This is a genomic window from Streptomyces sp. NBC_01571, assembly GCF_026339875.1.
GTDB lineage: Bacteria > Actinomycetota > Actinomycetes > Streptomycetales > Streptomycetaceae > Streptomyces.
The window spans coordinates 7,196,400-7,254,070 of sequence record NZ_JAPEPZ010000001.1; the positions used below are offsets into that span (position 1 = coordinate 7,196,400).

Annotated in this window: 47 protein-coding genes and 1 pseudogene (2 of these 48 cut by a window edge); 32 read left to right on the top strand and 16 right to left on the bottom strand. The window is 71.9% G+C overall.

The window, feature by feature from the left end:
* The 3 genes from OHB41_RS32495 to OHB41_RS32505 form a co-directional block, all read left to right on the top strand.
* A protein-coding gene (locus OHB41_RS32495) for a class F sortase (RefSeq protein ID WP_266701753.1) crosses the window boundary here: on the top strand, positions 1–151 show its 3' end. Its footprint begins 476 nt before the window's first position; only the last 151 of its 627 coding nucleotides appear in the window; the start codon falls outside the window, past its left edge; its stop codon occupies positions 149–151.
* Between the two features lie 231 nt (positions 152–382).
* A complete protein-coding gene (locus OHB41_RS32500; protein WP_266701755.1) occupies positions 383–874 on the top strand; it encodes an RNA polymerase sigma factor in 492 nt (163 codons plus the stop codon).
* Positions 858–1,361 (top strand): hypothetical protein, encoded by a 504-nt coding sequence (locus OHB41_RS32505; RefSeq protein WP_266701757.1) that lies wholly within the window; start codon positions 858–860, stop codon positions 1,359–1,361. The genes OHB41_RS32500 and OHB41_RS32505 overlap by 17 nt, the downstream gene beginning before the upstream one ends.
* A gap of 133 nt (positions 1,362–1,494) precedes the next feature.
* Here OHB41_RS32505 and OHB41_RS32510 read toward each other — a convergent pair whose 3' ends face one another.
* Entirely contained in the window at positions 1,495–2,193 is a 699-nt protein-coding gene (locus OHB41_RS32510) for a glycerophosphodiester phosphodiesterase (protein WP_266701759.1), read from the bottom strand.
* Between the two features lie 117 nt (positions 2,194–2,310).
* Positions 2,311–3,484 (bottom strand): annotated as a pseudogene (locus OHB41_RS32515) (adenosine deaminase).
* A 27-nt stretch (positions 3,485–3,511) separates the two neighbouring features.
* On the opposite strand from OHB41_RS32515, the gene OHB41_RS32520 reads away from it, so the two are divergent.
* Complete coding sequence (locus OHB41_RS32520; RefSeq protein WP_266701763.1) at positions 3,512–4,528, top strand: DUF4190 domain-containing protein; 1,017 nt, start codon at positions 3,512–3,514, stop codon at positions 4,526–4,528.
* Positions 4,529–4,580: 52 nt separating this feature from the next.
* On the opposite strand, the gene ybiA is transcribed toward OHB41_RS32520, so the two are convergent.
* A complete protein-coding gene (gene ybiA, locus OHB41_RS32525; protein WP_266701765.1) occupies positions 4,581–5,144 on the bottom strand; it encodes a riboflavin biosynthesis intermediates N-glycosidase in 564 nt (187 codons plus the stop codon).
* Between the two features lie 207 nt (positions 5,145–5,351).
* Between ybiA and OHB41_RS32530 the strand changes: the two genes are divergently transcribed.
* The 8 genes from OHB41_RS32530 (at position 5,352) to OHB41_RS32565 (ending at position 15,114) form a co-directional block, all read left to right on the top strand.
* Positions 5,352–6,872: a gamma-aminobutyraldehyde dehydrogenase gene (locus OHB41_RS32530; protein WP_266701767.1), complete on the top strand. Its 1,521-nt coding sequence runs from the start codon at positions 5,352–5,354 to the stop codon at positions 6,870–6,872.
* A gap of 53 nt (positions 6,873–6,925) precedes the next feature.
* Positions 6,926–8,173: an ABC transporter substrate-binding protein gene (locus OHB41_RS32535; RefSeq protein WP_266701769.1), complete on the top strand. Its 1,248-nt coding sequence runs from the start codon at positions 6,926–6,928 to the stop codon at positions 8,171–8,173.
* Positions 8,170–9,333 (top strand): ABC transporter ATP-binding protein, encoded by a 1,164-nt coding sequence (locus OHB41_RS32540; RefSeq protein ID WP_266701771.1) that lies wholly within the window; start codon positions 8,170–8,172, stop codon positions 9,331–9,333. Before OHB41_RS32535 ends, OHB41_RS32540 begins: the two co-directional genes overlap by 4 nt.
* Complete coding sequence (locus OHB41_RS32545; protein ID WP_266701773.1) at positions 9,333–10,256, top strand: ABC transporter permease; 924 nt, start codon at positions 9,333–9,335, stop codon at positions 10,254–10,256. Before OHB41_RS32540 ends, OHB41_RS32545 begins: the two co-directional genes overlap by 1 nt.
* Positions 10,257–11,057, top strand: a complete 801-nt coding sequence (locus tag OHB41_RS32550; protein ID WP_266701775.1) for an ABC transporter permease — start codon at positions 10,257–10,259, stop codon at positions 11,055–11,057. It begins immediately after the preceding gene.
* A 29-nt stretch (positions 11,058–11,086) separates the two neighbouring features.
* Entirely contained in the window at positions 11,087–12,505 is a 1,419-nt protein-coding gene (locus OHB41_RS32555; RefSeq protein WP_266701777.1) for an NAD(P)/FAD-dependent oxidoreductase, read from the top strand.
* A 197-nt stretch (positions 12,506–12,702) separates the two neighbouring features.
* Positions 12,703–13,158 carry a hypothetical protein gene (locus tag OHB41_RS32560; protein WP_266701779.1) on the top strand — a complete coding sequence of 152 codons (456 nt, stop codon included), beginning with the start codon at positions 12,703–12,705 and terminating at the stop codon, positions 13,156–13,158.
* A gap of 126 nt (positions 13,159–13,284) precedes the next feature.
* Positions 13,285–15,114 carry a chitinase gene (locus OHB41_RS32565; RefSeq protein WP_266701781.1) on the top strand — a complete coding sequence of 610 codons (1,830 nt, stop codon included), beginning with the start codon at positions 13,285–13,287 and terminating at the stop codon, positions 15,112–15,114.
* Here the strand turns inward: OHB41_RS32565 and OHB41_RS32570 are convergent.
* Both OHB41_RS32570 and gabT read right to left on the bottom strand, forming a co-directional pair.
* Entirely contained in the window at positions 15,053–15,946 is an 894-nt protein-coding gene (locus tag OHB41_RS32570) for a phosphatase PAP2 family protein (protein ID WP_526024988.1), read from the bottom strand. The genes OHB41_RS32565 and OHB41_RS32570 overlap by 62 nt on opposite strands.
* Before the next feature lie 171 nt (positions 15,947–16,117).
* The gene (gene gabT / locus OHB41_RS32575) at positions 16,118–17,452 is read right to left on the bottom strand and encodes a 4-aminobutyrate--2-oxoglutarate transaminase (protein ID WP_266701785.1); all 1,335 of its coding nucleotides are present in this window, start codon (positions 17,450–17,452) and stop codon (positions 16,118–16,120) included.
* A gap of 420 nt (positions 17,453–17,872) precedes the next feature.
* Between gabT and OHB41_RS32580 the strand changes: the two genes are divergently transcribed.
* The 4 genes from OHB41_RS32580 (at position 17,873) to OHB41_RS32595 (ending at position 24,999) form a co-directional block, all read left to right on the top strand.
* Positions 17,873–19,999: an ATP-binding protein gene (locus tag OHB41_RS32580; protein WP_266701787.1), complete on the top strand. Its 2,127-nt coding sequence runs from the start codon at positions 17,873–17,875 to the stop codon at positions 19,997–19,999.
* Between the two features lie 142 nt (positions 20,000–20,141).
* Entirely contained in the window at positions 20,142–21,800 is a 1,659-nt protein-coding gene (locus OHB41_RS32585) for a PucR family transcriptional regulator (protein WP_266701789.1), read from the top strand.
* Positions 21,801–22,316: 516 nt separating this feature from the next.
* Entirely contained in the window at positions 22,317–23,762 is a 1,446-nt protein-coding gene (locus OHB41_RS32590; RefSeq protein ID WP_266701791.1) for an aldehyde dehydrogenase family protein, read from the top strand.
* 757 nt (positions 23,763–24,519) lie between these two features.
* On the top strand, positions 24,520–24,999 hold the full coding sequence (locus OHB41_RS32595) for a YflT domain-containing protein (protein ID WP_266701793.1): 480 nt from the start codon (positions 24,520–24,522) through the stop codon (positions 24,997–24,999).
* A gap of 72 nt (positions 25,000–25,071) precedes the next feature.
* Here OHB41_RS32595 and OHB41_RS32600 read toward each other — a convergent pair whose 3' ends face one another.
* Positions 25,072–25,536, bottom strand: a complete 465-nt coding sequence (locus tag OHB41_RS32600; RefSeq protein ID WP_266701795.1) for a hypothetical protein — start codon at positions 25,534–25,536, stop codon at positions 25,072–25,074.
* A gap of 88 nt (positions 25,537–25,624) precedes the next feature.
* A complete protein-coding gene (locus OHB41_RS32605) occupies positions 25,625–26,638 on the bottom strand; it encodes a LacI family DNA-binding transcriptional regulator (RefSeq protein WP_266701797.1) in 1,014 nt (337 codons plus the stop codon).
* A 499-nt stretch (positions 26,639–27,137) separates the two neighbouring features.
* On the opposite strand from OHB41_RS32605, the gene OHB41_RS32610 reads away from it, so the two are divergent.
* Entirely contained in the window at positions 27,138–29,078 is a 1,941-nt protein-coding gene (locus OHB41_RS32610; protein ID WP_451289560.1) for an acyl-CoA dehydrogenase family protein, read from the top strand.
* Positions 29,079–29,194: 116 nt separating this feature from the next.
* Here the strand turns inward: OHB41_RS32610 and OHB41_RS32615 are convergent, their stop codons facing one another.
* The gene (locus OHB41_RS32615) at positions 29,195–29,647 is read right to left on the bottom strand and encodes a lamin tail domain-containing protein (RefSeq protein ID WP_266701806.1); all 453 of its coding nucleotides are present in this window, start codon (positions 29,645–29,647) and stop codon (positions 29,195–29,197) included.
* Between the two features lie 190 nt (positions 29,648–29,837).
* Between OHB41_RS32615 and dxr the strand changes: the two genes are divergently transcribed.
* The 6 genes from dxr to OHB41_RS32645 all read left to right on the top strand — a co-directional run bounded on the left by dxr (position 29,838) and on the right by OHB41_RS32645 (position 37,331).
* Entirely contained in the window at positions 29,838–31,094 is a 1,257-nt protein-coding gene (dxr, locus tag OHB41_RS32620) for a 1-deoxy-D-xylulose-5-phosphate reductoisomerase (protein WP_266701808.1), read from the top strand.
* Complete coding sequence (locus OHB41_RS32625; protein ID WP_266701810.1) at positions 31,091–32,395, top strand: M50 family metallopeptidase; 1,305 nt, start codon at positions 31,091–31,093, stop codon at positions 32,393–32,395. Before dxr ends, OHB41_RS32625 begins: the two co-directional genes overlap by 4 nt.
* 163 nt (positions 32,396–32,558) lie before the next feature.
* Positions 32,559–33,716 (top strand): flavodoxin-dependent (E)-4-hydroxy-3-methylbut-2-enyl-diphosphate synthase, encoded by a 1,158-nt coding sequence (gene ispG / locus OHB41_RS32630; RefSeq protein ID WP_266701812.1) that lies wholly within the window; start codon positions 32,559–32,561, stop codon positions 33,714–33,716.
* A 333-nt stretch (positions 33,717–34,049) separates the two neighbouring features.
* A complete protein-coding gene (locus tag OHB41_RS32635) occupies positions 34,050–34,898 on the top strand; it encodes a GNAT family N-acetyltransferase (protein ID WP_266701814.1) in 849 nt (282 codons plus the stop codon).
* Between the two features lie 79 nt (positions 34,899–34,977).
* Complete coding sequence (locus tag OHB41_RS32640; protein WP_266701816.1) at positions 34,978–35,547, top strand: GNAT family N-acetyltransferase; 570 nt, start codon at positions 34,978–34,980, stop codon at positions 35,545–35,547.
* Between the two features lie 92 nt (positions 35,548–35,639).
* Entirely contained in the window at positions 35,640–37,331 is a 1,692-nt protein-coding gene (locus OHB41_RS32645) for a proline--tRNA ligase (protein WP_266701818.1), read from the top strand.
* Positions 37,332–37,565: 234 nt separating this feature from the next.
* Here the strand turns inward: OHB41_RS32645 and OHB41_RS32650 are convergent, their stop codons facing one another.
* The 3 genes from OHB41_RS32650 to OHB41_RS32660 form a co-directional block, all read right to left on the bottom strand.
* Positions 37,566–38,513 carry an aminoglycoside phosphotransferase family protein gene (locus OHB41_RS32650; RefSeq protein ID WP_266701820.1) on the bottom strand — a complete coding sequence of 316 codons (948 nt, stop codon included), beginning with the start codon at positions 38,511–38,513 and terminating at the stop codon, positions 37,566–37,568.
* Positions 38,514–38,553: 40 nt separating this feature from the next.
* A complete protein-coding gene (locus tag OHB41_RS32655; protein ID WP_266706306.1) occupies positions 38,554–38,994 on the bottom strand; it encodes a ferritin-like domain-containing protein in 441 nt (146 codons plus the stop codon).
* 77 nt (positions 38,995–39,071) lie between these two features.
* Positions 39,072–39,692 (bottom strand): hypothetical protein, encoded by a 621-nt coding sequence (locus OHB41_RS32660; protein ID WP_266701822.1) that lies wholly within the window; start codon positions 39,690–39,692, stop codon positions 39,072–39,074.
* 241 nt (positions 39,693–39,933) lie between these two features.
* On the opposite strand from OHB41_RS32660, the gene rimP reads away from it, so the two are divergent.
* The 9 genes from rimP (at position 39,934) to OHB41_RS32705 (ending at position 52,848) form a co-directional block, all read left to right on the top strand.
* Positions 39,934–40,449 carry a ribosome maturation factor RimP gene (gene rimP / locus OHB41_RS32665; protein ID WP_266701824.1) on the top strand — a complete coding sequence of 172 codons (516 nt, stop codon included), beginning with the start codon at positions 39,934–39,936 and terminating at the stop codon, positions 40,447–40,449.
* Positions 40,450–40,451: 2 nt separating this feature from the next.
* Entirely contained in the window at positions 40,452–41,486 is a 1,035-nt protein-coding gene (gene nusA / locus OHB41_RS32670) for a transcription termination factor NusA (RefSeq protein ID WP_266701826.1), read from the top strand.
* 103 nt (positions 41,487–41,589) lie between these two features.
* Positions 41,590–41,868, top strand: a complete 279-nt coding sequence (locus OHB41_RS32675) for a YlxR family protein (RefSeq protein WP_266701828.1) — start codon at positions 41,590–41,592, stop codon at positions 41,866–41,868.
* A 147-nt stretch (positions 41,869–42,015) separates the two neighbouring features.
* Positions 42,016–45,153 (top strand): translation initiation factor IF-2, encoded by a 3,138-nt coding sequence (gene infB, locus OHB41_RS32680; RefSeq protein ID WP_266701830.1) that lies wholly within the window; start codon positions 42,016–42,018, stop codon positions 45,151–45,153.
* 303 nt (positions 45,154–45,456) lie between these two features.
* Positions 45,457–45,750 (top strand): DUF503 domain-containing protein, encoded by a 294-nt coding sequence (locus OHB41_RS32685; RefSeq protein WP_153288273.1) that lies wholly within the window; start codon positions 45,457–45,459, stop codon positions 45,748–45,750.
* Between the two features lie 33 nt (positions 45,751–45,783).
* Positions 45,784–46,233 (top strand): 30S ribosome-binding factor RbfA, encoded by a 450-nt coding sequence (gene rbfA, locus OHB41_RS32690; protein ID WP_266701833.1) that lies wholly within the window; start codon positions 45,784–45,786, stop codon positions 46,231–46,233.
* Positions 46,230–47,135, top strand: a complete 906-nt coding sequence (gene truB / locus OHB41_RS32695; protein ID WP_266701835.1) for a tRNA pseudouridine(55) synthase TruB — start codon at positions 46,230–46,232, stop codon at positions 47,133–47,135. The genes rbfA and truB overlap by 4 nt, the downstream gene beginning before the upstream one ends.
* Positions 47,136–47,453: 318 nt before the next feature.
* The gene (locus OHB41_RS32700; protein ID WP_266701837.1) at positions 47,454–51,761 is read left to right on the top strand and encodes a trypsin-like peptidase domain-containing protein; all 4,308 of its coding nucleotides are present in this window, start codon (positions 47,454–47,456) and stop codon (positions 51,759–51,761) included.
* Between the two features lie 133 nt (positions 51,762–51,894).
* Positions 51,895–52,848, top strand: a complete 954-nt coding sequence (locus OHB41_RS32705; RefSeq protein ID WP_266701839.1) for a bifunctional riboflavin kinase/FAD synthetase — start codon at positions 51,895–51,897, stop codon at positions 52,846–52,848.
* Between the two features lie 436 nt (positions 52,849–53,284).
* Here the strand turns inward: OHB41_RS32705 and OHB41_RS32710 are convergent, their stop codons facing one another.
* The 5 genes in view from OHB41_RS32710 to OHB41_RS32730 are tightly spaced (at most 55 nt apart) and all read right to left on the bottom strand, a layout consistent with a single transcriptional unit that may run on beyond the window.
* Positions 53,285–54,325, bottom strand: coding sequence for an ABC transporter ATP-binding protein (locus OHB41_RS32710; protein ID WP_266701841.1), 1,041 nt, complete (start codon positions 54,323–54,325; stop codon positions 53,285–53,287).
* Positions 54,322–55,326, bottom strand: coding sequence for an ABC transporter ATP-binding protein (locus OHB41_RS32715; RefSeq protein WP_266701843.1), 1,005 nt, complete (start codon positions 55,324–55,326; stop codon positions 54,322–54,324). The genes OHB41_RS32710 and OHB41_RS32715 overlap by 4 nt, the downstream gene beginning before the upstream one ends.
* Positions 55,327–55,334: 8 nt before the next feature.
* The gene (locus OHB41_RS32720; protein ID WP_266706308.1) at positions 55,335–56,273 is read right to left on the bottom strand and encodes an ABC transporter permease; all 939 of its coding nucleotides are present in this window, start codon (positions 56,271–56,273) and stop codon (positions 55,335–55,337) included.
* 23 nt (positions 56,274–56,296) lie between these two features.
* Positions 56,297–57,364 carry an ABC transporter permease gene (locus OHB41_RS32725; protein WP_266701845.1) on the bottom strand — a complete coding sequence of 356 codons (1,068 nt, stop codon included), beginning with the start codon at positions 57,362–57,364 and terminating at the stop codon, positions 56,297–56,299.
* A gap of 55 nt (positions 57,365–57,419) precedes the next feature.
* Positions 57,420–57,671, bottom strand: the 3' end of a protein-coding gene (locus OHB41_RS32730) for an ABC transporter substrate-binding protein (protein ID WP_266701847.1). The gene runs 1,593 nt beyond the window's last position; the window shows 252 of its 1,845 coding nt (coding positions 1,594–1,845); its start codon lies off the right edge, out of view — the gene reads right to left on this strand; the stop codon is at positions 57,420–57,422.

Sequence of the window (57,671 nt, forward strand, 5' to 3'; positions counted from 1 at the left end):
GGTCGCCAAGGCGGAGTTCCCGGCGGACGCGGTCTACGGGGACGTGGACCGTCCGGAGCTGCGGCTCATCACCTGCGGCGGTCGGCGCACCGGTGACGGCTATCTCGACAACGTGATCGCCTTCGCCACGCTGAGCTCCGCGAGCCGCTGACCCGCGGGGTCCCACGGGCCGCCCCGACCTGTCGGGACCCGTCGGGACCACCGGCCGTCGGCCGGGACCGCCCGTCACCGCCACGGCGACGGACACCGCCACGGCGGCGGACACCGCCACGGCGGCCGAGACACCGCCCCTGCCCCCCCGCCGCCAGGATCCCGGGCCGCTGGACCTTGTGCCGACGGCCCGGGATCCTTCCCCACGAGTGACTTACGACCATGGAGAGCGTTGAAACGGACCCGCGAGAAGGCCGCGTCCGAGCTGTTCGCCGCCCTCTATCCGCGCCTCGCCGGCTGGTGCCGCCGTCTGGTCGACGACGACGAGACGGCCCACGAGATCGCCTCGGAGGCGTTCACCCGGCTCTGGGCCCGCTGGACATCGGTGGCGGAGCCCCGCGGATTCCTCTACGTCACCGCGGCCAACCTCGTCCGGGACCACTGGCGCAAGCTCGAACGCGAACGCAGGGCCGTGCACCGTGCCACCGCGGAGGCCGCCGTGCGCCCGCCGATCGAACAGGCCGATCCCTCGGTACGGCTGCTGGTGCAGTCGCTGCCCGAACGACTGCGCGTCCCGATCCTGCTGCACTACTACGCTGACATGCCGATCCGCGAGGTGTCCGTGCTGACCGGGCGCAAGGAAGGAACCATCAAGGCCGATCTCCACGCGGCCCGAGAACTGCTCCGCGCCCATCTGAGGAGAAGCCTTGATCACACGCCCTGATGACGGTCCGGACTTCGAACCCGACGACCCCCTCGCGGTCATCCTGCGGCCCTCGTCCGACTACCTCGGCCCGCCCGCCGGCCGCTATGCGGCGATCCGCCGCGGTGCGGCCCGCCGCAGACTGCTGCGCGCCGCGGCCGGGGCCGGCCTGACCTGTGCCGTCGCCGCCCTCGTCGCGCTGCCCCTCCGCATGGCGGCCCCCGACACCCCCGTGTCCCCGACCGTCCCCCTCGCCCCGCCGCCCGCGAGCAGTCCGCCGCCCCGGAGCACTCCGCCGGCCGAGCCCGGCCCGTCGGCGTCACCGAGCTCCGTCACGCCCCGCCCCGGCGGGAGGACCCGGACCCGCATCCCCAGCGCCCAGACCGGCCGGCCCACCAGCGGCCGCGCGCCGTCCACGACGCCCCGCCCGACCCTCTCCCCGCCCTCCGCCATACCGACACCCGACCCCGGCCAGACCGTCACCACGAGGGGCGGCACACGGCCGTAACCCACAATCGGCCCGTCGTGCCTCGCCGGCCCGCCTCACATCGGCAGGCGCGGGAACCCCCGGTGCCGGTGTCGGTGCGGATGCCGATGGCGGCGGCGCATCCCGTTGATCCGGTGCGGGAGCCGACGGCGGCTCAGCCCCGGTCGGCCCGGCCCTCGCGCAGCGCGGACAGCGTGTCGACACGGTTCGTGGTGATCGAGTCGACGCCGAGGTCGAGCAGCCGCCGCATGGAGCGCCGGGTGTCCGGGGTCCACACGGACAGCAGATGACCGCCGTGGTGGACCCGGGCGGCGAGGTCCCGGTCGACCAGCGTGAAGCGGTAGTTGAGCCAGCGCGGCCGTACGGCGTCGAGCAGGGCCGGGCGCGGCGGCGCGAGCGTCGTCCAGGTCAGTGCGATCTCCGCGGCGGGGTCGGCGGCGCGCACCGCCAGCATGGCCGGAGCGCCCGCGCAGTAGTACACCCGCTCCTCGGCCCGGCACGAGCGGACGACGTCGACGATCCGGCGGACGACCCGGGCGTCGGGGCCGCCCGGCAGGTCGATCATGACGCGGCCGTCACCGGTCGCCGCGAGGGCCGCTTCCAGCGTCGGCACCCCGCCGGCGGTGAGGCGGCTCACCCCGTCCGCGGAGAGCGTCCGCAGGGGCCGGTCCACTTCCCACAGCCGCTTCAGTGTCTCGTCGTGCAGCAGCACGGGGACGCCGTCGCGGCTGAGCCGTACGTCGATCTCCACGGCGTCCGCGCCCTGTTGGAGCGCGGAACGCAGCGAGTCGATCGTGTTCTCACGGACGCGATAGGGGTCGCCGCGATGGGCGACGGCGGTCACGGTGTGCATGGGCCCATTGTGCAGTGAGCCCATGACGCGGTGGACCTGATCGTGCGACGGTCCCGGTCGGCGAGTGGGTCCGAGGTGGAGCCGGGACGGGACCGTGGGTGTCCGTGGTGCGGTGGGTCAGGGCGCGAGCCACGTCGAGGCGTAGGTGTCGATCTCCTCGGCGAGCCTGGTCTTCCCGGCCGGGTCGAGGAAGGACGCCTCGACGGCGTTCTTGGCGAGCGCGGCGAGACCGAGTTCGTCGAGGTCGAGGAGGCGGGCGGCGACCGCGTACTCGTTGTTGAGGTCGGTGCCGAACATCGGCGGGTCGTCGGAGTTGATGGTGACGAGGACCCCGGCCCGGGTGAACTCCTTGATGGGGTGCTCATCGAGCGTACGGACCGCGCGGGTGGCGATGTTGGAGGTCGGGCAGACCTCCAGGGCGATGCGGTGCTCGGCGAGGTGCGCGAGCAGCTTCGGGTCCTGGGCGGAGCTCGTGCCGTGACCGATGCGCTCGGCCCGCAGGTCGTTGAGCGCGTCCCACACGGTTTCCGGCCCGGTCGTCTCACCGGCGTGCGGAACCGACCGCAGTCCGGCGGCGAGGGCCCGGTCGAAGTACGGCTTGAACTGCGGCCGCGGTACGCCGATCTCGGGTCCGCCGAGCCCGAACGAGACGAGCCCTTCGGGCCGCACCCGGTCCTCGGTCGCGAGCCGCACCGTCTCCTCGGCCGCATCCAGGCCGGCTTCGCCGGGAATGTCGAAGCACCAGCGCAGAACGACCCCGAACTCGGCCTCGGCGGCCTTGCGGGCGTCCTCGATCGCCTCCATGAAGGAGAGTTCGTCGATGCCGCGGCGGGTGGAGGAGTAAGGGGTGATGGTCAGTTCGGCGTAGCGGACCTGCTGCCGGGCCATGTCCCGCGCGACCTCGTAGGTCAGCAGCCGGACGTCCTCGGGGGTGCGGACGAGGTCGACGACGGACAGGTACACGTCGATGAAGTGCGCGAAGTCCGTGAACGTGAAGTAGTCCGCGAGTGCTTCCGGGTCGGTCGGCACCCGGGAGTCGGGGTGACGGGCGGCGAGGGCGGAGACGATGCGCGGCGAGGCGGATCCGACGTGGTGCACATGCAGTTCGGCCTTGGGCAGTCCGGCGATGAAGGCGTGCAGATCACGGGCGTCGCGGTGATCGGTCAAGGGGTCCCTCCCCGGGAACGGCGTCCCCGGAGCATGGTCGGGGGACGCGGGTGATCGGCTGATCGATGACTCGGGGATCATCGTAGGCGGCGGCCCGCGCGGTGTGGGCCCGGGCCCGTAGCATGACGGAACGCACGAAAGAGGGGGACCCATGTCCGACGACGCCCAGGCGCCACAGGCCCCGCGCAACGCCGCCGGGACGCCGTGGGCGTCCCCGGACCACGGGGCCACGCCGTCTCGGCCGGCCGACGCGGCACCGGCCGCCGACCCCGAGGACGCGATACCCGCGGCGGGCCTCGGGCCCTCTTCCCCCTCCGGGCCCCCGGCCCCGGCGTACGACGGCACCACGGACCCCCGGGCCGGACAGGCCGCCCCGGTCGGCTGGCTCCCCGCGGACCCGGCCCCCGCCGCCCGCGCCCCGGAGCCGAACCCCTGGGCGCCGCCCGCGGACCCGGCCCCGTCGTCCGGGTTCGGCGGCGCTCCCGGGCACCCCTCGTTCCCCGCGTCGCCCTCGGTCCCCGCCTCGCCCTCCGTGCACGATCAGCCGACGATGGCCTCGTTCCCCGGCGCCGCGGGCAGCCCGGCCGGGCCTCCCTCCCCGTCCTGGGACAACCCCTTCGCGCCCCCCGGCGGCCACACGCCCTACCCGCGGGCGGCCGCCGGTGAGCCGGTCCCGCCGCCGCCCATCGCTCCCGAGGGCCCCGGCCAGGCCCCGTACGGATACGGATACCCGTCGTACGGACCGCCCGGCGCCGGCCACCCTGGCGTACCCGGCCACTCCGGCGTACCCGGCTACCCCGGCGTACCCGGATATCCCGGCGCGACCGGCTACGGCTGGCCCGGGGTTCCGCTCGCGCCCAGCAACGGCATGGGGACCGCCGGGCTGGTGGTCGGCATCATCTCGGCCGTGGTGTTCTGCCTCTGGCCGGTGGCCTTCGTGCTGGGTGTGCTCGGTGTGATCTTCGGCGTGGTGGGCCGCCGCAGGGCCCGCCGGGGCGAGGCGACGAACCCGGGGCAGGCCCTGGCCGGGATCATCTGCGGAGCGGTCGGTATCGCCCTCAGCATCGGGATGGTCGTGATCTTCTTCTTCGTCCCGGACGACGGCGGCGGCGACTCCCCGTTCACCGGCGACGACGGGTACTCCACCTCACTCGTCGTGCCACGCTGAACCGGCCGGCCCCGCCCTGGCCCACCTCTTCCCGCCGGGTGGGCCGCGCCCCTCAGCCGTCCGTCCCGGCGGGCCGCTCGCGCGCCGCCATCAAGGCGAAGCCGAGCAGATTCGGCCCCCGCCACCGCTCGGGGTCCGACGCCCGTTCGTCGTCCGCAGCGAGCCCGATGCCCCACACGCGGTCCATGGGACTGGCCTCGACCAGCACCCGCTCACCCGTGCCCAGCAGGAACGCGCGCAGACCGGGATGCGCGGTGAACTTGTGGACGCTGCCCTCGACCACGACGGCGAACCGCTCCCGCTCCCACACGGAGTCGTCGAAGCCCCGCACGAGCCGGCCCGCCTTCTTGGCGAGGGCGGGGTTCGGCGCCTCCAGCGCGCGCCGCTCCGCCGCCGCGTCCCCGAAGAGCCGCGCCTTGCCCGCCATCATCCAGTGCTCGGCGGTCGCGTAGGAGACACCGTCGACCACGAACGGCGACGGCCACCACTGGCTCAGACAGCTCGCGCCCACCTGGCCGTCCGGCCGCGGCCGGTGTCCCCAGAAGTGCAGGTACTTGACGCGCGTCCCCGATTCGACCGCGCTGACCAGCGCTTCCCAAGAATCGATCTTCCCCATGCACGCGAGTCTGGCATCCACCACTGACACTCCGTCCCCCCTTTTCCGTGGGGACTCGACACCTGGTCGACAGATTCCGTCGCGTAACCAAAAGGCAACAACGGAATCACTTGTTGGAGTCCCTTAGCTCTGTCAGGATCGGCACTCAAATCGAGCCGGAGCCACGCCGCCCCCGTGGCGACGGGGCGGACGGCGGAGGAGAGCGACATGCACAATCCGGGCCATCGCTTCCAGGCGCAGGACCGTTTCGCCGACGGCGCGCAGTACATCGCGGGCCGGCCGGCCAAGGGCACCTCCGGCCGCACGCACGCGGTCGTCGACCCCGCCACCGGCGACGAGGTCTACACGTACGAACTGGCCGGCACCGCCGACGTGGACGCGGCCGTGGCCGCCGCCCGCGCGGCGTTCCCCGGCTGGGCGGGCGCCACCCCCGGTGAACGGTCCGACTCCCTGCACCGCTTCGCCGCCGTACTGGCCGACCGCGCCGAGGAGTTCGCGCGGGCGGAGTCCCTCCAGTGCGGGAAGCCGCTGAAGCTCACCCGGGAGTTCGACGTCCCGGGGACCATCGACAACACCGCGTTCTTCGCGGGCGCGGCCCGGCATCTGCAGGGCCAGTCGGCGGGCGAGTACTCCGGCGACCACACCTCCTACGTACGCCGTGAACCCATCGGCGTCGTCGGCTCCATCGCGCCCTGGAACTACCCCCTCCAGATGGCCGCCTGGAAGATCCTCCCGGCCGTCGCCGCCGGCAACACGGTCGTCCTCAAGCCGGCCGAGCTCACCCCGCTGACCTCGCTCCTGTTCGCCGAGGCGGCCACGGAGGCGGGAATCCCGGACGGCGTGATCAACATCGTCACGGGAGCCGGCCGCGACGCCGGTGAACACCTCGTCGGCCACCCCGACGTCGCCATGACCTCCTTCACGGGGTCCACCGCCGTCGGCAAGCGGGTCGCCGAGATCGCCACCGCGACCGTCAAGCGGCTCCACCTGGAGCTGGGCGGCAAGGCTCCCTTCGTGGTCTTCGACGACGCGGACCTGGAGGCGGCCGTGCACGGCGCGGTCGCCGGATCGCTCATCAACACCGGGCAGGACTGCACGGCCGCCACCCGCGCGTACGTGCAGAGGCCTCTCTACGAGGAGTTCGTCCGCAGGACGGCCGACCTCATGGCGAGCGTCCGCCTCGGCGACCCGTTCGCCCCCGGCACCGACCTCGGCCCGCTGATCTCGCACGCGCAGCGCGACCGGGTGGCCGGCTTCGTCGACCGGGCCCGCGGCTACGCGCGCGTGGTCACCGGCGGAGAGATCCCGCAGGACCTCAAGGCCGGCGCGTACTACCGCCCCACCCTCGTCGCCGACGCGCCCCAGGACAGCGAGATCGTGCAGTCCGAGATCTTCGGTCCCGTCCTGGTGGTGCTCCCCTTCGACAGCGACGACGAAGGGATCCGGCTCGCCAACGACACCCCGTACGGTCTCGCCGCCTCCGCGTGGAGCCGGGACGTGTACCGGGCGGGCCGCGCCACCCGCGAGATCAAGGCGGGGTGCGTCTGGGTCAACGACCACATTCCGATCATCAGCGAGATGCCGCACGGCGGATACAAGGCGTCCGGCTTCGGCAAAGACATGTCGGCGTACTCGTTCGAGGAGTACACCCAGATCAAGCACGTCATGTTCGACAACACCGCGGTGGCCAGGAAGGACTGGCACCGCACGATCTTCGGGGACCGCTAGCAGAACGGTCCGCCCCATCCGTGGCCGAGACCTCCCGAAAGGGCAGCACGCGCATGAAGCAGTACGAGCCCGACCGCCTGACACCGGCCGAAGCGGCCGCCGTGCGGCGCAGCTTCCGCAACGGACGGGCCGCCATGACCCGCCGTTCCCTGCTGCGCGCCTCCGCGGGCGGCGCGCTCGCCGTGGGGGGACTCGGGGCGCTGAGCGCCTGCGGGATCCCCGCGGCCGGCAAGACACAGGGCGGTGTGTCCGCCGACGACCACTCGGCCAAGGAGAAGGTCGTCGACTTCTCCAACTGGCCCGAGTACATCGACGTGGACGACAGCGGCAAACACCGTCCCACGCTCGACACCTTCACCAAGCGGACCGGAATCCAGGTCAAGTACACCGAGGACATCAACGACAACGACGAGTTCTTCGGCAAGATCCAGCCGCAGCTCGCCGCGGGCCAGGCCACCGGCCGGGACCTCGTCGTGCTCACGGACTGGCTGGCCGCCCGCATGATCAGGCTCGGCTACGTCCAGAAGCTGGACCCGTCCCACCTGCCGCACGCCTTCGCCAACCTGTCGGACCAGTTCCGCACCCCCGACTGGGACCCCGGACGCGCCTACTCGTACCCGTGGCAGGGCATCTCGACCGTCATCGCGTACAACAAGAAGGCGCTCGACGGCATCGAGGTGAAGTCGGTCTCCGACCTGCTCGACAATCCCAAGCTCAAGGGCCGGGTCGGCTTCCTGACCGAGATGCGCGACAGCGTCGGCATGACCATGCTCGACATGGGCAAGGACCCGGCGAAGTTCACGGACGACGACTACGACGCGGTGATCGCCCGCCTCCAGAAGGCCGTCGACAAGGGGCAGATCCGCCGCTTCACCGGCAACGACTACACGTCCGACCTCAGCAAGGGCGACTTCGCCGCGTGCGTCGCCTGGGCGGGCGACATCGTGCAGCTCCAGGCGGACAGTCCCGACGTCGGCTACGTGATCCCCGACAGCGGATACATGACGTCGACCGACAACATGCTCATCCCGAACAAGGCGCGTCACAAGACGAACGCGGAGCGGCTCATCGACTACTACTACGAGTTGGAGCCGGCCGCGGAACTCGCCGCCTACATCAACTACGTGAGCCCGGTCGCGGGAGTGCAGCCCTATCTCGCCAAGATCGACAAGTCGGCGGCGGACAACCCGCTGATCGTTCCCGACAAGGCCATGCAGGCCAAGTCCCACGCCTTCCGCTCCCTGAGCTCGAAGGAAGAGACGGCCTATCAGCAGAAGTTCGCGAAGCTCACAGGGGCGTGACGACGATGAACACCACGGACAACAGCGGCGACGTCCGCCTCTCCGGAATCAGCAAGACCTACGGCTCCTTCACCGCCGTGCAACCGCTCGACCTGACCGTGCCGCAGGGCTCGTTCTTCGCCCTGCTCGGCGCTTCCGGCTGCGGCAAGACCACGACCCTGCGCATGATCGCGGGCCTGGAGGAACCCTCCTCCGGCACCGTGTTCCTCGGCGACCAGGAGGTCACCCATCTGCCGCCCTACAAGCGGCCGGTGAACACCGTCTTCCAGTCCTACGCCCTTTTCCCGCACCTCGACATCTTCGAGAACGTCGCCTTCGGCCTGCGCCGGCGCGGCATCAAGTCGGTGAAGAAGCAGGTCGGGGACATGCTCGACCTCGTCCAGCTCGGCGAGCAGGCGCGCAAGAAGCCGCACCAGCTCTCCGGCGGCCAGCAGCAGCGCGTCGCGGTGGCCCGCGCGCTGATCAACCACCCCAAGGTGCTGCTCCTCGACGAGCCTCTCGGCGCCCTCGACCTCAAGCTGCGCCGTCAGATGCAGCTGGAGCTCAAGCGCATCCAGACCGAGGTCGGTATCACCTTCGTGCACGTCACGCACGACCAGGAGGAGGCCATGACCATGGCCGACACGGTCGCCGTGATGAACGCGGGCCGCGTCGAGCAGCTCGGCGCCCCCGCCGACCTCTACGAGAACCCGAACACCACCTTCGTCGCGAACTTCCTCGGCACCTCGAACCTCATCGAGGCCGAGGTCGACTCCAGGAACGGCGACGAGATCGTGCTGAAGGCGGGCGGCGGGAAGCTCGTGCTCCCCGAGGCCCGCTGCGCGGCGCCCACGACGACCGGCGGCAAGGTCCTGGTCGGCGTGCGCCCCGAGAAGATCTCGCTCACCCACGCCGACGACGCCGGCGAGATCCCGGCCGGCCGCAACCGCATCACCGGCAAGATCGCCGACTCCAGCTTCATCGGCGTCTCCACGCAGTACGTCATCGACAGCGCCGTCTGTCCCGAGTTCGAGGTCTACGCCCAGAACATCGACCGCGACCCCCGGCTCACCCCCGGCGCCGACGTCGTCCTGCACTGGAGCCCGGCGCACACCTTCGGGCTGGACGCGGCGCAGGACATCGACGCGGGTGTGGAGAGCGTCGAGGAGGAGGCCGCCTGATGGCCACTGTCACCGAGGCGCCGCCTCTCGCGCCGCAGCCGGAGAACAAGCCGCCCCGCAGACGCGGCCGCCTCGTCCCGTACTGGCTGCTCCTGCCCGGCATCCTCTGGCTGCTGGTCTTCTTCGCGCTGCCGATGGTCTACCAGGCCTCCACGTCCGTGCAGACGGGCTCCCTGGAGGAGGGCTTCAAGGTCACCTGGCACTTCCAGACGTACTGGAACGCGCTGTCCGACTACTGGCCCCAGTTCCTGCGCTCGGTGCTCTACGCCGGTGCCGCCACGATCCTGTGCCTGCTGCTCGGGTATCCGCTGGCGTACCTGATCGCCTTCCGGGCCGGCCGCTGGCGCAACGTCGTGCTGATCCTCGTCATCGCGCCGTTCTTCACCAGCTTCCTGATCCGCACGCTCGCCTGGAAGACGATCCTCGCGGACGGCGGTCCGGTCGTCGGCGCCCTCAACACGCTGCACGTCCTGGACGTCACCAACTGGCTCGGCTTCACCGCGGGCGACCGGGTCCTCGCCACCCCGCTCGCGGTGGTCTGCGGTCTGACGTACAACTTCCTGCCGTTCATGATCCTGCCGCTCTACACCTCGCTTGAGCGCATCGACGGACGGCTGCACGAGGCGGCCGGCGACCTGTACGCGAAGCCGTTCACCACCTTCCGCAAGGTCACCTTCCCGCTGTCGATGCCCGGAGTGGTCTCCGGCACCCTGCTCACCTTCATCCCGGCCAGCGGCGACTACGTCAACGCGGACCTGCTCGGCTCCACGGACACCCGCATGGTCGGCAACGTCATCCAGACGCAGTTCCTGCGGATCCTCGACTATCCGACGGCCGCGGCGCTCTCCTTCATCCTCATGGCCGCGATCCTCATCCTGGTCACGCTCTACATCCGCAAGTCCGGGACGGAGGATCTGGTCTAAATGGCCTTCGTACGCTGGTTCAAGAGGAATCTCGTCGTCATCGCGGGACTGGTCACCCTCGGATATCTGCTGCTGCCGAACGTGATCGTCACGGTCTTCTCCTTCAACAAACCGAAGGGGCGCTTCAACTACGAGTGGCAGCAGTTCTCCACGGACGCCTGGCGCGATCCGTGCGGGGTCGCCGACATGTGCGGATCGCTCTCCCTCAGCCTCCAGATCGCCGTCTGGGCGACCCTCGGGGCCACCGTCCTCGGCACGATGATCGCCTTCGCGCTGGTCCGCTACCGCTTCCGGGCGCGCGGCGCGGTGAACTCGCTGATCTTCCTGCCGATGGCGATGCCCGAGGTCGTGATGGCCGCCTCGCTGCTGACGCTCTTCCTCAACCTGGGCGCCCAGCTGGGCTTCTGGACGATCCTGATCGCCCACATCATGTTCTGCCTCAGCTTCGTCGTGACGGCCGTCAAGGCGCGCGTGATGTCGATGGACCCACGCCTGGAGCAGGCGGCCCAGGACCTGTACGCGGGTCCGGTGCAGACCTTCCTGCGGGTCACCCTGCCCATCGCCGCCCCCGGAATCGCCGCGGGCGCACTGCTCGCCTTCGCGCTCTCCTTCGACGATTTCATCATCACCAATTTCAACGCCGGCTCGACCGTCACCTTCCCCATGTTCGTCTGGGGTTCGGCGCAGCGCGGAACACCCGTTCAGATCAATGTCATCGGTACGGCCATGTTCGTCGTCGCCGTACTGTTCGTCCTGGTCGGAATGGTCATAGGTAATCGCCGCAACAGGCAAAAGGCGTAATCGCAAGTAATCCGTAGGGAGTTGAAATCATGGCCCCGAGCGCCATGACCCGTTGGACCACGTCTCTTTCCGAAGCCCGGCCGGTCCCGTACTGGCTGGACGACCCCGGCAAGCCCCACCCCGAGCCCGCCCTCACCGGCGCCGAGACCTGCGACCTGCTCGTCGTCGGCGGCGGCTACAGCGGACTGTGGACCGCGCTGCTCGCCAAGGAGCGCGACCCGCGGCGCGAGGTGGTGCTCCTGGAGGGCCGCGAGGTGGGCTGGGCCGCCTCGGGCCGCAACGGCGGATTCTGCGCCGCGTCGCTGACCCACGGTCTGGCCAACGGGCTCACCCGCTGGCCGGACGAGATCGGGAAGCTGGAGGAACTGGGCGCCCGCAACCTCGACGCGATCGAGGAGGCCGTCGCCCGCTACGGACTGGACTGCGACTTCGAGCGCACCGGCGAGATCGACGTCGCCACCGAGCCGCACCAGGCCGAGGAACTCCGGGAGTGGTACGAGGAACTGCGCGGCCGGGGTCTCGCGGACGGCGTGGAGTTCCTGGACGCGGCGGCGGTCCGGGACCAGGTCGACTCGCCGACCTTCCTGGCCGGTCTGTACGACCGCCGCGGCGTCGCCATGCTGCACCCCGCGAAGCTCGCCTGGGGTCTGAAGCGTGCCTGCCTGCGGCTCGGGGTGCGGGTGTACGAGCACACCCCCGCGCTCGCCCTGAAGGCGCACGGCGCCGGTATGGCCGTACGGACCCCCTACGGCTCCGTCCGTGCCCGCCGGGTGGCCCTCGCCACCAACATCTTCCCGAACCTGGTCAGGCGGGTGCGGTCGTACACCGTCCCGGTCTACGACTACGCGCTGATGACCGAGCCGCTGACCGCCGACCAACTGGCCTCCGTCGGCTGGAAGAACCGCCAGGGGCTGGGGGACTCGGCGAACCAGTTCCACTACTTCCGGCTCTCGTCCGACAACCGGATCCTGTGGGGCGGCTACGACGCGATCTACCCGTACGGCGGCCGGGTGCGCGCCGAGTACGACGACCGCCCGGAGACCTACGCGAAGCTCGCCGGGCACTTCTTCACGTGCTTCCCGCAGCTGGAGGGCGTCCGCTTCACCCACGCCTGGGGCGGCGCGATCGACACCTGCTCGCGTTTCTCGGCCTTCTTCGGCACCGCGCACCGCGGCCGGGTCGCGTACGCGGCCGGCTACACGGGGCTCGGGGTCGGCGCGACCCGGTTCGGCGCGGACGTGATGCTCGACCTGCTCGCCGGGGAGCGCACGGAGCGCACCGAGCTGGAGATGGTCCGCAGGAAGCCGCTGCCGTTCCCGCCCGAGCCGTTCGCCTGGACCGGCATCGCGCTCACCAAGTGGTCGCTCGCGCGGGCGGACGCGCACGGCGGGCGGCGCAATCTGTGGCTGAGGGCCATGGACCGGCTGGGGCTGGGCTTCGACAGCTGAGGCCCGCACCGGTGACCACAATCGGTGATCACCGGGGCGCTTCGGAGTGCCGTTGATCCACAGGCGTACGCCCAGCTCACCCATTGTGATCCGGTTCACCACCACCGGATGGCCGAACCCGCGTAATGCCCGGCCCGAACCTCGCTCTCCCCTCTGACGCGGCCAGCGTCGACACGAGGAGAGAGGGAGGTTCCGCCATGACAGGGGCCAAGACGGCGGTCGAATGGCTGGCATCCGTGGCGCCGGATCCCGAGGCCTGCCGCTGGGAGTGGGAGCGCAATCCGGCGGGGGTCGCGCTGCTGCCGGCCGGCCGGCTCTGGGACGTGCTGATCCTGCCGGGCCGGCTCGGCTACCCGACGCTCGACGTGCTCACCCGGGTGATCGACCAACCGGGCCCGGTGCTCGTCGACTTCGGTGATGCCCGGATGGGCTTCTTCGTGCCGCCGGGCACCGCGGCGCGCTGGCTCGGCACGGGGGTGCGCACGGCGGGGCACGGCACCTGGATCGTGGTGCCGTACCCGGGCCGGCTGACCGGCGGGGTCCGCTGGCTGGTCCCGCCGGACGGCACCGGAACGCTCACCGATCCGGCATTGCTCGAACTGGCCATGCACGAGGCGGCCGCGGGTCTCGCCGGAAACGAGAACCGACAGTGACCACGGGACCGGACCCGGCCGCCCACGGAAGCCGCGCCGACCGGCAGAGGTCTTGACAACCAGATTGGTCTGGACCAAGTTGGGCGCGCTCCACCCTCCTGAATTCCCCCATGCCTGGAGGCAGTTGTGGAACGCACCGAACACAGAGGCCCCAACAGACCGCTGCCGCTCCGCCGGAGGCTGCTCGCCGTCTGCACGGCCACCGTGCTGGCCCTGCCCGGCCTCGCCGCACTCTCGACGGCCGCCCGTGCCGCCGACGCCGACCTGGTCAGGAACGGCGGCTTCGAGACGGGCCTCGACGGCTGGACCTGTACGGCGGGTGCCGTCGTGAAGACACCCGTCAGGAGCGGCGGTTCGGCGCTCCAGGCGACCCCGGCCGGCAGCGACAACGCGCAGTGCTCGCAGACGGTGACCGTGAGACCCGACTCCTCGTACACCCTCGCCGGATACGTCCGGGGCAGCTATGTCTACCTCGGAGCGAGCGGCACCGGCACCACCGACGTCTCCGCCTGGACCCAGTCCGCGCCCGACTGGCAGCGCCTGACCACCACCTTCCGCACCGGCCCGACCACCACCCGGGTCACGGTCTACACCCACGGCTGGTACGGCACCGGCGCGTACTACGCCGACGACCTCTCCCTCGTCGGCCCCGGCGCCGACGCGGGGCAGCCCCCGGCCGCGCCCACCGGCCTGACGGCCGGCACCGTCTCGTCCTCGACCGTCGCCCTGTCCTGGTCGCCGGTGACCGGCGCGACGGGCTACTCCCTCTACCGCGACGGTGTCAGGGTCCAGACGGCCACCGGGACATCGGCCACCGTGGGCGGGCTCGCGCCCTCGACGGCGTACGCCTTCCAGGTCGCCGCGACGAACGACGCGGGCGAGTCCGCGAAGTCGGCCACGGTGACGGCGACGACCTCCGCCGGTTCCGGTGGATCGACCGGGCTTCCCCCGCACGCCCTCGTCGGCTACCTCCACGCGAGCTTCGCCAACGGCTCCGGGTACACCCGCATGGCCGATGTCCCCGACAGCTGGGACGTCATCGACCTGGCCTTCGGTGAACCGACCTCCACCACGTCCGGCGACATCCGCTTCACCCGCTGCCCGGTCGCCGAATGCCCCACGGTCGAGAGCGACGCCGACTTCAAGGCGGCGATCAGGGCCAAGCAGGCCGCGGGCAAGAAGGTGCTGATATCGATCGGCGGGCAGAACGGCCAGGTCCAGCTGACCACCGCGGCCGCTCGCGACACCTTCGTCTCCTCGGTCTCGAAGATCATCGACACCTACGGTCTCGACGGCCTGGACATCGACTTCGAAGGGCACTCGCTCTCCCTGGACGCGAGCGACACGAACTTCAAGAGCCCGACGACTCCGGTGATCGTGAACCTGATCTCCGCGCTGAAGACCCTGAAGGCCAGGTACGGCTCCGGGTTCGTCCTCACGATGGCCCCGGAGACCTTCTTCGTCCAGCTCGGCTACCAGTACTACGGCACGGGCAAGTGGGGCGGCCAGGACCCGCGGGCCGGCGCGTACCTCCCGGTGATCTACGCCCTGCGCGACGACCTGACGCTCCTGCACGTCCAGGACTACAACTCCGGCCCGATCATGGGTCTCGACAACCAGTACCACTCCATGGGCGGCGCCGACTTCCACATCGCCATGACCGACATGCTGCTCACCGGCTTCCCGGTCGCGGGAGACACCGGCAACGTCTTCCCGCCGCTGCGCCCCGACCAGGTCGCCATCGGCATGCCGGCCTCGGTGAACGCGGGCAACGGCTATGTGTCCCCGGCGGAGGTGGACAAGGCGCTGGACTGCCTGACGAAGCGGACGAACTGCGGCGCGTACGCGCCCCACGGCACCTGGCCCGGACTGCGCGGCCTGATGACGTGGTCGGTCAACTGGGACCGGTTCGCGGGCTGGCAGTTCCAGCGGAACTTCGACGGCTACTTCGGCTGACGCTCCGGTCGGGGAACAGGGCCGACGCCGTGAGCAGCACCGCGCACAGGCACCAGCTCGCCAGGACGTCCAGCGGCCAGTGGTACCCGCGGCGCACCAGGCCGAAGGCGACCGCCAGGTTCAGGGCGAGGCAGAGCCCCAGCAGTGCGCGGCGGGCGCGGGCGGTACGGAGTCGCGGAAGGAGGAGCAGGGTCGCGGAACCGTAGGCGACGACGGCCGTCGCGGTGTGACCCGAGGGGTAGAAGCCCGTACCCGGGCCCATGACCGGTGGGCCCGGGCGGGCGACGAGTTCCTTCAGCGGCACGATCACCGCCGGTAGGACCGCCATCGGCACCGCCGCGACGGCCGGGGCGCGCCACCAGCGTTCCCGTCCGGCCGCGCGGGCGGACAGCGCCACGTACCCGAGGGTGACGGCCAGCACCGGTACCGCGACGGGCACGCCGCCCAGGTCGGCGAGGAGTTCGGAGAAGCGGTCCGGGTGGACCAGGGAGCGGCTGAGGCGCTCGTCCGCGCGGGCGAGGGGGCCGTGGGCCACGACCTGCCAGGTGATCAGCGCGAAGAGGGCGGCCGGAAAGCCGAGCAGCGCCAGGAGGCCGGGAAGGCCGAGGAGGAAGGTCGGCCGCCCCGGAACAGGGGGGGTGGTTCCGAGGCGGCCGTCCAGACCGGATCGTCGCGCGCCCCGGGGGGTTTGGGGCGGGCGACTGTCCGATCGGTGAGAAGATCCGGAGCCGGAAGCTCCGGGTGTGTGCGCGAGGGCACGACCAGGGCGAAGCTGGGGAGGCCTCGACCCTGTGTCGCCCACAGTCCCCTGTGGGCGGGGTGTTTCTCTCATCTGGGTAGAACCTACGGCAGGGGATGCGGCACCGACAGTCGCAAACGCGTCCTCTCATCCACCTCGCACACCTTCTTCACACGCTCTGCCCCCCGCCGCACCCGCCGCGGAACGAAGCGGAATCCGCCGTCGGCGGCCCGCCGGGCTCTGTTGCGGGTGCGGCGGCTGACGTCAGATGCGGGAGAAGGCCTGCTCGATGATGTCGAGGCCCTCGTTGAGGAGGTCCTCGCCGATGACCAGCGGGGGCAGGAAGCGGAGGACGTTGCCGTAAGTGCCACAGGTCAGGACCAGCAGGCCCTCCTGGTGGCAGGCCTTGGCGAGCGCGGCGGTCGCCTCCGGGTTCGGCTCCTTGGACGCGCGGTCCTTCACCAGCTCGATGGCGATCATGGCGCCGCGGCCCCGGATGTCGCCGATGACGTCGAACTTCTCGGCCATGGCGGCCAGCCGGGCCTTCATGACCGACTCGATGTTCTTCGCCTTGGCGTTGAGGTCGAGCTCCTTCATGGTCTCGATCGCGCCGAGCGCGCCCGCGCAGGCCACCGGGTTGCCGCCGTAGGTGCCGCCCAGGCCGCCCGAGTGCGCGGCGTCCATGATCTCGGCGCGGCCGGTCACGGCGGCGAGCGGCAGACCGCCCGCGATGCCCTTGGCGGTGGTGATCAGGTCGGGGACGATGCCCTCGTCCTCGCACGCGAACCACTGGCCGGTGCGGCAGAAGCCGGACTGGATCTCGTCCGCGACGAAGACGATGCCGTTGTCCTTGGCGAACTGGCTGATGGCCGGCAGGAAGCCCTTCGCGGGCTCGATGAAGCCGCCCTCGCCGAGCACCGGCTCGATGATGATCGCGGCCACGTTGTCGGCCCCGATCTGCTTGTTGATCATGTCGATGGCCTGCGCGGACGCCTCGGCGCCGGCGTTCTCCGGGCCGGTCAGCCAGCGGTAGCCGTAGGCCACCGGAACCCGGTAGACCTCGGGCGCGAACGGGCCGAAGCCGTGCTTGTACGGCATGTTCTTGGCCGTCAGCGCCATCGTGAGGTTCGTCCTCCCGTGGTACCCGTGGTCGAAGACGACGACCGCCTGGCGCTTGGTGTACGCACGGGCGATCTTGACGGCGTTCTCGACGGCCTCGGCGCCCGAGTTGAACAGCGCCGACTTCTTGGCGTGGTCGCCCGGCGTCAGCTCCGCCAGCGCCTCCGCGACGGCGACGTACCCCTCGTACGGCGTGACCATGAAACAGGTGTGGGTGAAGTCCTGGAGCTGGGCGGAGGCCCGGCGTACGACGGCCTCGGCACTCGCGCCGACCGACGTCACGGCGATGCCGGAGCCGAAGTCGATCAGGCGGTTGCCGTCGACGTCCTCGATGATGCCGCCGCCGGCGCGCGTGGTGAAGACCGGGAGCACCGAGCCCACGCCGGCCGCGACCGCGGCGGTACGGCGGGCCTGCAGCTCCTGCGACTTCGGGCCGGGGATGGCGGTGACGACGCGGCGCTCCTGCGGAAGTGCGGTCATGAGGGGCTCCCTGATGATCTTGCGAACCGGACGGTCCCCGGCGGACGGGGCGCCGGGCGGGTGTTTTCGGACGCTTGACTTCTTTCTTCGCAGGCTAGGGCCGGCCCTCGAGGGAAGGCATGCTCCATGTGGGCGTTGTCGGAAGGATCGGTTGTCCGTCGTGGACATAGAGGGAGGGCAGCAGGGTGCGGACCTGTACACCGTGGACAGGGGCACCCCTGGGCGGAGGCACCGCGCACAGCGGGAGCCGTCGCGCGCGGGCGGCGCCGAGGGTCCGGTGGTCCGTGCCGTCGCGCTCCTCGCCCCGGGAACCGCGAACTCGCCCGGCGGGGGCAGCCCCGTAAACGGTGAACTCGCCCCGCAGGGGCACTAGATTGACTCGCGGACGAAGCAGGGAGCGGCTGGTCAGGGGGCAGGGCGATGGACAGCGACGGGACCCAGGACGCGCGGGGCACGCATGCCCGGCCGGTGCCGCGTCCGGCGGGACCGGCGGACGCGGCGGTGACACCACCCCGGCCGGCCCGGGCACCGGGCGTACCGCCGTTGCCGGACGGATCCGCGTTCCTGGCCTGGCTGCGGGCACCGCGGCCCGAGGCCGCCCCTGGGGTGTGGCGGTTCGGTTACCGGCCCCGGCCCGAGCAGGAGCCGGAACGGATCCCCGCCCGGCAACTGCTGAGCGGCGCGGTGATCGCCTTCCTGGTGGGCTGGCTGGTCTGGTCGCTGCTGTGGAACGGCTACCTCGGCGGCTGGTGGGTCCTGCCGCTCGAACTGTTCACCCCCGACTCCTGGCGCCACAGCGACGACCGGGTCGGCAACGCGTTCCTCTGGTACGGCTACTACACGCTGATCGCCCTCGCCATCATGATCGTCGTCGGCCGCCTGGGCCGCTGGGGTGAGGTCTGGCGGCGCTACGGACTGCCCGCGTGGCACCGCGCCGCCCCCGTCCACGAGCGCCAGCCCGCGCCCGAGGAGGACCCCGCCCAGTGGAACCACCTGCGCGCCGCCGGAGCCGCCGACGCCGCCGACCGGCTCGCCGCCGAGGCGGGCCGCGGGCTGATGCGCGATGTCGACCACGCCCGGATCGCCCGCGCCTGGCAGGGAGTGCGCAGCGGACGCCACAGCCTCGCCACGTTCACCGCCGCCGTGCTCAAGGACGGCGCCGCCGCCTGCCTGCACCCCTCCGGCGAGCGCGACCTGCCCGGCCGACTCGCCCGCCACGACCTGGTGACCGGACAGGTACGGCTCGGCGCGACCGCCGACGACCCGCGCAACCCCTACGCCTACCGCGACACCGGACTGGCCCTCGGCCCCGATCTGCTGGGGACCTCACTGCTCGCCGTCGGCCCCGCCGGCTCCGGCAAGACCGGCGCGGTCGTCTGGCCGCTCGCAGAGTCGCTGTGCCTGCACGCCCTCGCCGGGCGCGCAGCCGTCGTGGTGGTGGGCGCCGCGGGCGCCGGGCTCGGCCCCGTCGACGCGTACGACGTCGTCGTCCGGATCGGGAACCCCGAGTCCGTGTACGACCTCGACCTCTACGGCGGGACCACCGACCCCGACGAGGCCGCCGCGGTGCTCGCCGAGGCGCTGGTCGGGGACCTCGCCGACCCGCACCCCGGGGGCGACAGCCGGCGCTCGACCACCGTGCTCGCCCAGCTGCTCGGCCCCTACCGCGCCGTCCACGGGCGCTTCCCCTCCGTGCCCGAACTGCGGCAGCTCCTCGACGGGGCGCCCGGACCGCTCGGCGCGCTGCGCAAGGCACTGCAGGACGGCGGACAGGAGTCACTGCTGCGGGAACTCGACGCCCGGGAGCGCCAGATGGGGCACCCCGGCGACGTCGGAAGCGTCCTCGCGGACCGTGTCGCGCTGCTCGACCGGCCCGCCTTCGCCGGCTTCTTCGACACCTCCGGACAGTCGCGGCCCTTCTCCCTGCGGGCCCTCGACCACCCGGTGCGGGTACGCGTCGACCTGCCCGCGCGCGGGCACGCCGACGCCTCACGGATCCTCGCGCGGCTCGTGCTCGCGCAGTTCACGGCGAGCGTCGCGGTGCGCGAGGACCGCTCGCTCTTCGCCTGTCTCGTACTGGACGACGCGACCGGACTGGTCACACCCGAGGCCGTACGGGGCATCCAGCGCCTGCGGTCGGGCAACGCCGGGGCCGTGCTGACGCTGCGCACGCTCGACGACGTACCGCGCCCCCTGCGCGGCCCCCTGCTCGGATCCATCGGATGCCGGATGGCGCTGTCCGGACTCACCCCCTGGGACGGGCAGGACTTCGCCGAGGTGTGGGGCAAGGAGTGGATCGAGGCGCGGGACGTCACCGACCGGCAGATCATCGCGGAGACCCCGGCGGGGAAGGCCGTGCACATGCTGCGGCGGGTGATCACCGGGCACGCCCCGACCGCACGGGCCGTCACCGTCCGGCAGGTCGAACGGGAGCGGTGGTCCGCGTCCGAACTGGCGCACGGGGTACCGCCGGGGCACGCGGTGCTGTCGCTCACCACCGTGCGCGGTGAGCACGCGCCGCCCCTGCTGGTGGATCTGCGCGGCTGACCGGGGCGTCCGGACATCAGGTCACCGGCCGACCGTACGGTGAGGCAGAATCGACATAGGTCGTTCATACGTTGCGGCCAAAAGATCCAAAAGATCACACCTCCCGTGGCCGTCGAAGATCCTGTGAAGACCTGAAGGTCCCATGCCCCCCACGCTCGCCTCGCTCGTCCACCACTCCGCGCTCAAGCTGACCGTGCGGGCCGGCGAGGACCGACTGGACGTGCCCGTCCGCTGGGCCCATGTCAGCGAGCTCGCCGACCCCGTGCCGTACATGGAGGGCGGGGAGCTGCTGCTCATCACCGCGCTCACCCTGGACGCGGAGGACCCGGACGCCATGCGGCGCTACGTGAAGCGGCTCGCGGGAGCGGGGGTCGTCGGTCTCGGATTCGCGGTCGGCGTCAACTACGAGGAGACCCCCAAGGCACTCGTCGACGCGGCCGAGGAGGAAGGGCTCCCGCTGCTGGAGGTACCCCGGCGCACGCCGTTCCTGGCGATCAGCAAGGCCGTGTCGGCCGCGATCGCCGCGGACCAGTACCGGGCCGTGACCGCCGGCTTCGCCGCGCAGCGCGAGCTGACCAAGCAGGCCCTGAGCGACGGCTCCCAGGGACTGCTCGCCGCGCTCGCCGGACAGGTGGACGGCTGGGCCGCGCTGTACGACGCCTCGGGCGCCGTCGTCGCCGCCGCGCCCGAGTGGGCCGGACGGCGGGCCGGGCGGCTCACCCCGGACGTGGAACGGCTGCGCGAGCGGCCCGCCCCCGCGAGTTCGGTGGTGGGCGGCGAGGACCGCGTCGAGTTGCACTCCCTCGGGACCGGACGCAGGCCCCGCGCCGCGCTCGCCGTCGGAACGGCCACCGCCCTCGGCACCGCCGAGCGGTACGCCGTGCACTCGGCGATCGCGCTGCTGACGCTCACCACCGAGCGGTCACGGCCACTGCACGCGGCCGAACAGCGGATCGGCGCGGCCGTGCTGCGCATGCTGCTCGCCGGCCAGCCCGAGCACGCCCGGACCGTGGCGGGGGACCTCTACGGGGAACTGCTCGACGCGCCCTTCCGGCTCATCCTGGCCGAGTCGGCGTCCGCCTCGGCGGCCCGGGCACACGCGGACGGGCACGCCAGGGTCGCCGCGGCGAAACCGTCCAAGGCCCAGGTGGTGGTGCCGGACACGAACGGCGACCCGCTCGGCGGGCTCGCCGAGATCGTGGAGTCGGCCGCGGCCCGCTCGGGCGAGTCCGTGCTCGTCGTGCCCGACGGCGAGCGACTGGTCGTGCTCGCGGTCGACGGAGGCGCGGCGGTGGCCGCGTGCGGGGAGTACGCCCTCGCCCTGGACGCCGCGCGGACCGGAGCCCGGGAGCAGCCGGCGGGCGAGGACGACGAGTTGGTCGTCGGCCTGTCGGCCCCGGCCGGGCCGATCGCCGCGGCCGCCGCCTACAAACAGGCCGAACAGGCGCTGTCCGTCGCCCGGCGGCGGGGGCGGTCGCTGGTCGAGCACGAGGAACTGGCCGCGGGATCGGTGCTGCCGCTGCTGGCGGACGACGCGGTGCGGGCGTTCGCCGACGGACTGCTGCGGGCGCTGTACGAGCACGACGCGACCGGGCGGGGGGATCTGGTGGCCTCGCTGCGGGCGTGGCTGTCCCGGCACGGGCAGTGGGACGCGGCCGCCGCGGACCTTGGTGTGCACCGGCATACGCTGCGTTACCGGATGCGGAGGGTCGAGGAGATCCTCGGGAGGTCCCTCGACGATCCGGATGTGCGGATGGAACTCTGGCTGGCCCTGAAGACGACGGCTGCCGCCACCGAATAGGGGGTTTCGCCCCCGCCGCCCTTGCCCGTCCCTTCCCTGGGGGCTGCCGCCCCCAGACCCCCGCTCCGGCCTTAAGGGCCTTGTCCTCAAATGCCGGACGGGCTGGAGATGCGGGCCCGCGCTGGAGATTTCGGTGTGCGCTGGAGATTTTGGAGTGCGCTGGATGGTTCCGGACGGGATGAGGGTGCGGGCCTGCGCTGATGGGTCGCCCTCGAAGGCTGACGCCGGGGGTCATGTCTCCAGCCCGTCCGGCGTTTGAGGACGAGCCCTTCGGGCGATGCGGGGGTCCAGGGGGCGGCAGCCCCTTGGCGGGGGTCTGGGGGCGGAGCCCCCAGGGATGGGATGGGTCGGGTAGGGGCGGCGGGGGCGAGACACCCCGAGGTCACCGGGACAAAGCGGCGTGCCCCGCCGGGTGACTGCTACGGCTCGGACAAATACCCCTCCGCCGCCACGGCCCTACCGTGGACCACGAAAACCAAGGACGACTCCTCAACCTCGGAAGGGCCGGGACTCGACATGACTTCCACCCACGCCTTCTGGCTCGCCGGCCGCCAGGCCACCGGCGAGACCGCCTTCGACGTGACCTCGCCGTGGGACGGCCGGGTCGTCGCCCAGGTCAGCGTCCCGACCGAGGCCCAGGTCGAGGAGGCCGTGGCCGCCGCGTACGCCGTACGCGACGAGTTCGCCGCCACCCCCGCCCACGTCCGCGCCGCCGCCCTCGACCACGTGAGCCGCCGCCTCGTCGAGCGCACCGAGGAGATCGCGCAGCTCATCTCCGCCGAGAACGGCAAGCCGATCAAGTGGGCCCGCGGCGAGGTAGGCCGCGCGGTCTCCGTGTTCCGCTTCGCCGCGGAGGAAGCCCGCAGGTTCAACGGCGGCGAGGCCCAGCGCCTGGACACCGACCTCGGTGGCCAGGGCCGCCTCGCCCTGACCCGCCGCTTCCCGAAGGGCGTCGTCCTCGGCATCGCGCCGTTCAACTTCCCCCTCAACCTGTGCGCCCACAAGATCGCCCCGGCCATCGCCGCCGGCGCGCCGATCATCCTCAAGCCGGCGCCCGCGACGCCGCTGTCGGGCCTGATCATCGGTGACCTGCTCGCCGAGACGGACCTGCCCGCCGGTTCGTGGAGCATCCTGCCGGTCTCCAACGACCGCATGCCCGCCCTCGTCCAGGACGAGCGCCTGCCCGTGATCTCCTTCACCGGTTCCGAGAAGGTCGGTTACGCGATCATGGACTCGGTGCCCCGCAAGCACTGCACCCTGGAACTGGGCGGCAACGGCGCGGCGGTCGTGCTCGCCGACTGGGCGAGCGACGCGGACCTGGACTGGGCCGCGACGCGGATCGCCACCTTCTCGAACTACCAGGGCGGCCAGTCCTGCATCTCCGTGCAGCGGGTGATCGCGGACGCGTCCGTGTACGACCGGCTGCTGCCGCGCATCGTCGCCGCCGTCGAGGCCCAGGTGACCGGTGACCCGTCGGACGACAAGACCGACGTCGGCCCGCTGGTCAGCGAGGACGCGGCCAAGCGTGTCGAGGCGTGGGTCGACGAGGCGGTCGGGGCCGGCGCCTCGCTGCTCACCGGCGGCAAGCGCGACGGTGCCTCCTACGCGCCGACGGTTCTCGCCGACGTGCCGGACGACGTCACCGTCTCCTGCGAGGAGGTCTTCGGACCGGTCCTCACCGTGCGGAAGGTGGACGGCGAGGCAGCCGCCTTCGCCGCCGCCAACGACTCCAAGTACGGCCTGCAGGCGGGTGTGTTCACCCACGACCTGCAGGGTGCGTTCCGCGCGCACCGGGCGCTGGAGGTCGGCGGCGTCGTGGTCGGTGACGTGCCGTCCTACCGCGCCGACCAGATGCCGTACGGCGGTGTGAAGCAGTCCGGCGTCGGGCGGGAGGGCGTGAAGTTCGCGATGGACGACTACACCTACGAGCGCGTCCTCGTGCTGACGGGCCTCGCACTCTGAGCGCTGCCCGAACGATCGCCGACGGCCGGAGTCCACTGTGCGGGGGCTCCGGCCGTCGGCGTGTCCGGGGCTCCAGGGGCGGAAGATCGGCTGCTTCTCGGTGCGGAGCGGGTTCATCACGTTGTCGTTGAGGTCGAGGTGGCGGCGGACCACTTCGGCGGGGGTCAGGGCCATCCACTGGGCGAGGCTGACGTCCTCGAAGCGGGGGCGCCGGGAACATTTCGAGCAGCTTCAGTGCTGTGTCGCCGGTGTTCTCGATGTAGTGACCCACGGCGAACGGACGTATCCGAGGTCGCCGGTCTGGTAATCGAATGTCCTGTTGCGTCCTTCTCGGGTCGGCAGCCGTCTTTCACCATGGTCACGATGAGGTAGACGTTCAGGCGGCTCTGCGAGCACGCCTGCTGGCCGTCGACGGCCCCGATCAGGTCCCCGCCGTGTACTCGGCCGCAGCGGACCTGGACACCACCTGTGACCAGGTACGCGCATGGCTCGGGAACTGGAACCGGAGCATGGAGGCCTCGGACGAGTGAGCTCAGCCTCCCGGGAGAGCGACATCCGACATCGGTCGACCTCCCGCGCGGCAAGAGGCGACCGCGTCCGGCCGCTCGGGCCGCTCGGGCCACTCCGGTCGCTCGGGTCGCTCGGGCCGCTCCGCGGCGGCGCTTCCGCCCGCCCGGCCCGTTCTGCGTTGCGGGGGTCACCGCCCCGCAGCAGGCTGTTCGACAGGGAGGGGGACGGTGAGGAAAGGAACCCCGCGATGACCCAGCAACCGCCCACGTCGCCGCTCGACCGGCCGGTGGTCGGCTCGTACCCGACCTACGAGGGCGCGCAGCGTGCGGTCGACTTCCTCTCCGACAGCAAGTTCCCGGTGGAGCACACCGCGATCATCGGCTCCGACCTGCGGATGGTGGAGACGGTGCTCGGCAGGCTCACCCGCGGCCGGGCCGCCCTGGCCGGCGCGGGCTCGGGTGCCTGGTTCGGGCTGCTCGTCGGCCTGCTCCTGTCGCTGTTCGCCGCGGGCAACCATCACGTCCTGGTGCTGATGATCAGCGGCCTGTTCTACGGCGCCATCTTCGGCGCGCTCTTCGGCTTCGTCGGTCACGCGTTCACCGGAGGCCGCCGCGACTTCGCGTCCCGGAGCCAGATCGTCGCGGCCCGCTACGACGTGGTCGCCCAGGCGGAGGTCGCGGAGGAGGCGAAGAACCTCCTCGTCAAACTCGGCTGGCGCGAAGGCTGAGAAGGCCGCGATGCCAGGGACGCCCGGGAAACCCAGGAAGGCCGCATGGGACGGCCGTTCGGCCGCCGCGCGTCACACGGCCGTGCTCCTCCTGGCCCGGCGCCCGGTGTCGAGGGCAGCGGCGCCCGCCGTCGCCACGGCGGCCGCCGCGAGGCAGAAGAAGGCCGGGTTGACGTACCGGGGGACGTGGCCGGTGGCGTACCGCCCGCCGTCCCCCGTCTCGCAGACGAACCGTACGGGCAGATAGCTCACCGTGTAACCGGTGATGCCGGGGTCCCGCGCCCACTCCTGCCATCCGGGCGTACGGCACGGCCGGATCGGCGCCGAGTCGGTGCCGCCGTCCTCCGCCGCCAGGACCGCTCCGGCGACATGGAGCAGGCCCCACACATACACGGCGACCGCGGCGGCACCCACGAGGGCGGCCGGCCCGCGCAGCCGCCCCGCGCCCGCGCGTCCGAGCCTCCCGAAGCCGTACCCGGCGAGGGCGACGCAGGCGCCCAGCCCGCCGGGAAGCAGCAACAGGAGCACAAGAACCATCCGCCGACTTCAGCAGGACAGGACCTGCCCCGCTGTGGTGGAGGCCACAGTTCCGGGCAACGGAAGCGTCACGTGCCGTCCGCGACCGTCAGGCGCCCGCCGGGGCCGGCCCCGTGCTCGCGCGGATCGTCAACTCGGGTGCGATGAGCGCGACTTCGCCGTTGCCACGCCCCTCCAGCTTGGCGATCACCTGCTCGACGGCGTGCCGGCCCATCTCCTGCGCGGGGATGGCGACCGACGTCAGCCGCACCGAGGCCTGCGTGGCGACCTGGTCCGGACAGATCGCTATCACCGACACGTCCTCGGGGACGGCCCGGCGCTGCCGGCGCAGCAGGGCGAGCAGCGGCTCGACCGCGGACTCGTTCTGCACGACGAAGCCCGTGGTGCCGGGGCGCTCGTCGAAGACCCGGGCCAGCGTCAGGGACATCGCGTCGAAGCCGCCCTCGCAGGGGCGGTGCAGCACACGCAGTCCCAACTCGCGGGAACGGGACCGGAGTCCGTCGAGCGTGCGCTCGGCGAAGCCCGTGTGCCGTTCGTAGACGGCGGGCGCCTCGCCGATGACGGCGATGTCCCGGTGGCCCAGCACGGCCAGGTGCTCGGCGCACAGCGCGCCCGTCGCCCCGAAGTCGAGATCGACGCAGGTCAGTCCGGAGGTGTCGGCGGGCAGGCCGATCAGCACGGACGGCTGGTCCGTCCGGCGCAGCAAGGGCAGCCGCTCGTCGTCGAGTTCGACGTCCATCAGGATCATCGCGTCGGCGAGCCCGCTGCCGGTGACCCGGCGCACGGCGTCGGGCCCCTCCTCACCGGTGAGCAGCAGCACGTCGTACCCGAAGGTGCGGGCGTGGGTCGCCACCGCGATGGCGATCTCCATCATCACGGGTACGTACATGTCGGTACGGAGCGGAACCATCAGCGCGATGATGTTGGACCGGCTGCTCGCCAGGGCCCGGGCGCCCGCGTTCGGGTGGTAGCCGAGTTCCTGGATGCTCCGCTCCACCCGCTGCCGGGTCGCCGCCGAGATGGACCGCTTGCCGCTGAGGACGTAGCTCACCGTGCTCGCCGAGACTCCGGCGTGCTGGGCGACCTCGGCGAGGGTGACCATCCGGCTCTCCAAGCTGCGTGAAGCGCTTCGACAGTGCGCGTGGCACCGACGGGGGCGGCGGGGTGAGGCGGCTCGACAGTAGCCCGGTGGAGAGAGTGTGTCCATAGGTGTCCTCGGCGTTCATCGGCGTCGAAGCGCTTCGACACCGACCTCGTGCGCGCTCGTCGCGAGATGCCCGGACGGACCTCCCGTCACCGGGCTCCTCCGAAGAGCCGGGGAGACGGTGACCGTCGAGGGGCCTCACGCGGACGGTCCCCCGAACGGCCCCGTGATGTGACACCCGGTGCGGCGGCGACGGCCGCGAGGGAGCAATGTGGAACCTGTCAGGCGACACCGGATGGAAAGCCGCGTACGCGGCGTACGTCGACTGCTCCCCGCAGGATCGGGGGACGGCCCGAACGCTGCGCGAGGACTGGTGGGGTCGCCCGCAATCAGGTACATACGATCGAGTAGCACCGGTCAGTAACGAAGACCCCCAGTGATCCCTATTCGCGGCGAGGTGAGCTTCTTGTCCGCAACACCCCACCGGCCCACAGTCACCGAACGTGAGGCCCGTCAGGTCGCCGAGGCGGCGCGGGAGCAGGACTGGCGCAAGCCCAGCTTCGCCAAGGAACTGTTCCTCGGGCGCTTCCGGCTCGACCTGATCCACCCGCACCCCCTGCCGCCCGACGAGGCGGTCCAGCGTGGCGAGGAGTTCCTCGCCAAGTTGCGCGACTTCTGCGAGACGAAGATCGACTCCGCCCGTATCGAGCGCGAGGCGCGGATCCCCGACGAAGTCGTCGACGGGCTCAAGGAGCTCGGCGCCCTCGGCATGAAGATCGACACCAAGTACGGCGGCCTCGGCCTCACCCAGGTGTACTACAACAAGGCCCTCGCCCTGGTCGGCTCCGCGAGCCCGGCGATCGGCGCGCTGCTCTCCGCGCATCAGTCGATCGGGGTACCCCAGCCGCTGAAGATCTTCGGCACCAAGGAGCAGAAGGACACCTTCCTGCCCCGCTGTGCCCGGACCGACATCTCGGCCTTCCTGCTCACCGAACCGGACGTCGGCTCCGACCCGGCGCGGCTGGCCACGACCGCCGTGCCGGACGGCGACGACTACGTCCTCGACGGCGTGAAGCTCTGGACGACCAACGGTGTCGTCGCCGATCTGCTCGTCGTCATGGCGCGGGTGCCGAAGTCCGAGGGCCACAAGGGCGGCATCACGGCGTTCGTGGTGGAGGCCGGTTCCGACGGGATCACCGTCGAGCACCGCAACGCCTTCATGGGCCTGCGCGGCCTGGAGAACGGTGTCACCCGCTTCCACCAGGTGCGCGTCCCCGCCGCGAACCGGATCGGTCCCGAGGGCGCGGGTCTGAAGATCGCGCTGACCACGCTCAACACGGGCCGGCTCTCCCTCCCCGCCATGTGCGTGGGGGCGGGGAAGTGGTGCCTCAAGATCGCCCGCGAGTGGTCCGCCGCGCGCGAGCAGTGGGGCAAGCCGGTCGCCTTCCACGAGGCGGTCGGAGCGAAGATCTCCTTCATCGCGGCGACTACGTTCGCCCTGGAGGCGGTCGTCGACCTGTCCTCGCAGATGGCCGACGAGGACCGCAACGACATCCGTATCGAGGCCGCCCTCGCCAAGCTGTACGGCTCCGAGATGGCCTGTCTGATGGCCGACGAACTGGTCCAGATCCGCGGTGGCCGCGGCTTCGAGACCGCCGCGTCCCTCAAGGCCCGTGGTGAACGGGCGGTCCCGGCCGAGCAGATCCTGCGGGACCTGCGCATCAACCGCATCTTCGAGGGCTCGACGGAGATCATGCACCTGCTGATCGCCCGCGAGGCCGTGGACGCCCATCTCTCGGTGGCCGGTGACCTCATCGACCCCGAGAAGTCCCTCTCGGACAAGGCGAAGGCGGGCGCCAACGCCGGTGTCTTCTACGCCAAGTGGCTCCCGAAGCTGGTCGCGGGCCCCGGTCAGCTCCCGCGCTCGTACGGCGAGTTCCAGCACGGCGTCGACCTCTCGCCGCACCTGCGCTACGTCGAACGCAGCGCCCGCAAGCTGGCCCGCTCCACCTTCTACGCCATGTCCCGCTGGCAGGGACGGATGGAGACCAAGCAGGGCTTCCTGGGCCGGATCGTCGACATCGGCGCCGAGCTCTTCGCGATGAGCGCCGCCTGTGTGCGCGCCGAACTCCTGCGCACCAGCGGGGAGCACGGCCGCGAGGCGTACCAACTCGCCGACGCCTTCTGCAGGCAGTCCCGCATCCGCGTCGACGAACTCTTCGGGCGTCTGTGGACCAACACCGACGAGCTCGACCGCAGGGTCGTCAAGGGCGTGATGTCGGGCACCTACACCTGGCTGGAGGAGGGAGTCGTCGACCCGTCCGGCGACGGCCCGTGGATCGCCGACGCGACGCCCGGTCCCGCTCAGCGGGAGAACGTGCGCCGGCCCATCCGCTGACCCCGGTCCCGGCAGGCACGGGCGGTGTCCGACGCCCTCAGGCGCGTCGGTCACCGCCCTCTCGATGCCGGGCCGCCGTCCGTTCCGGCCGGGGCGGGCGGCGGCCTGCCCGGGGATCAGCAGTACTTGTCGCTGGGATCCCGCGTCGTCCACGAGCACGAGTCGACCTTGGAGCCGCTCGCCTTCGTGAGCGTGGCGGTGTCACTGGTGTTGTTCCAGACGTACGCGCGCCGGCGTTGGAACTTGTCCGCCGCGGTGTCCGTACCGCTTCCGGTGTGCACCTTCATGGTCTTGCCCGCCCCGATTTTCACGTTGGGGAAGGTGTACCTGTGGTTCGACACGTCCTTCAGGACCCAGCCCTTGAGCGGGACCGCCGCGGAACCGGTGTTCTTGAGCTGCACCCACTCGCCGTTGAGGCTCGCGTTGGAGCGGTTGTCGGAGCCCGGGCTGTCGAACCAGACGTGCTGGATGGTCACACCGCCGGCGGCCTGCGCCGGAGTGCTGAGAAGAAACGTGCCCGTCAGTGCCACGGCGCCCGCGAGTGCGGGCAGGGCAGCGCGAATCCGCATGAGAACCCCCCAGGGTGTCGTCCCCCGGCCGGTCGTCCACCGGCCAGTAGTGAAGTGTTATCACGTGATCTTCACGTGAGATTCACAAAGGGTGATTTCGTGTCCTCGGGTACGCCGGGGTGTCAACGGGGCCGGAGCGGAAGAGGGGAGCCCTGTCCTGCGCGGTCCGCGTTGCGGCCACAATGGGGGGATGAGCGACAGTCCAGCCCCCCTCGCTGATCCGCATCTTGTCTTCGACCCCGTGGACGGAGTCCGGGATGTCGTGATCCTCGGCTCCACCGGGTCGATCGGGACCCAGGCCATCGACCTCGTGCTGCGCAACCCCGACCGCTTCCGCGTCACCGGGCTCTCCGCCGCAGGCGGCAGGGTCGGACTGCTCGCCGAGCAGGCCCACCGACTGCGGGTGCGCACGGTCGCGGTCGCACGCGAGGACGTCGTCCCCGCGCTGCGAGAGGCACTGGCCGCCCAGTACGGCGCCGGTGAGCCGCTCCCCGAGATCCTCGCGGGAGCCGACGCCGCCACCCTGCTCGCCGGATCCGACGGTCACACCGTCCTCAACGGCATCACCGGCTCCATCGGTCTCGCCCCGACCCTCGCCGCCCTGGAGGCGGGCCGCACCCTCGCGCTCGCCAACAAGGAGTCGCTCATCGTCGGCGGCCCGCTGGTGAAGGCGCTGGCCAAGCCGGGACAGATCATTCCCGTCGACTCCGAGCACGCGGCCCTGTTCCAGGCCCTGGCGGCCGGCACACGCGCGGAAGTCCGCAAACTCGTCGTGACCGCCTCCGGGGGACCATTCCGGGGCCGTACCAAGGCGGAGCTGGCGCACGTCACACCGGCCGACGCCCTGGCCCACCCCACCTGGGCCATGGGACCGGTCATCACGATCAACTCCGCGACCCTGGTCAACAAGGGACTGGAAGTCATCGAGGCGCACCTCCTCTACGACATTCCCTTCGATCGCATTGAGGTGGTCGTGCACCCGCAGTCGTATGTCCACTCGATGGTTGAGTACACGGACGGATCGACACTGGCGCAGGCGACGCCCCCCGACATGCGGGGGCCCATCGCCATCGGCCTCGGCTGGCCGGAGCGCGTCCCCGACGCGGCCCCGGCCTGCGACTGGACCAAGGCGTCGAGCTGGGAGTTCTTCCCGCTCGACAACGAGGCGTTCCCCTCGGTCGGACTCGCCCGGCACGTGGGCCGGCTCGCGGGCACGGCCCCGGCGGTGTTCAATGCCGCCAACGAGGAGTGCGTCGACGCGTTCCTGAACGGCGCACTGCCGTTCAATGGGATCGTGGAGACCGTCACACGGGTGGTCGAGGAACACGGAACACCCCGATCGGGAACTTCCCTGACGGTGGCGGACGTCCTCGAAGCGGAGACCTGGGCGCGTGCCCGGGCCCGTGAACTGACGGCACAGACGACAACCGCGGAGGCTCGTGCATGACGACCCTGATGATGATCCTCGGCATAGTCGTCTTCGTGGTCGGCCTGCTCATCTCGATCGCCTGGCACGAGCTGGGACATCTGTCGACGGCCAAGCTCTTCGGCATCCGTGTGCCGCAGTACATGGTCGGCTTCGGGCCGACCATCTGGTCCCGGAAGAAGGGCGACACCGAGTACGGGGTGAAGGCGGTCCCGCTCGGCGGCTACATCCGCATGATCGGGATGTTCCCGCCGGGTCCCGACGGCCGGATCGAGGCACGCTCGACCTCGCCCTTCCGGGGCATGATCGAGGACGCCAGGTCCGCCGCCTTCGAAGAGCTCAAGCCCGGTGACGAGACCCGCCTCTTCTACACGCGCAAGCCGTGGAAGCGCGTGATCGTGATGTTCGCGGGCCCGTTCATGAACCTCGTCCTGGCCGTCGCGATCTTCCTCGGCGTGATGATGACGTTCGGCGTGCAGACCCAGACCACCACGGTCGGCAAGGTCTCGGACTGCGTCATCCAGCAGAGCGAGAACCGCTCGAAGTGCGCGGCGAGCGATCAGGCGGCGCCGGCCAAGGCCGCCGGTCTCAGGGGCGGCGACAAGATCGTCGCGTTCGACGGCAGGGCGGTCGGCGACTGGTCGGTCCTGCAGTCCGACATCCGCTCCAACCCCGGCAAGGACGTCACCATCACGGTCGAACGCAAGGGACAGCGGCTCGACCTCAAGACCCACCTGATCAAGAACCAGGTCAGCAAGACGGACGGCAACGGCGGCTACGTCGAGGGCAAGTACGTGTACGCCGGCTTCCTCGGCTTCACCCCCGCCTCCGGCATCGTCCAGCAGTCGTTCGGACAGTCCGTGGACCGCATGGGCGACATGATGCAGAACGGCGTCGAGTCGCTGGTCTCGCTGCCCGGCAAGATCCCCGACCTGTGGAACGCGGCCTTCGGCGACGGGCCGCGCAAGGCGGACTCCCCGATGGGGGTGGTCGGCGCGGCGCGCATCGGCGGGGACGTCTTCACCCTCGACATCCCGGCGTCCCAGCAGGTCGCGATGATGCTGCTGCTGGTCGCGGGCTTCAACCTGTCCCTCTTCCTGTTCAACATGCTCCCGCTGCTCCCGCTCGACGGCGGGCACATCGCGGGCGCGCTGTGGGAGTCGCTGCGGCGGAACGCGGCGAAGGTGCTCAAGCGGCCCGACCCGGGTCCGTTCGACGTCGCGAAGCTGATGCCGGTGGCCTACGTGGTGGCCGGGATCTTCGTCTGCTTCACCCTTCTCGTCTTGATCGCGGACGTGGTCAACCCGGTCAAAATCTCCTAGTAGGGCGCCGTTCACGGTGGCCGGGCACCCTGGGGTGCCCGGCCACCATCCGTTGGGTGGGTTTAGGGGCGTGATGTGCTCGCGCGTGCGCCGGTGCCGTAATCTCGGATCCTGGAGCCCACGATTCCGGGACCTTGATCCACAACTTGGGGTTGCACAGCAGATGACTGCGATTTCTCTCGGCATGCCGTCCGTTCCGACCAAGCTCGCCGAGCGCCGGAAGAGCCGGCAGATCCAGGTCGGAACCGTGGCCGTGGGTGGAGACGCACCCGTCTCGGTGCAGTCGATGACGACCACGCGTACGTCGGACATCGGCGCCACGCTGCAGCAGATCGCCGAGCTGACGGCGTCCGGCTGCCAGATCGTCCGGGTCGCCTGCCCGACCCAGGACGACGCGGACGCCCTCGCGACGATCGCCCGCAAGTCGCAGATCCCGGTGATCGCGGACATCCACTTCCAGCCGAAGTACGTCTTCGCCGCGATCGACGCGGGCTGTGCCGCGGTGCGCGTCAACCCCGGCAACATCAAGCAGTTCGACGACCAGGTCAAGGAGATCGCCCGGGCCGCGAAGGACACCGGCACCCCGATCCGGATCGGCGTCAACGCCGGCTCGCTCGACCGGCGCCTGCTCCAGAAGTACGGCAAGGCGACGCCGGAGGCGCTCGTCGAGTCGGCGCTGTGGGAGGCGTCCCTCTTCGAGGAGCACGACTTCCGGGACATCAAGATCTCGGTCAAGCACAACGACCCGGTCGTCATGGTCAACGCCTACCGGCAGCTGGCCGCCGCCTGCGACTACCCCCTCCACCTGGGTGTGACGGAGGCGGGCCCCGCCTTCCAGGGCACGATCAAGTCGGCGGTCGCCTTCGGCGCGCTGCTGTCCGAGGGCATCGGCGACACGATCCGCGTCTCCCTCTCGGCCCCGCCCGTCGAGGAGATCAAGGTCGGCCTCCAGATCCTGGAGTCCCTCAACCTCAAGCAGCGCGGTCTGGAGATCGTCTCCTGCCCGTCCTGCGGCCGCGCCCAGGTCGACGTCTACAAGCTGGCCGAGGAAGTCACCGCCGGCCTCACCGGCATGGAGGTCCCCCTGCGCGTCGCCGTCATGGGCTGCGTGGTGAACGGACCGGGCGAGGCCCGCGAGGCCGACCTCGGCGTCGCCTCCGGCAACGGCAAGGGGCAGATCTTCGTCAAGGGCGAGGTCATCAAGACCGTGCCCGAGTCGAAGATCGTCGAGACCCTCATCGAGGAAGCGATGAAGCTCGCCGAGCAGATGGAGGCCGACGGGGTCGCCTCCGGCGAGCCTTCGGTGGCCGTGGCGGGCTGACCCCCGTCATCCCCGGGGCTCCGGCCCCCGGACCTCCCCTCGAACACCGACGGACCGAAGACGCACGCCCCGGCACGGGGAACTACGCACCCGACCCCGCTTTAAGGGGGCGCGGGGAACTGCGCGCTCAGCTCCCGCGCACCGGTGGCCGATCGCGTTCGGGCGGCCGGTGTTCCCGGGGCGCAGCCCCTGGGGTCAGGGGCGCGGGGAACTGCGCACCGAGCCCCCACCCACCCGCACCCGAGAACGCCCACCCCGCACAAGGGGCGGCGCCCCATAACCTCGCCAGGTACAGTGCGGAGATCAGCAGACCCCAGGGTGAGGCCCCCGTACGTGTTGACCCAGACCACCACCAGGGTCCTCGAACCGAGTGACCTGGACGCCGCACTCGCCGTGCTCAACCGTGAGCCGGTCGTCAACGCCTTCGTCGCGTCCCGGGTGCAGATCGCCGGCCTCGACCCCTGGCGGCTCGGCGGCGAGATGTGGGGCTGGTACGAGGACGGCATGCTGCAGTCCCTCTGCTACGCCGGCGCCAACCTGGTTCCGATCTGTGCCACCCCCCGAGCCGTCCGCGGCTTCGCCGACCGCGCCCGCCGGGCCGGCCGCCGCTGCTCCTCGATCGTCGGTCCCGCCGAGGCCACCGCCCAGTTGTGGCGGCTGCTCGAACCGAGTTGGGGCCCCGCCCGCGAGGTCCGCGCCCACCAGCCCCTGATGGTCACCGACCGCCTCCCCGCCGACATCGCCCCGGACCCCTACCTCCGCCGTATCCGTAAGGACGAGATGGAGACGATCATGCCGGCGTGCGTGGCGATGTTCACCGAGGAGGTCGGCGTCTCGCCGCTCGCCGGTGACGGCGGCCTGCTCTACCAGGCACGGGTGGCCGAACTCGTCGGCACCGGACGCTCGTTCGCCCGCCTCGACCAGAACGGCAAGGTCGTCTTCAAGGCCGAGATCGGCGCCGCCACCCCCCAGGCCTGCCAGATCCAGGGCGTCTGGGTCGCCCCCGAGTACCGGGGCCAGGGACTCGCGGCCCCCGGCATGGCGGCCGTCCTGCGCTACGCCCTCGCGGACGTCGCCCCCCTCGTCAGCCTCTACGTCAACGACTTCAACACGGCCGCCCGGGCGACCTACCGACGCGTGGGCTTCCAGGAGATCGGGGCGTTCATGAGCGTCCTGTTCTAGCCACGCCGCGGGCCACCCCCGCCGCCACCGCCCCGAGGAGCCGCTCTGAGCCCCGTACGTGCCCTGTAGTCTCCCCGGCATGCTGCGCTTTCCCGGTCAGGGGCCCCGCACCCCCGACGACGTGGTCATCGGCCCGCTGGATCTCGCCGCGCGCGTCGACGAGGCGCTCGCCGTCCAGGCACTCGCCTTCGGACTGGGCGCCGACGAGATCGCCGTCCGCCGGCAGATCGTGCTGCGCCACCTCACCAGTCCGGGAGCCCGCGCCCTCGGGGCCACCACCGCCGACGGACGGCTCGTCGGATTCGTCTACGGCATGCCCAACGACCGTGGGCACTGGTGGTCCACCGTCGTCGAGCCCTACCTGCGCGCGCGGGGCAACGACTCCTGGCTCGACGACTCCTTCGTGATCACCGAGCTGCACGTCCACCCGCGTTACCAGAACCGCGGCTCGGGCCGCGCCCTGATCACCGGCATCACGGACAGCGCGGCCCAACCCCGCTCGATCCTCTCGGCCATCGACACGGACAGTCCCGCCCGCGGCCTGTACCACTCGCTGGGCTACGAGGACCTGGCCCGGCAGGTCCTCTTCCCGAGCGCGCCGAAACCGTACGCCGTGATGGGCGCGCCACTGCCGCTGCGGCGCCCCTGACGGGCGGCCCCGGGGCGAAACGGATTTCCGGGGACGGCGGCCCCCCGGCTAACCTCCTTGCCATCACCCTTACGCAGCAGGAGTCGAGAACCATGGCCCAGGTCCAGCGCATGTCCCGTTTGATGGTCAAGACACTGCGTGACGACCCGGCGGACGCCGAGACGCTCAGTCACAAGCTGCTGGTCCGCGCCGGCTACGTGCGCCGCAACTCCGCGGGCATCTGGACCTGGCTGCCGCTCGGCAAGAAGGTTCTCGACAACATCTCCCGGGTCGTCCGCGAGGAGATGGACGCCATCGGCGCCCAGGAGGTCCTGCTGCCGGCCCTCCTCCCCAAGGAGCCCTACGAGGCCTCGGCCCGCTGGGAGGAGTACGGCGACCTGCTGTTCCGCCTCAAGGACCGCAAGGGCGGCGAGTACCTGCTCGGCCCCACCCACGAGGAGATCTTCACCCTGGTGGTGAAGGACCAGGTCGCGTCGTACAAGGACCTGCCGGTCATGCTGTACCAGATCCAGACCAAGTACCGCGACGAGGCCCGCCCGCGCTCCGGCGTGCTGCGCGGCCGCGAGTTCCAGATGAAGGACTCGTACTCCTTCGACACCACGGACGAGGGCCTCGCCGAGTCCTACGCGCTGCACCGCGCCGCGTACCAGAAGATCTTCGCCCGGCTGGGCCTCGACTACCGCATCGTGTCAGCGGTCTCGGGCGCCATGGGCGGCTCCGCCTCCGAGGAGTTCCTCGCCCCCGCCGCGGCCGGCGAGGACACCTTCGTGGACTGCCCGGCCTGCGACTACGCCGCCAACACGGAGGCCGTGACCTTCAAGCTCACGCCCGTCTCCGAGGAGCACGGCCCGGTCGAGGAGCTGGACACCCCCGACACCCCGACCATCGAGACGCTCGCCCGGCACCTCGGTGTCCCGGCCTCCGCCACCCTCAAGAACCTGCTGGTCAAGGTCGACGGCGAGATCGTCGCCGTCGGCGTCCCGGGCGACCGCGAGGTCGACCTCGGCAAGCTGGGCGAGCACCTCGCGCCCGCCGTCGTGGAACTGGTGACGGCCGAGGACTTCGAGGGCCGCGACGACCTCGTACGGGGTTACGTGGGCCCGCAGGGTCTGGAGAAGGTCCGGTACATCGCCGACCCGCGGGTGGCGCCGGGCACGGCCTGGGTCACGGGCGCCAACAAGGCCGACACGCACGCGAAGAACGTCGTCGCGGGCCGTGACTTCGAGGTCGACGACTACCTCGACGTCGTCGTCGTCGAGGAGGGCGACCCCTGCCCGTCCTGCGGCGCCGACCTCAAGCTGGACCGCGCCATCGAGATCGGCCACATCTTCCAGCTCGGCCGCAAGTACGCCGACACCTTCCAGCTCGACGTCCTCGGCCAGCAGGGCAAGCCGGTCCGCGTGACCATGGGCTCCTACGGCATCGGTGTCTCGCGCGCGGTGGCGGCGCTCGCCGAGCAGTCGGCGGACGAGCAGGGTCTGTGCTGGCCCAAGGAGATCGCCCCCGCCGACGTCCATGTCGTCGCCGCGGGCAAGGCGCTGCAGACCGAGCTGGCCCTCGACGTCTCCGAGAAGCTGGGCGCCGCGGGCGTGCGGGTCCTGGTGGACGACCGCGCCGGTGTCTCCCCGGGCGTGAAGTTCACCGACGCCGAGCTCATCGGCGTACCGCAGATCCTGGTCGCCGGTCGCCGCTCGGCCGAGGGCGTCCTGGAGCTCAAGGACCGCCGCACCGGCGAGCGCGAGGAACTGACCGTCGACGAGGCGATCGCCCGACTGACGGCCTGACCGAGGCAGGCAGGCAGGTAGGCAGGCAAGTAGGCAGGACGGCCCGGCCGGGGTACGACATCCCGGCCGGTGGCCGGACGTCCGCCCCGGAAGACGCCTCCCGGAACGTGCTTCGCGGAATGCGCTTCGCGGCGTCACCGGTGCCCGGCACGCCTCACTCCGGCCGCTCGTCGGCCGTAGGACGCCGTCACACCGCTCCATCCGGGCCAGGAAAGGGCGCCGGGCCTCGCCGGCTCAGAGCCAGCCGGCGAACTCCAGCAGCAGTTCGGCGTCCTGCGTACGCCCCACCCGCTGCGCCCGCACGCCGGACTCGACCGCCCGGAACAGGGTCCAGCCGCGCAGCCGCTCCTGGTCCACCTCCAGCGACTCGGCGAGCCGCTTCACCCGCCGTCGGGTGATCGAGGCACCCGAGGGCGAGGCGATCAGGTCCTCCACCCGGTCACGGACCAGCCGGGCCAGATCGAAGGCGCACTCACCGATCACCGGGTCCGGGCCCACGGCCAGCCAGGGCATGCGCTCACCGGCGAGCACCTTGCTCTGCCGGAACGTGCCGTGCAGCAGTCGCTCCTCGGGCGGGCCGGCGATCAGTTCCTCGCGCGCCGCGAGCGCCGCGTCGACCAGCTCCACGACCTCGGCATCGGTGTCCGCCGCGGCCCGCATCGCCTCGGCCTGCCGCCCGGTCCGCTCGGCCACCGTCTCGAAGGCGTGCACCTGAGCGGCGGGCGGGTCGACCCACAGCCGCCGCAGCGTACCGGCCGCCTCCAGCAACGCCTTCGCCTCCGGCAGCGAACGCACGGACAGATCGGGCCGCAACCGCTCCAGCAGCAGCACTCCGTGGACGTCGCCCGCCACACCGCGGGGAGGCAGGAGCTGCACAGCGCCCCGGCCGCCCCAGTGGGCGAGCGCGGCCCGCTCGCTCTCCGGACGCGCCCGCTCCGGAGCCAGCTTCAGTACCGCGGGTGTCCCGTCGGCCTGCCGCACCAGCACGACCAGACTGCTGCGTCCGCCGGGCGCCTGCACCCGCTCCACGGTCAACTCGCGTAGACCGACAGCCTGTTGAACCACCTCGGCCAGCTCGTCGAGCCACTTGCCCGACTCATCGGCCCCCTTGGTCCCGTCGGACCCGCCCCGCTGCGCCTCGCCGAGCGCCCGCACCAGGCGCTGCGGCGGTTCGAAAGCCATGCGGGAGTCCATGCGGGAGGGGTTCCTTCCGAGAGTCGCGTCAGGTGTGCGAGGGCGCCGCCGCGAACGAGGCGGCCGTCCGCTCGGCGAGACCAGGGAAGGCTACGCTCTCCCCGCGCCAGCGCACTCCCCGCACCGCCGCCTCCCGCAGCGCCTCGGCCGCCGAGCGCCGCCGGTCGCCCGAGGAGGCGCGCACCAGGTCGGAGTAGCTCCCGGCCACACGTTCCTCCAGCTCGGCGGCGAACCGTACGGCCGTGCCGGAGTCCTTGACGGCGAAGGGCAGCGCGTACGCCGCCGCCGCGGGCGCCGGCTGTCCCCCCAGGTCCCTTATGGTGCGCGCCAGTTCGTCGCGACGGGCACGGTGCGCGTCGTAGGCGGCGCGGGCCTCGCCCCGGCGGGACTCACCGATCCTGCCGCCGACGACTCCGTACCCGTACACCACGGCGTGCTCGGCGGCCAGCGCGGCCTGCAGGGCCGTCAGCTCCGCCGTCCCGGCCTTCTGCCCGGCCTTCCCGGCTTCCCGGGTCTCCCCGGCCTGTTCCGTCCCGCCCGTCGAGCTCACTTCTTCTCCTCCGTCAGCACGTACGCGTGGGCCGCGCCGGCGGCCGCCACCGAGGCCAGCAGTCTGGCCAACTCTCCCGGCACGTCCAGCAGGGCTCTCGTGCGCCGGTCCACCAGGGCGAGTTCGGCCGCCGCGAGGTCGGCGAGGGCGTCCTTCTCTCGGGCCGGCACGGCGGGCGAGGCACTCGCGGAACCCGAAGCCGAGGAGACGGCGGAAAGCGAGCCCGAGGAGGCGGCGGAAGCAGAGTCCGAAGGGGACGCGGAAGCGGAGTCCGAGGGGGACGCGGAAGCGGAGGCGGACGGTGAGGCCGAGGGCCGGCTCCCGGTGCCGCCGAACGCCCGCGCGTGCCGTACGACCTCGTTCCGCAGCGGGTCCAGCCGCTTCGCCAGCGGCGGATGGGCGGCGATCACGGCGGCGTAGCGCGCCGCGAGCGTCTCGCTGTCGCGGGCGGCACGCGCGCGTGCGGCGTCGGCGGCCGAGGGACTCCGGGCCGCGGTACCGGAGGACGGCGACTCGGGAGCGGAACAGCCCGCGAGCACGGCGGCGCCCGCGGCCGACGTGAGCAGGCTCCTTCGGCGCGGACCCGACCCGGTGCGGGACGGCGGGGTGAACGACACGGCAGACGTCCTCGGAAGGCTCGTACGAACGGGAGGGCGGCGCGCCCGTGATCACGGTACCCGCGCCGGGACCCGGCGCTCGCCAGCGGCTCTCCCGTACCTCCGCCGGGCCGGTTCCCGGGCAGCCGTCGGCCCTTCCCGTGACCGCCCCGATGGACGGCAACACCCCCTGCGACCGGATACCCTTTGACCAGACACGCGACCAACCCACAACAGCACACGCGGCCGAGGAGTCACCCGGATGAGCACCACCCAGAGCGAGAGGCTGCGAGAACTTCTGGAACCGCTCGTCAGCTCCCAGGGACTCGACCTGGAAGAGATCGAGGTGGACTCGGTCGGACGCAAGCGCGTGCTGCGGGTGGTAGTCGACTCGGACGCCGGTGCGGACCTCGACCAGATCGCCGATGTGAGCCGCGCGCTCTCGGCGAAGCTCGACGAGAGCGACGCGATGGGCGAGGGCGAGTACACCCTCGAGGTCGGAACCCCCGGTGCCGAGCGCGAGCTCAAGGAGCACCGTCACTACGTACGCGCCACGGACCGGCTGGTGAAGTTCCAGCTGGGAGACGGCGCCGAGCTGGTCGCCCGCATCCTGAAGGCCGACGACGACGGCCTCGACGTGGAAGTGCCGGGTGTGAAGGGGCGCAGGCCCACCACCAGGCGGATCGCCTTCGCGGACATCGCCAAGGCCCGCGTCCAGGTCGAGTTCAACCGTAAGAGCAAGAACGAAGAGACCGAAGAGAACGCAGAGGAGGCGTAGCCGTGGACATCGACATGAGTGCCCTGCGGGGTTTGGTACGGGAGAAGGAGATCTCCTTCGACCTGCTGGTCGAGGCGATCGAGTCGGCCCTCCTCATCGCCTACCACCGCACCGAGGGAAGCCGCCGCCACGCGCGCGTGAAGCTCGACCGGGAGACCGGTCATGTGACCGTGTGGGCGAAGGAGGACCCCGAGGACCTGGAGGAGGGGCAGGAGGTACGCGAGTTCGACGACACCCCGTCGGGGTTCGGCCGGATCGCCGCGACCACCGCCAAGCAGGTGATCCTCCAGCGTCTGCGCGACGCGGAGGACGACGCGACGCTCGGCGAGTACGCCGGACGTGAGGGCGACATCGTGACGGGCGTGGTCCAGCAGGGACGCGACCCGAAGAACGTGCTCGTCGACATCGGCAAGCTGGAGGCCATCCTGCCCGTGCAGGAGCAGGTCCCCGGCGAGACGTACCAGCACGGCCTGCGCCTGCGCTCGTACGTCGTCCGGGTGGCGAAGGGCGTGCGCGGTCCGTCCGTGACGCTGTCACGCACGCACCCCAATCTGGTGAAGAAGCTCTTCGCGCTGGAGGTGCCGGAGATCGCCGACGGATCCGTCGAGATCTCCGCCATCGCCCGCGAGGCCGGCCACCGCACGAAGATCGCCGTCCGCTCGACGCGCTCGGGCCTGAACGCCAAGGGTGCCTGCATCGGGCCCATGGGCGGCCGGGTGCGCAACGTCATGGCCGAGCTGAACGGCGAGAAGATCGACATCGTCGACTGGTCGGACGACCCGGCCGAGATGGTGGCGAACGCGCTGTCCCCGGCCCGCGTCTCCAAGGTCGAGGTGGTCGACCTGGCGGCCCGCTCCGCGCGGGTGACGGTCCCCGACTACCAGCTGTCACTGGCGATCGGCAAGGAGGGCCAGAACGCCCGCCTCGCGGCCCGCCTCACCGGCTGGCGGATCGACATCCGTCCGGACACCGAGCAGCCCTCCGAGCAGCCCGCCGAGCGGCGCGGGGACCGGAGCGGCGACCGGGGCGGGGAATAGATCCAAGCCGCGAGTGGCTTGGATCACGACAGTTATCTGCGCAGCAACTGTTCGATTCTTGCCCCAAAAGGGGTGAGGTCGGTGCGGAGAGGTAGACTTAAGAGTGTCTGGCCGGACGCGAGCCCGCGCATGCCCTGAACGCACCTGTGTGGGGTGCCGGGAACGAGCGGCCAGGACTGATCTGCTGCGGGTCGTGGCGATCGAGGGTGAATGCGTCCCCGATCATCGCGGTACGCTGCCCGGCCGGGGTGCGTATGTTCACCCCGCCCTGGTCTGTCTGGACCTGGCGGTACGCCGCCGGGCGTTCCCAAGGGCGCTGCGTGCCCCGGGAGCGCTCGACACAGCGGCGTTGCGCCTCTGCGTCGAGCAGGCAACACCGTAAGACGTGTCGTACGGAACCCCCGTGCGGCCCTGGTACCCCGCGAGTTGGAAGTAGGTCGAGATTGCGATGAGCACTCGATGAGCACGCGATGAGTACGCCCATGAAGTAGCGACGGTCCGGACGCAACCCGGACCTAAAAGGAGCGAAGTGGCTAAGGTCCGGGTATACGAACTCGCCAAGGAGTTCGGGGTTGAGAGCAAGGTCGTCATGGCCAAGCTCCAGGAGCTCGGTGAATTCGTCCGTTCGGCGTCGTCGACGATCGAGGCGCCCGTAGTACGCAAGCTGACCGATGCCCTCCAGCAGGGCAACGGAAGCGGCAAGCCCGCCGCACGCAAGGCTGCCCCGGCGAGGCCGGCAGCCCCCTCTCCCGCGCAGGCCGCCCGTCCGGCTGCCCCGCGCCCGCCGGCCCCGAAGCCGGCTGTTTCCGAGCGGCCCGCCGCCGCGCCGGTCACCCCGGCCGCGCCGGGTCCGCGCCCGACTCCGGGTCCCAAGCCCGCTCCGAAGCCCGCTCCCGCGGCTCCGGCGCCGGCCGCGCCCGAGTTCACCGCGCCCCCGTCGGCTCCCGCGGCTCCCTCGGCTCCGGCCGCGGGTCCCCGTCCGGGTTCCGCCCCGCGTCCCGGTGGCCAGGCTCCGCGTCCCGGTGCCCGTCCCGCCGGTGGTCCCGGCCAGGGTGGCCAGGGCCGTGGCGACCGTCCCGAGCGCGGCGACCGTCAGGGCGCCCCGCGTCCCGGCGGCCAGTCCGCGCGTCCCGGTGCCCGTCCGGCCGGCCCTCGTCCGGGCAACAACCCCTTCACCTCGGGTGGCTCCACCGGCATGGCGCGCCCGCAGGCGCCCCGTCCGGGTGGCGCGCCCCGACCCGGTGGCGCCGGTGCTCCCGGTGGTCCGCGTCCGCAGGGCGCGGGCGGCCAGGACCGTGGTGCCCGTCCCCAGGGCGGTCCCGGCGGCGCTCCGCGTCCGCAGGGCGGTCCGGGCGGTGCCCGTCCGACTCCGGGCGGCATGCCCCGTCCGCAGGGTGGCGCTCCGCGTCCCGGCGGTGGCCCCGGTGGCAACCGTCCGAACCCCGGCATGATGCCGCAGCGTCCTGCTGCGGGTAGCCCCCGTCCCGGTGGTGGCCCCGGTGGCCGCGGTCCCGGTGGCGGCGGCGGTCGTCCCGGTGGTCCCGGTGGCGGTGGCGGTCGTCCGGGCGGTGGCGGTTTCGCCGGTCGTCCCGGTGGTGGCGGCGGCGGCTTCGCCGGCCGTCCGGCTGGTCCCGGTGGCGGTGGCGGCGGTTTCGCCGGCCGTCCGGGTGGTCCCGGCGGTGGCGGCGGTGGCCGTCCCGGCTTCGGCGGTCGTCCGGGTGGTCCCGGTGGCCGTGGTGGCACACAGGGTGCGTTCGGCCGTCCCGGCGGTCCGGCGCGTCGTGGTCGCAAGTCGAAGCGGCAGAGGCGCCAGGAGTACGAGGCCATGCAGGCCCCGTCGGTCGGCGGCGTGATGCTGCCTCGCGGCAACGGACAGTCCGTCCGCCTGTCGCGCGGTGCGTCCCTCACCGACTTCGCGGAGAAGATCGGCGCCAACCCGGCGTCGCTCGTCGGCGTGATGATGAACCTCGGCGAGATGGTCACTGCCACGCAGTCCGTCTCCGACGAGACGCTGAAGCTCCTCGCGGACGAGATGAACTTCGTCCTCGAGATCGTCAGCCCCGAGGAGGAGGACCGCGAGCTGCTCGAGTCCTTCGACATCGAGTTCGGCGAGGACGAGGGCGACGAGGACGACCTCGTGGTCCGTCCGCCGGTCGTGACCGTCATGGGTCACGTCGACCACGGTAAGACCCGCCTTCTCGACACCATCCGCAAGACGAACGTCGTCGCGGGCGAGGCCGGCGGTATCACGCAGCACATCGGCGCGTACCAGGTCGCGACCGAGGTCAACGGTGAAGAGCGCAGGATCACCTTCATCGACACCCCTGGTCACGAGGCGTTCACCGCCATGCGTGCCCGTGGTGCCAAGTCGACCGACATCGCGATCCTCGTGGTGGCGGCCAACGACGGCGTGATGCCCCAGACGATCGAGGCGCTGAACCACGCCAAGGCGGCCGACGTGCCGATCGTGGTCGCGGTCAACAAGATCGACGTCGAGGGTGCCGACCCGACGAAGGTGCGCGGTCAGCTCACCGAGTTCGGTCTGGTGGCCGAGGAGTACGGCGGCGACACGATGTTCGTCGACATCTCCGCCAAGCAGGGTCTGAACATCGACTCCCTGCTGGAGGCCGTGGTCCTGACCGCGGACGCCTCGCTCGACCTGCGGGCCAACCCGGAGCAGGACGCGCAGGGTATTGCGATCGAGTCCCACCTCGACCGCGGCCGTGGTGCCGTTTCGACGGTCCTGGTCCAGCGCGGCACGCTGCGCATCGGCGACACCATGGTGGTCGGCGACGCGTACGGCCGTGTCCGGGCGATGCTCGACGACAACGGCAACAACGTCGAGGAAGCGGGTCCGTCGACCCCCGTCCTGGTCCTGGGTCTCACCAACGTCCCGGGCGCCGGCGACAACTTCCTGGTCGTCGACGAGGACCGCACGGCGCGTCAGATCGCCGAGAAGCGGGCGGCGCGCGAGCGCAACGCCAACTTCGCCCGCCGGGGTGTCCGGTTCTCCCTGGAGAACCTGGACGAGGCCCTCAAGGCCGGTCTGGTGCAGGAACTCAACCTCATCATCAAGGGCGACGCGTCCGGTTCGGTGGAGGCTCTCGAGTCCTCGCTGCTCCAGCTCGACGTCGGCGACGAGGTCGACATCCGTGTCCTGCACCGCGGTGTGGGTGCGGTCACCGAGTCCGACATCAACCTGGCGACCGGCTCCGACGCCATCGTCATCGGCTTCAACGTCCGCGCCGCGGGCCGCGCGGCGCAGATGGCGGAGCGCGAGGGTGTCGACGTCCGGTACTACTCGGTGATCTACCAGGCCATCGAGGAGATCGAGGCGGCCCTCAAGGGCATGCTCAAGCCGGAGTACGAGGAGGTCGAGCTCGGCACGGCGGAGATCCGCGAGGTCTTCAAGTCGTCCAAGCTGGGCAACATCGCCGGTGTCCTGGTCCGCTCGGGCGAGGTCAAGCGCAACACCAAGGCGCGCCTCGTCCGCGACGGCAAGGTCATCGCGGAGAACCTCAACATCTCCGGGCTGCGTCGCTTCAAGGACGACGTCACCGAGATCCGCGAAGGCTTCGAGGGTGGTATCAACCTCGGAAACTTCAACGACATCAAGGTCGACGACGTCATCGCGACGTACGAGATGCGCGAGAAGCCGCGGTCGTAACGCAGTGGCTCGAGCTGGCCGGCGGTGAGAAATCACCGTCGGCCGGCTTGCTGTTTGAAGATCGCGCGGTTCCCCGTGCCCTTTCGGGGCGCGGGGAACCGCGCGACGAGCCCCCACCGGCCCGCGGCCGGAGAAACAGACCCACGGGGTCCGGGGCGAAGCTTCCGGAGACGGGACGGGCAGGGGCGGCGGGGGTGAAAAACCCCGGCGAGCAACCCACCGGTTCGTTGTACGGTTCAGATGTCCCTGCCAAGTGCGATTGGCAGGCCATCTATCCCGTACCGGCGGGACATCCGGTTACACATGTATGTGGGGACGCTGTCCTTCGATCTGCTCCTCGGCGATGTCCACTCGCTCAAGGAGAAGCGCTCTCTCGTCCGCCCGATCGTCGCCGAACTCCGGCGGAAGTACGCGGTCAGCGTGGCGGAGACGGGCAACCAGGACCTTCACCGCAGGGCCGAGATCGGTCTCGCGGTGGTCTCCGGAGACACCGAGCACCTCACCGACGTACTGGACCGGTGCGAACGGTTCGTCGCTGCGCGGCCGGAGGTGGAACTGCTCTCGGTACGGCGCAGGCTCCACACAGACGAAGACTGACGAAACAAGCAAGGCGAAGAAGGAGACGGACCAGTGGCCGACAACGCGCGTGCCAAGAGGCTGGCGGACCTCATCCGAGAGGTCGTGGCCCAGAAGCTGCAGCGCGGGATCAAGGACCCGCGGCTCGGCACCCACGTCACCATCACGGACACCCGGGTCACCGGTGACCTCCGGGAGGCGACCGTCTTCTACACGGTGTACGGGGACGACGAGGAGCGCGCGGCCGCGGCCGCGGGCCTGGAGAGCGCCAAGGGCGTGCTCCGCTCCGCGGTCGGCGCGGCGGCGGGCGTGAAGTTCACCCCGACCCTCACCTTCGTCGCGGACGCCCTGCCGGACACCGCCAAGACCATCGAGGACCTGCTCGACAAGGCACGGGCCTCCGACGCCAAGGTGCGTGAGGTCTCGGCGGGAGCCACCTTCGCCGGTGACGCGGACCCGTACAAGAAGCCGGGCGACGAGGACGAGGACGACGCCGCCGAATGACCCAGAAGCTCCGGACGCCCGACGGGCTTGTCATCGTGGACAAGCCGTCGGGCTTCACTTCGCACGACGTGGTCGCCAAGATGCGGGGCATCGCGAAGACCCGCCGCGTCGGCCACGCCGGCACCCTCGACCCCATGGCGACGGGCGTGCTCGTCCTCGGCGTCGAGAAGGCCACCAAGCTCCTCGGGCACCTCGCGCTCACCGAGAAGGAGTACCTCGGTACGATCCGGCTCGGCCAGAACACGCTGACGGACGACGCCGAGGGCGACCTCACCTCCTCCACCGACGCCTCCGGGGTGACCCGGGAAGCCGTCGACGCCGGGATCGCCAAGCTCAGCGGCGCCATCATGCAGGTGCCGTCCAAGGTCAGCGCGATCAAGATCGACGGCGTGCGCTCCTACAAGCGGGCACGTGAGGGCGAGGACTTCGAGATCCCCGCCCGCCCGGTCACGATCTCGTCGTTCACCGTGTACGACGTCCGGGACGCCGTGGCCGAGGACGGCACGCCCGTCCTGGACCTGGTCGTCTCCGTGGTCTGCTCGTCCGGGACGTACATCCGGGCGCTCGCCCGCGACCTCGGCGCGGACCTGGGCGTCGGCGGCCATCTCACCGCCCTGCGCCGCACCCGTGTCGGCCCGTACAAGCTGGACTGCGCGCGCACCCTCGACCAGCTCCAGGAGGAGCTGACCGTGATGCCGATCGCGGAGGCCGCCACCGCCGCGTTCCCGCGCTGGGACGTGGACGACAAGCGGGCGCGGCTGCTGCTCAACGGCGTGCGCCTGGAGATCCCCGAGGAGTACGCGGGGGCGGGCGCCGTGGCCGTCTTCGATCCGGCGGGCCAGTTCCTGGCGCTGGTGGAGGAACAGAAGGGGAAGGCCAAGAGCCTCGCCGTCTTCGGCTGAGGCCCGCGACGTCCTTCCAGGGCCGCGACCTCCCTGCGGCTCCCGCGAGTGCCTGCGGGCCGCCCGGGTGCGCGCCCTCGGAAGAGACCTCTCGCCCATGGAGCGGCGGTCACGGGGCTTCGCGCCCGCCGCTCCATGGTCCCCCCTCGGTTCCCCCACCCAGAGGTGTATCCATCCACCCCGCCCTATTCACCCCATCGGGCAGGCGCTCGGAGTGAACCGAGGGAGCGGAAGGGGGCGCGTTCACCACGCGATCTGTCCCGCTGATCACCTCGCGCCTACCGTCGGAGGAACGGAGCGCGGCGGGGAGGTTCGAACATGGCGGCACGAGGCCCGCGGACGGGGGACGAGCAGCCACCGGACGCCATCGACCGCGCGCGGGACGAAGGCCTGGTGCGCATCTGCGACCTGGCCGGACGCCCGCGCGGCACCGGATTCGTCGCCGACCACCACGGCACGGTGATCACCAGCCACGAGGCCGTGGACGGTCTGGCCCGCCTCGTCCTCCACGCCCCCGGCGACCGCAGTGTGGTGGTGGGGGCCGACGCCGTGACCCTCCTGCCCGCCGCGGATCTGGCACTCGTCCGTACCCGGGGTCTCGACCTCGACCCGCTCCCCATCACCGTGCGGGACCGGGTCGGGACCGGCACGTACGTCAGGATCGCGGCGGGCGGCTGGCGCGAGGCGCGGGTGCTCGGCAGCACCGCCGTGACGTACACGGCCACCGACCGTTTCCACCTGCTCGGCGAGGCGCTGGAACTGGCGATCGGCACAGCGGGCGCGGACGCGCTCCGGCTCGGCGGCGGGGCGGCCGGAGGCCCGGTGCTGGACGTGTCGACCGGGACGGTGATCGGCGTCGTGGGCACCGCGCTGCACGGGGCGCACCCGGCGGCCCGGTTCGCCGTCCCCCTGCGCACACCCGGCGTGCGGGGAGCGCTCGCCGCGCTGCTGGCCCGCAACGCCGCGACCGTGCCCGCGTACGGTACCGATCTCAATCCGGCCGGGGTGCTGGAGCTCACGGCGACCTCGGTCGGCTCCGACGGACCGGGGGCGACGCCCGCGTCCGGTACCGGTGAGGAATCGTCCACCACCGTCGAACGAACCGCCGTCCTCGGGGAGTTCGAGTCCTTCGTGCGCGGCCCGGCCGCCGTTCTCGGTCTGGTCGGCCCGCCCGGCAGCGGCCGTACGACGGAGCTGGCGGCCCTCGCGGCCCGCCGCACCGGCGGCGCCGAACCGGCCCCCACGCTCTGGTTGCGGGGAGCCGACCTCCTCACCACGGACGCCTCCGTCGCCGACGCGGCGGCACGGGCACTGGAGCGGGCGGGACGGATCGTGGCCGCCTCGCGGGAGGGGGTGCCCGGGGACTCGGAAGTGCTGCCTCCCGGCGGATACGGCGGTGAGCTGGGCGACATCGGCCCGGAGCGCCTCGCCTCGCTGGCCCGGGACACCGGACGTCCGCTGCTGCTCCTCCTCGACGGTCCCGAGGAGATGCCGTCGGCCCTCGCCCACCGGCTGCCCGACTGGACGGCGGGCACGGCCGAGTGGCTGGGGGAGACCGGGGCGCGGCTCGTCGTCGCCTGCCGGCCGGAGTACTGGGAGCAGGCGGGGGCGCACTTCCCGGCGGAGCTTCTGCACCGGGCCGCCGGGGCCCGCCCGGAGCCGCTGCTGCCGTCGTGCGTCCGGCTGGGTGATCTCACGGAGGAGGAGGCACGGCGGATCCGGACGCGGGCCCGGATCCCCGAGGGCACGCTGCGGGCCGCGGACGCACGGCACCCGCTGACCCTTCGCCTGCTGGCCGAGGTGCGGGCCGCGGTGCCGGACGCCCCGGCCGGGTGTCTCGACCGGCACGACGTCCTCGGTGCCCATCTGGACCTGATGTGCCTGCGCGTCGCGGTCCGGCTCGCGGCGGCGAACGGGGTGCGCGGCACCGCCGTACGCCGCCTCGCCGCCCAGGTCTCCGGCCGGGTGCACGAGGCCGCGCGGCGCTGTCTGGGGCCGGGGCAGGGCCAGTTGGACCGCGAGTCCTTCGAAGCCGTCTTCCCCTGGGGTCCGGCTCCGGGGCGCCGTTCCGGCCGGACCACCGGGTGGGCCTCCGCCGTCCTCACCGAACGCCTCCTGGTCCCCGCGGGCAACGGCTACCGCTTCGCCCACGAAGAACTCGCCGACTGGATCCAGGGCACCCACCTGGACCTGGACGCGGCCCTGCACGCCCTGGTCCACCGGAGCCGTGACACGGTCCCGCCCGCGGCGGTCCAGGAGCCGACTCCGTCCGGGACGGAAGCCGAGCGGGTGCCCGCCCAGCGGACACCTCCGCCGGCCGGGACGGGACCGCGGGCCGTGCCGGGGCCGGTGACCGGGTCGGGCGCGCCGCGCCGCCGCCGGTCCCGGGGCTCCCGGCCCGCCGTCCGCACCGCTCCGGGCCTCCTCGCCGTCCCCCGACACCGCATCGGACCGGTCGTCGAGGCCCTGCTCATCGAGGCCCGTCAACAGGGTGCGCCGGCGCTGACCCCTCGACTCGAAGAACTGGTCCACGCCCTGGACGCCCTCGTGCCGGACGCGCCCGCCCCGGCGGAGGACCCGGTCTGGTGGGCCGCGCGGCTCCTCGGCGACGTCGTGCTGCGGTTGCCCGACGCGACTCCGTACACGGGGGTCCTGAGGCTGCTCGCCGAGCGGATCGTGCGGTGGCGGGCGGAGGGCCGGGGTGTTCCGGCGGAGTTCGGGCCGGCCTTCTGGGAGGCGCTGCCGCTGTCGGGGACGGAGCGGCTCGACCTGCTCAGGAGTCTGGTCGTCGCGGACGAGGCACCGCACCAGGCGGACCTGGCCGGCCCGGCTCCGGCCGGCACGGTGCCGGGGGAGACAGCCCTGACGGGCAGGGTGCGGCTCGGCACGACCCCGTCCGGCACGGTGCCGGGGGAGACAGCCCTGACGGGCAGGGTGCGGCTCGGCACGACCCCGTCCGGCACGGTGCCGGGCGACACGGCCCCGATGGACAGGGTGCGGCTCGGCACGGCCCCTGACGGCGCACCATCGGGCGACGCGGCGCGGGACGCCGGCGCCACCGCAGGTGCGGCACCGGAGGGTGCGGCAGCTGCCGATGGAGCACGGGAGGGCGCGGCCACGGACGGCGTCGGCCCTCTCGACGAGGTCCCCGACGGCTGGGCCGCCGCCCTCCGCCGCACGCCGGGAAACTCCCGCACGTCGGCAGGTACCGGGACGCGTGCGGGCACCGGTACGTCGGGGGGCTCCTGCGCGCCGGGAAGCTCCCGTACGACGGCAGGCACCGGGACGCCGGCGGGTACCGGGACGTCGGAGGGTACCGGGACGCCTGCGGGCTCGTGCATGCCTGAAAGCTCCCGTACGAAGGCAGGCGCCCGCATGTCGAAAGACTCCCGCGCGCCCGAGGACACCCGTACGCCCCGCTACCTGGACGCCGTGGCCCGGCTCCTCGCCGCCGACCCCACGGGCGTGGCACCGCACCTCATCAGCTGGTTCGACGACGACCGCCCCCTGCCCGCGACTCCCCACGCGACCGTGGCCACCGCGGCCCAGGCGCTGCTCTACGCGCACCGGCGCCGAGCCCTGGACGACCTGGCGGAGGCACTGGTGGACAGCGCGCACCGCCGGGCCGACGAGCTGCTCGCCGCGCTCGCCGAGGAGGAGCCGTCGGCGGTCTGCCGGGCCGTCGACCGGTGGGCCCACGACACGAGGCCGGCCCGGCGGGTGGCGGCGGTGGCGTACGGACTGCGCGCCGCGCCGCACGTACGCACCGAGGCCGACCGCGCCCTGCTGCGCTACGCGGCGCTGGCTCTGCTGGCCCGCCCCGCCGACTGCACACTGCACGGCGGAGCGCTCGGCCTGCTCGTGCGGGATCCGCGGAGCCGGGCCGCATATCTGCCGCAGGCGCTGGAGCGGTTCGCGGCGGGCGATGCGCAGATGCCCGCCCGCGCCCTGGTCCCCGCCCTCACCACGCACCCCGACCCGGTGATCGCCGCGTTCCGGGCCCGGCTGCGGCAGCCCGGCGCGGATCCTGCCGAGGCGCTGCGCACGCTCGCCGACGTCACCACGCCCGCGCTCGCCCACCGTGTCGCCGCGCTCGTACGGGAGATGGTGGAGCTGCGCCCGGAGGCCGCCGCGCACATGGCCGCGTATGTCGACCGTCGTCTCGCCCACGGGTCCGCCGCGCGCACCGCGCTCTTCCCACTGGTCACGGGTCTGCTGATCGGCTGTCCGGCCCCGGTGCGGGCGGCCCTCGCGACCGTGCTGGCCGCGCCGGGCAGCCGCGCCTCCCAGGAGCTGCGGCGTGAGCTGCTGGACCTGCTGCTCGCGCACGAGCGGGACCCGGCCGTCCTCGGCACCCTGCTGCGGGCCGCCGCGGAGGGCATGGACCGCCGGGGCGAGGAGCCCACCCGGGAACTGGTGCACCGGACGGGCCGACTGCTGGTGCGCACCCCCGCGGGAGCCACCGCCTTCGACCGCGGTCTCGTCGAGCTGGCCCGCAAGGTGCCGGGATTCGCCGCCGTGGTGGCCGCCTGGCTGGCCGGCGCCCCCGAGGAGTGGGCCGGGGTGGTCGGTCCGAGCACCCGCCGCATGATCGAGAATCTGGCCGGTGTGCGGGTCCCCGCTTGAGTCAGGCCTTGGTCAGGTTCTCGTGCTCCGCGTCACAGCTCGATGCCGATGCGAACCGGGGGCACGCGGCATGGCACCCTTAGAGCTGCGAATGAGGCAATCACGGACACGGGTTCGACAAGGAGCGGTCACAGTGCAGCGCTGGCGTGGCTTGGAGGACATCCCCCAGGACTGGGGGCGCAGCGTCGTCACCATCGGTTCCTACGACGGGGTGCACCGCGGACACCAGCTGATCATCAGGCATGCGGTGGACCGGGCCCGGGAGCTGGGTGTGCCCTCCGTCGTGGTCACCTTCGACCCGCACCCGAGCGAGGTCGTCCGCCCGGGCAGTCACCCGCCGCTGCTCGCCCCGCACCACCGCCGCGCCGAGCTGATGGCCGAACTGGGCGTCGACGCGCTGCTGATCCTCCCCTTCACGACCGAGTTCTCGAAGCTGTCGCCCGCCGACTTCGTGGCGAAGGTGCTGGTCGACAAGTTGCACGCGAAAGCCGTCGTGGAGGGCCCGAACTTCCGCTTCGGCCACAAGGCCGCCGGCAATGTCGACTTCCTGCGCGAGCAGGGCGAGACGTACGACTTCGAGGTCGAGGTGGTGGAGCTGTACGTGAGCGGTGCGGCCGGCGGCGGTGAGCCCTTCTCCTCGACCATGACCCGACGGCTGGTCGCCGAGGGCGACGTGGAGGGCGCGCGCGAGATCCTGGGCCGCCCGCACCGGGTCGAGGGCATCGTCGTCCGCGGCGCCCAGCGCGGCCGCGAGCTCGGCTTCCCGACGGCCAACGTCGAGACCCTCCCGCACACCGCCATTCCCGCCGACGGCGTCTACGCCGGCTGGCTGCACGTCGGCGGCGAAGCGATGCCCGCGGCGATCTCCGTCGGCACGAACCCGCAGTTCGACGGGACCGAGCGCACGGTGGAGGCCTACGCCATCGACCGCGTCGGCCTCGACCTGTACGGCCTGCACGTCGCCGTCGACTTTCTCGCCTTCGTCCGCGGCCAGGCCCGGTTCGACTCCATCGAGGCGCTGCTGGAAGCGATCGGCGACGACGTGAAGCGGTCCCGGGAACTGATCGAGGCGTACGGGGCCCTGTAGCCGTCCGGAACGCAGCCGCGTGGCCGGTGCCCCTCACCGGGCACCGGCCACTCCCGTTTCGGCACGCGGGCCGCCCCCGTGCCGCGGGGCGGGCCGCATCCCGATCTCACCGGAGCCGAAGCGGGAGCCGGGGCGGGAGCAGGAGCGGGAACCGGCACCTTGGCCACGCGCGTTCGACGTGGAGGGCCCCGAGCCACCGCGACCGGTCACCCGCGTCGCCGCGACCAGTCACCCGAGTCGCGTGTCGGCCCGCACGTCGCGTGTCGGCCCGCACGCCAGGTACCGGCCCGCACGTCACGTGTCGGCCCGCACGCCAGGTACCGGCCCGCAGGCCATGTACCGGCCCGCACGTCACGTGTCGGCCCGCAGGCCAGGTACCGGCCCGCACGTCACGTGTCGGCCCGCACGCCAGGCAGGCCACGTGCCGGCCCGCACCTCACATACCGGCCCGCGCCCCCGCCCAGTGGCACGCCACCTGTGCCTCTCCGCCGCCGCCCAGTACCGGCAGGTCTTGCCCGCGGCACGCGTCCGCGACGCCCGCGCGTTCGGCCTCCCCGCTCGCCAGGATCTGGCAGCGCGCGTGGAAGCGGCAGCCCGAGGGGATGCGGGAGGGGTCCGGGGGCTCACCGGTGAGCACGACCGGAGCGCCCGGCGACTCCGGGAGAACGGACAACAGGGCCTGGGTGTACGGGTGTCGGGGTGCCGTCAGGACCTCGGCGACCTCGCCCGTCTCCACGATCCGGCCCAGGTACATCACCGCGACCCGGTCGGCGATGTTCCACGCCAGGCCCAGGTCGTGGGTGACCACCAGGGCGGACAGGCCGAGTTCGGCGCGCAGCCGCAGGAGCAGGGCGAGGATCTCGCCCCGTACCGAAGCGTCGAGGGAGGCCACCGGCTCGTCGGCGACGATGAGTTCGGGCTCCAGGACGAGCGCACCCGCGATGACGACGCGCTGACGCTGGCCCCCGGACAGTTCGTGCGGGTAGCGCAGGAAGAAACGCTCCGGGGGACGCAGGCCGGCCCGGGAGAGGGCCTCCCCGACGGCCGCCCGTTCGTCGCCTCCGTATCCGTGGATGCGCAGCCCCTCGGCCACCGCGTCGTACACCGTGTGGCGGGGGTTGAGCGAGCCGCTCGGATCCTGGAGGACCAGCTGGACCCGCTTGCGGTAGGCCTTCAGGGCGCGCGAGGAGTAGTCGAGCGGTTTGCCGTCGAAGGTGACACGACCGCCGCTGGGCGGGACGAGGCCGAGCAGGGAGCGGGCGAGCGTCGTCTTGCCGCAGCCGGACTCGCCGACCAGCGCGACGATCTCGCCGCGGCGGATGTCGAGGTCGACCCCGTCGACGGCACGGGCGCGGGCGGCGCCGTGCCGTCCGGGGAAGGAGACGTGCAGTCCCTCGGCGCTGAGCAGCGGCGGCGCGAGCGCTGGCGCCGGTGCCGCCGCCGGTACGGGGGACGACGGCGCGGGCGGGTTCGTCATGACGTGCTCCTGACTGGTTCTGCCGTTCCCGCGGGCGTGTCCACATGTACGCAGGCCGCCCACCGTCCCGCGCCCGCGTCCCGCAGTCCCTGGTCCTGGTCGGCGCACGAGTCCAGCGCCACCGGGCACCGGGGGTGGAACGTACAGCCGGAGGGGAGCGCTGACGGGTCCGGGGGATCGCCGGGCAGGCCGCGCGGCGCGAACCGCGAGGCGCTGTCCCCGATGCGCGGAAAGGCCGCGGACAGGGCCTTGCCGTAGGGGTGCCGGGCGTTGTCGTACACCTGCCGGGCGGGGCCCTCCTCGACGACGCGGCCCGCGTACATCACCGCGAGCCGGTCGCAGGTGTCGGCCAGGACCGCGAGGTCGTGGCTGATCATGAGAAGGCCCAACTCCTGCTCGCTCACGAGCTGTTCGATCAGGCGGAGGATCTGCGCCTGGATCATCACGTCGAGCGCCGTGGTCGGTTCGTCGGCGATGACGAGCCGGGGGTCGCACGCCAGCGCCATGGCGATCATGACGCGCTGGCGTTGCCCGCCGGACAGCTCGTGCGGGTAGGCGTCCGCCCGGGCGGCGGGCAGGCCCACGTGTTCCAGCAGTTCGCCGGTCTTCCTCCTGGCGGCCGCCGGGGTCGCCTTCTTGTGGAGCAGGATCGGCTCGGCGATCTGGTCGCCGATGCGGTGCACGGCGTTCAGCGAGTGCATCGCTCCCTGGAAGACGATCGAGGCGCCCGCCCAGCGGACCGCCCGCACCCGGCCCCACTTCATCGTGAGCACGTCCTCGCCGTCGAGCAGGATCTCCCCGCTCGTGCGGGTGCCCGCGGGCAGCAGCCGCAGCAGCGCGAGGGCCAGCGTGGACTTGCCGCAGCCGGACTCGCCCGCGATACCGAGCTTCTGTCCCGCGTCGAGCGAGAGGTCCACGCCGCGGACGGCGGCCGCCCCGCCCGCGTACGTCACCTCGAGGTTCCTGACCGCCAGCAGGGGCTGCCTGGCGGGAGTGTTCATCGGAGTGCTCAACGGGTCACCCCCAGCTTCGGGTTGAGAACCGACTCGACCGCACGCCCGCACAGGGTGAACGCGAGCGCGACCACCGCGATCGCGATCCCCGGCGGAACCAGGTACCACCACTTCCCGGCGCTGACCGCGCCCGCCTCCCGCGCGTCCTGGAGCAGCCCGCCCCAGGACACGATCGTGGGATCGCCCAGGCCGAGGAACGCGAGCGTCGCCTCGGCGAGGATCGCCGAGGAGATGATCAGGGTCGTCTGGGCCAGCACCAGCGGCATCACATTGGGCAGCACGTGCCGCGACATGATGTGCCAGTGCCCGCCGCCGAGCGCCTTGGCCCGTTCGATGTAGGGCCGTGATTCGACGGCGAGGGTCTGCGCGCGGACCAGCCGGGCCGTCGTCGGCCAGGTGGTGACGCCGATCGCCAGGATGATCGTGCCGAGCGAGCGGGTCATCACGGTCGCCAGCGCGATCGCGAGGACCAGCGTCGGCATCACCAGGAACCAGTCCGTGATCCGCATCAGCACGGTCGCGTACCAGCCGCGGAAGTGGCCCGCGGTGATCCCGATGAGGGCGCCGATCGCGACCGAGAGCACGGCGGCGAGCAGTCCGACCAGCAGGGAGACCCGGGCGCCCCACACCACGAGCCCGAGCAGATTGCGTCCGAACTGGTCGGTGCCCAGCGGGAATCGGGCGCTCGGGCTCTCCATCGGCCGGCCCGGCGCGTCGGTCACGCTCTGCACGTGGGAGCCGACGGTCAGCGGCGCCGTCAGGGCGATGAGGGCGAAGAGCGTGAGCGCGGCGAGCCCGAGGACGCCCGCCCGGTGGGTGCGGTACTGCCGCCAGAAGCGGACCGCGGAGTTGCGGCGACGTTGCCTGGCGAGGGTGCGGGAGCTCTTCGCGCCCGCGGTGACGGTCTGTTCGGCCGCCGTGGATTCGGTTGTCATCGGCCCGTCCGACTCGGTCGTGGTCATCGGCCCACCCGTGGGTCCAGCAGCGGATAGATCAGGTCGGCCAGCGTGTTCATCACGACCACCGCCGCCGCGAAGACGAAGAACAGCCCCTGGACGAGCGGCAGATCGGGCACGCTCAGCCCCTGATAGAAGAGGCCGCCGAGGCCCGGCCAGGAGAAGACCGTCTCGACGAGGATCACGCCCGCGACCGTCCGGCCGAGGTTGATGAAGATCAGCGTGACGGTCGGCAGCAGCGCGTTGGGCACGGCGTGGCGGCGCCGGACGAGATCGTCGCGCAGTCCCTTGGCCCGTGCCGTGGTCAGGTAGTCGCTGCCCATCTCGTCCAGCAGCGCCGAGCGGGTGACCAGCAGTGTCTGCCCGTACTCGACGGCGACCAGTGTCACGACGGGCAGGACCAGGTGGTGGGCGACGTCGAGGACGTACGCGAAGCCCTCCTTGCCCCCCGACTCCATGCCGCCGGTCGGGAACAGGCCGGGGATCGGGCCGATGCCCACCGAGAAGACGATGATGAGCAGCAGCCCGAGCCAGAAGGACGGGATCGAGTACAGCGTCAGCGCCAGACCGGTGTTGAGGCGGTCACTCGCCCCGCCGTTGCGCCAGGCGGAGCGCGTACCGAGGAAGATGCCGAGCGCGGTGTAGAGGACGAACGCCGTGACGGTCAGGAGCAGGGTGTTCGGCAGCGCTTCGGTGATCTTGTCGATGACGGGGGTCCGGAACTGGTAGGAGGTGCCCAGGTCGCCGGTGAGTGCCTTGCCGCAGTAGTCCGTGAACTGCTCCCACAGTGGCAGGTCGAGTCCGAACTCCTTGCGGTAGTGGGCCAGTTGCTCGGCGGACACCTGGCGGCCGCCGGTCATGTACTTGACCGGGTCGCCGGGGATGAGCCGGAAGAGGAAGAAACTGGTGACGAGGACGGCGAGCAGGGAGACGGCCGCGCCGCCCAACTTGCCCGCCACATAGCGCAGATACGCGGTCGTGGTGCGCGCCCGTGGCCCGCGGACCGACGGTCCGGCGTCGGCCGGACCGTCGGTCGCCTCGACCAGCGAGGGTGTTGCCTCAGCGGTCATGAACTACTCATTCGCTCGTACGTCCATGGAGTGCCCCGGGGGGCGTGGGGGCGCGCTATTCGCGGTCCTCGGCCGTGGCACGGCGACGCATCGCGAAGAACGCCCCGGCGCCCACGAGGACGACCACGCCCGCGACGATGCCGATGATGACGCCCGTCGAGCTCGAACCGTCGGAGGACGCACCGGAGGAGCCCGCCGGAACCGCCGACCACCAGCTCCAGTAGCCGTCCTGGCCGTAGATGTTCCCGGCCGCCTTCGGCATCGTCTCGATCGACTTGATCTGGTCGGTGCGGTAGGCCTCCACCGC

What these genes read in the sequence shown, in the direction of transcription:
- OHB41_RS32510 (WP_266701759.1), bottom strand. Translation starts at nt 2,193, where the DNA reads ATGCACACCGTGACCGCCGTCGCCCATCGCGGCGACCCCTATCGCGTC.
- OHB41_RS32520 (WP_266701763.1), top strand. Translation starts at nt 3,512, where the DNA reads ATGTCCGACGACGCCCAGGCGCCACAGGCCCCGCGCAACGCCGCCGGG.
- ybiA (WP_266701765.1), bottom strand. Translation starts at nt 5,144, where the DNA reads ATGGGGAAGATCGATTCTTGGGAAGCGCTGGTCAGCGCGGTCGAATCG.
- OHB41_RS32530 (WP_266701767.1), top strand. Translation starts at nt 5,352, where the DNA reads ATGCACAATCCGGGCCATCGCTTCCAGGCGCAGGACCGTTTCGCCGAC.
- OHB41_RS32535 (WP_266701769.1), top strand. Translation starts at nt 6,926, where the DNA reads ATGAAGCAGTACGAGCCCGACCGCCTGACACCGGCCGAAGCGGCCGCC.
- OHB41_RS32545 (WP_266701773.1), top strand. Translation starts at nt 9,333, where the DNA reads ATGGCCACTGTCACCGAGGCGCCGCCTCTCGCGCCGCAGCCGGAGAAC.
- OHB41_RS32550 (WP_266701775.1), top strand. Translation starts at nt 10,257, where the DNA reads ATGGCCTTCGTACGCTGGTTCAAGAGGAATCTCGTCGTCATCGCGGGA.
- OHB41_RS32555 (WP_266701777.1), top strand. Translation starts at nt 11,087, where the DNA reads ATGGCCCCGAGCGCCATGACCCGTTGGACCACGTCTCTTTCCGAAGCC.
- OHB41_RS32560 (WP_266701779.1), top strand. Translation starts at nt 12,703, where the DNA reads ATGACAGGGGCCAAGACGGCGGTCGAATGGCTGGCATCCGTGGCGCCG.
- OHB41_RS32570 (WP_526024988.1), bottom strand. Translation starts at nt 15,946, where the DNA reads ATGAGAGAAACACCCCGCCCACAGGGGACTGTGGGCGACACAGGGTCG.
- gabT (WP_266701785.1), bottom strand. Translation starts at nt 17,452, where the DNA reads ATGACCGCACTTCCGCAGGAGCGCCGCGTCGTCACCGCCATCCCCGGC.
- OHB41_RS32580 (WP_266701787.1), top strand. Translation starts at nt 17,873, where the DNA reads ATGGACAGCGACGGGACCCAGGACGCGCGGGGCACGCATGCCCGGCCG.
- OHB41_RS32585 (WP_266701789.1), top strand. Translation starts at nt 20,142, where the DNA reads ATGCCCCCCACGCTCGCCTCGCTCGTCCACCACTCCGCGCTCAAGCTG.
- OHB41_RS32590 (WP_266701791.1), top strand. Translation starts at nt 22,317, where the DNA reads ATGACTTCCACCCACGCCTTCTGGCTCGCCGGCCGCCAGGCCACCGGC.
- OHB41_RS32595 (WP_266701793.1), top strand. Translation starts at nt 24,520, where the DNA reads ATGACCCAGCAACCGCCCACGTCGCCGCTCGACCGGCCGGTGGTCGGC.
- OHB41_RS32600 (WP_266701795.1), bottom strand. Translation starts at nt 25,536, where the DNA reads ATGGTTCTTGTGCTCCTGTTGCTGCTTCCCGGCGGGCTGGGCGCCTGC.
- OHB41_RS32605 (WP_266701797.1), bottom strand. Translation starts at nt 26,638, where the DNA reads ATGGTCACCCTCGCCGAGGTCGCCCAGCACGCCGGAGTCTCGGCGAGC.
- OHB41_RS32615 (WP_266701806.1), bottom strand. Translation starts at nt 29,647, where the DNA reads ATGCGGATTCGCGCTGCCCTGCCCGCACTCGCGGGCGCCGTGGCACTG.
- dxr (WP_266701808.1), top strand. Translation starts at nt 29,838, where the DNA reads ATGAGCGACAGTCCAGCCCCCCTCGCTGATCCGCATCTTGTCTTCGAC.
- OHB41_RS32625 (WP_266701810.1), top strand. Translation starts at nt 31,091, where the DNA reads ATGACGACCCTGATGATGATCCTCGGCATAGTCGTCTTCGTGGTCGGC.
- ispG (WP_266701812.1), top strand. Translation starts at nt 32,559, where the DNA reads ATGACTGCGATTTCTCTCGGCATGCCGTCCGTTCCGACCAAGCTCGCC.
- OHB41_RS32640 (WP_266701816.1), top strand. Translation starts at nt 34,978, where the DNA reads ATGCTGCGCTTTCCCGGTCAGGGGCCCCGCACCCCCGACGACGTGGTC.
- OHB41_RS32645 (WP_266701818.1), top strand. Translation starts at nt 35,640, where the DNA reads ATGGCCCAGGTCCAGCGCATGTCCCGTTTGATGGTCAAGACACTGCGT.
- OHB41_RS32650 (WP_266701820.1), bottom strand. Translation starts at nt 38,513, where the DNA reads ATGGCTTTCGAACCGCCGCAGCGCCTGGTGCGGGCGCTCGGCGAGGCG.
- rimP (WP_266701824.1), top strand. Translation starts at nt 39,934, where the DNA reads ATGAGCACCACCCAGAGCGAGAGGCTGCGAGAACTTCTGGAACCGCTC.
- OHB41_RS32685 (WP_153288273.1), top strand. Translation starts at nt 45,457, where the DNA reads ATGTATGTGGGGACGCTGTCCTTCGATCTGCTCCTCGGCGATGTCCAC.
- truB (WP_266701835.1), top strand. Translation starts at nt 46,230, where the DNA reads ATGACCCAGAAGCTCCGGACGCCCGACGGGCTTGTCATCGTGGACAAG.
- OHB41_RS32700 (WP_266701837.1), top strand. Translation starts at nt 47,454, where the DNA reads ATGGCGGCACGAGGCCCGCGGACGGGGGACGAGCAGCCACCGGACGCC.
- OHB41_RS32710 (WP_266701841.1), bottom strand. Translation starts at nt 54,325, where the DNA reads ATGACGAACCCGCCCGCGCCGTCGTCCCCCGTACCGGCGGCGGCACCG.
- OHB41_RS32715 (WP_266701843.1), bottom strand. Translation starts at nt 55,326, where the DNA reads ATGAACACTCCCGCCAGGCAGCCCCTGCTGGCGGTCAGGAACCTCGAG.
- OHB41_RS32720 (WP_266706308.1), bottom strand. Translation starts at nt 56,273, where the DNA reads ATGACAACCGAATCCACGGCGGCCGAACAGACCGTCACCGCGGGCGCG.
- OHB41_RS32725 (WP_266701845.1), bottom strand. Translation starts at nt 57,364, where the DNA reads ATGACCGCTGAGGCAACACCCTCGCTGGTCGAGGCGACCGACGGTCCG.